Origin of the sequence: Brevibacillus sp. 7WMA2, from assembly GCF_010748895.1 — a bacterium.
Lineage (GTDB): Bacteria > Bacillota > Bacilli > Brevibacillales > Brevibacillaceae > Brevibacillus_B > Brevibacillus_B halotolerans.
In genome coordinates, this window is the sequence record NZ_CP048799.1 from 3,875,172 (window position 1) to 3,927,500 (window position 52,329).

The 52,329-nt window shown below is 41.2% G+C and carries 56 protein-coding genes (1 of these 56 cut by a window edge); 50 read left to right on the forward strand and 6 right to left on the reverse strand.

Annotated elements, in window-relative coordinates; all coding sequences use genetic code 11:
- The 16 genes from GOP56_RS16320 to nadA form a co-directional block, all read left to right on the forward strand.
- Positions 1-772, forward strand: the final stretch of a protein-coding gene (locus GOP56_RS16320; protein ID WP_163246074.1) for a putative polysaccharide biosynthesis protein. Its footprint begins 878 nt before the window's first position; only the last 772 of its 1,650 coding nucleotides appear in the window; its start codon lies beyond the left edge, outside the window; its stop codon occupies positions 770-772.
- A gap of 29 nt (positions 773-801) precedes the next feature.
- Positions 802-2,268 carry a bifunctional methyltransferase/pyrophosphohydrolase YabN gene (gene mazG / locus GOP56_RS16325; protein WP_163246075.1) on the forward strand — a complete coding sequence of 489 codons (1,467 nt, stop codon included), beginning with the start codon at positions 802-804 and terminating at the stop codon, positions 2,266-2,268.
- 26 nt (positions 2,269-2,294) lie between these two features.
- Positions 2,295-2,588, forward strand: coding sequence for an RNA-binding S4 domain-containing protein (locus tag GOP56_RS16330; RefSeq protein WP_003333896.1), 294 nt, complete (start codon positions 2,295-2,297; stop codon positions 2,586-2,588).
- Between the two features lie 110 nt (positions 2,589-2,698).
- Positions 2,699-2,983: a sporulation protein YabP gene (gene yabP, locus GOP56_RS16335; protein WP_018672314.1), complete on the forward strand. Its 285-nt coding sequence runs from the start codon at positions 2,699-2,701 to the stop codon at positions 2,981-2,983.
- Complete coding sequence (gene yabQ / locus GOP56_RS16340) at positions 2,980-3,549, forward strand: spore cortex biosynthesis protein YabQ (RefSeq protein ID WP_035318804.1); 570 nt, start codon at positions 2,980-2,982, stop codon at positions 3,547-3,549. The genes yabP and yabQ overlap by 4 nt, the downstream gene beginning before the upstream one ends.
- A gap of 26 nt (positions 3,550-3,575) precedes the next feature.
- Positions 3,576-3,887, forward strand: a complete 312-nt coding sequence (locus GOP56_RS16345; protein ID WP_003333893.1) for an FtsB family cell division protein — start codon at positions 3,576-3,578, stop codon at positions 3,885-3,887.
- Positions 3,888-4,285: 398 nt separating this feature from the next.
- Positions 4,286-6,769, forward strand: coding sequence for a stage II sporulation protein E (gene spoIIE / locus GOP56_RS16350; protein WP_163246076.1), 2,484 nt, complete (start codon positions 4,286-4,288; stop codon positions 6,767-6,769).
- Between the two features lie 68 nt (positions 6,770-6,837).
- On the forward strand, positions 6,838-7,605 hold the full coding sequence (locus tag GOP56_RS16355; RefSeq protein WP_254068436.1) for a VWA domain-containing protein: 768 nt from the start codon (positions 6,838-6,840) through the stop codon (positions 7,603-7,605).
- On the forward strand, positions 7,565-8,524 hold the full coding sequence (locus GOP56_RS16360) for a serine/threonine protein kinase (RefSeq protein WP_096887875.1): 960 nt from the start codon (positions 7,565-7,567) through the stop codon (positions 8,522-8,524). Before GOP56_RS16355 ends, GOP56_RS16360 begins: the two co-directional genes overlap by 41 nt.
- A 13-nt stretch (positions 8,525-8,537) precedes the next feature.
- The gene (locus GOP56_RS16365; RefSeq protein WP_003333889.1) at positions 8,538-9,290 is read left to right on the forward strand and encodes a threonine/serine exporter family protein; all 753 of its coding nucleotides are present in this window, start codon (positions 8,538-8,540) and stop codon (positions 9,288-9,290) included.
- A 14-nt stretch (positions 9,291-9,304) separates the two neighbouring features.
- Positions 9,305-9,769, forward strand: coding sequence for a threonine/serine exporter family protein (locus GOP56_RS16370; protein ID WP_003333887.1), 465 nt, complete (start codon positions 9,305-9,307; stop codon positions 9,767-9,769).
- Positions 9,732-11,162, forward strand: coding sequence for a tRNA lysidine(34) synthetase TilS (tilS, locus tag GOP56_RS16375; protein WP_163246077.1), 1,431 nt, complete (start codon positions 9,732-9,734; stop codon positions 11,160-11,162). The genes GOP56_RS16370 and tilS overlap by 38 nt, the downstream gene beginning before the upstream one ends.
- A gap of 13 nt (positions 11,163-11,175) precedes the next feature.
- Entirely contained in the window at positions 11,176-11,715 is a 540-nt protein-coding gene (gene hpt / locus GOP56_RS16380) for a hypoxanthine phosphoribosyltransferase (protein WP_003333885.1), read from the forward strand.
- An 82-nt stretch (positions 11,716-11,797) separates the two neighbouring features.
- Positions 11,798-13,786: an ATP-dependent zinc metalloprotease FtsH gene (gene ftsH / locus GOP56_RS16385; protein ID WP_003333884.1), complete on the forward strand. Its 1,989-nt coding sequence runs from the start codon at positions 11,798-11,800 to the stop codon at positions 13,784-13,786.
- 69 nt (positions 13,787-13,855) lie between these two features.
- Positions 13,856-14,752 (forward strand): Cof-type HAD-IIB family hydrolase, encoded by an 897-nt coding sequence (locus GOP56_RS16390; RefSeq protein ID WP_068793686.1) that lies wholly within the window; start codon positions 13,856-13,858, stop codon positions 14,750-14,752.
- A 101-nt stretch (positions 14,753-14,853) separates the two neighbouring features.
- Positions 14,854-15,798: a quinolinate synthase NadA gene (nadA, locus tag GOP56_RS16395; RefSeq protein ID WP_003333882.1), complete on the forward strand. Its 945-nt coding sequence runs from the start codon at positions 14,854-14,856 to the stop codon at positions 15,796-15,798.
- A gap of 161 nt (positions 15,799-15,959) precedes the next feature.
- Here the strand turns inward: nadA and GOP56_RS16400 are convergent, their stop codons facing one another.
- On the reverse strand, positions 15,960-16,490 hold the full coding sequence (locus tag GOP56_RS16400) for a PCYCGC motif-containing (lipo)protein (RefSeq protein ID WP_163246078.1): 531 nt from the start codon (positions 16,488-16,490) through the stop codon (positions 15,960-15,962).
- Positions 16,491-16,698: 208 nt separating this feature from the next.
- Between GOP56_RS16400 and GOP56_RS16405 the strand changes: the two genes are divergently transcribed.
- Positions 16,699-17,691 (forward strand): metal ABC transporter substrate-binding protein, encoded by a 993-nt coding sequence (locus GOP56_RS16405; RefSeq protein WP_163246079.1) that lies wholly within the window; start codon positions 16,699-16,701, stop codon positions 17,689-17,691.
- 57 nt (positions 17,692-17,748) lie between these two features.
- Here GOP56_RS16405 and GOP56_RS16410 read toward each other — a convergent pair whose 3' ends face one another.
- The gene (locus GOP56_RS16410) at positions 17,749-18,117 is read right to left on the reverse strand and encodes an ArsR/SmtB family transcription factor (RefSeq protein WP_003333879.1); all 369 of its coding nucleotides are present in this window, start codon (positions 18,115-18,117) and stop codon (positions 17,749-17,751) included.
- A 176-nt stretch (positions 18,118-18,293) separates the two neighbouring features.
- Between GOP56_RS16410 and GOP56_RS16415 the strand changes: the two genes are divergently transcribed.
- From GOP56_RS16415 to GOP56_RS16445, 7 genes are all read left to right on the forward strand, one after another.
- Positions 18,294-19,067 (forward strand): metal ABC transporter ATP-binding protein, encoded by a 774-nt coding sequence (locus GOP56_RS16415; protein WP_003333878.1) that lies wholly within the window; start codon positions 18,294-18,296, stop codon positions 19,065-19,067.
- 36 nt (positions 19,068-19,103) lie between these two features.
- Entirely contained in the window at positions 19,104-19,943 is an 840-nt protein-coding gene (locus GOP56_RS16420) for a metal ABC transporter permease (RefSeq protein WP_003333877.1), read from the forward strand.
- A gap of 20 nt (positions 19,944-19,963) precedes the next feature.
- On the forward strand, positions 19,964-20,389 hold the full coding sequence (locus GOP56_RS16425; protein WP_003333876.1) for a Fur family transcriptional regulator: 426 nt from the start codon (positions 19,964-19,966) through the stop codon (positions 20,387-20,389).
- A gap of 298 nt (positions 20,390-20,687) precedes the next feature.
- Positions 20,688-22,313: a hypothetical protein gene (locus GOP56_RS16430; RefSeq protein ID WP_163246080.1), complete on the forward strand. Its 1,626-nt coding sequence runs from the start codon at positions 20,688-20,690 to the stop codon at positions 22,311-22,313.
- Between the two features lie 270 nt (positions 22,314-22,583).
- Complete coding sequence (gene nadB / locus GOP56_RS16435) at positions 22,584-24,233, forward strand: L-aspartate oxidase (protein ID WP_163246873.1); 1,650 nt, start codon at positions 22,584-22,586, stop codon at positions 24,231-24,233.
- Positions 24,197-25,045 (forward strand): carboxylating nicotinate-nucleotide diphosphorylase, encoded by an 849-nt coding sequence (gene nadC, locus GOP56_RS16440; RefSeq protein WP_003333872.1) that lies wholly within the window; start codon positions 24,197-24,199, stop codon positions 25,043-25,045. Before nadB ends, nadC begins: the two co-directional genes overlap by 37 nt.
- Positions 25,046-25,085: 40 nt before the next feature.
- The gene (locus GOP56_RS16445) at positions 25,086-25,850 is read left to right on the forward strand and encodes a type III pantothenate kinase (protein WP_003343479.1); all 765 of its coding nucleotides are present in this window, start codon (positions 25,086-25,088) and stop codon (positions 25,848-25,850) included.
- A gap of 181 nt (positions 25,851-26,031) precedes the next feature.
- Here GOP56_RS16445 and GOP56_RS16450 read toward each other — a convergent pair whose 3' ends face one another.
- Together GOP56_RS16450 and GOP56_RS24015 are read right to left on the reverse strand one after the other, a co-directional pair.
- Complete coding sequence (locus GOP56_RS16450) at positions 26,032-26,667, reverse strand: hypothetical protein (RefSeq protein WP_163246081.1); 636 nt, start codon at positions 26,665-26,667, stop codon at positions 26,032-26,034.
- Positions 26,657-27,352 carry a glucuronyl hydrolase gene (locus GOP56_RS24015; RefSeq protein WP_254068438.1) on the reverse strand — a complete coding sequence of 232 codons (696 nt, stop codon included), beginning with the start codon at positions 27,350-27,352 and terminating at the stop codon, positions 26,657-26,659. Before GOP56_RS24015 ends, GOP56_RS16450 begins: the two co-directional genes overlap by 11 nt.
- 393 nt (positions 27,353-27,745) lie before the next feature.
- Here GOP56_RS24015 and GOP56_RS16460 point away from each other — a divergent pair, with 393 nt between their 5' ends.
- The 12 genes from GOP56_RS16460 (at position 27,746) to GOP56_RS16515 (ending at position 36,899) form a co-directional block, all read left to right on the forward strand.
- On the forward strand, positions 27,746-28,486 hold the full coding sequence (locus GOP56_RS16460; RefSeq protein ID WP_163246082.1) for a CpaB family protein: 741 nt from the start codon (positions 27,746-27,748) through the stop codon (positions 28,484-28,486).
- A 1-nt stretch (position 28,487) separates the two neighbouring features.
- Positions 28,488-29,903: a CpaE/TadZ family protein gene (locus tag GOP56_RS16465; RefSeq protein ID WP_068793693.1), complete on the forward strand. Its 1,416-nt coding sequence runs from the start codon at positions 28,488-28,490 to the stop codon at positions 29,901-29,903.
- Positions 29,900-31,396: a TadA family conjugal transfer-associated ATPase gene (locus GOP56_RS16470; protein ID WP_163246083.1), complete on the forward strand. Its 1,497-nt coding sequence runs from the start codon at positions 29,900-29,902 to the stop codon at positions 31,394-31,396. The genes GOP56_RS16465 and GOP56_RS16470 overlap by 4 nt, the downstream gene beginning before the upstream one ends.
- A 17-nt stretch (positions 31,397-31,413) precedes the next feature.
- Entirely contained in the window at positions 31,414-32,325 is a 912-nt protein-coding gene (locus GOP56_RS16475) for a type II secretion system F family protein (RefSeq protein WP_163246084.1), read from the forward strand.
- A 12-nt stretch (positions 32,326-32,337) separates the two neighbouring features.
- On the forward strand, positions 32,338-33,243 hold the full coding sequence (locus GOP56_RS16480; RefSeq protein WP_163246085.1) for a type II secretion system F family protein: 906 nt from the start codon (positions 32,338-32,340) through the stop codon (positions 33,241-33,243).
- A 71-nt stretch (positions 33,244-33,314) separates the two neighbouring features.
- Positions 33,315-33,491, forward strand: coding sequence for a Flp family type IVb pilin (locus GOP56_RS16485; protein ID WP_003333862.1), 177 nt, complete (start codon positions 33,315-33,317; stop codon positions 33,489-33,491).
- Positions 33,488-33,973 (forward strand): A24 family peptidase, encoded by a 486-nt coding sequence (locus tag GOP56_RS16490; RefSeq protein ID WP_163246086.1) that lies wholly within the window; start codon positions 33,488-33,490, stop codon positions 33,971-33,973. Before GOP56_RS16485 ends, GOP56_RS16490 begins: the two co-directional genes overlap by 4 nt.
- Positions 33,963-34,385 (forward strand): TadE/TadG family type IV pilus assembly protein, encoded by a 423-nt coding sequence (locus GOP56_RS16495; protein WP_096887887.1) that lies wholly within the window; start codon positions 33,963-33,965, stop codon positions 34,383-34,385. The genes GOP56_RS16490 and GOP56_RS16495 overlap by 11 nt, the downstream gene beginning before the upstream one ends.
- Positions 34,386-34,390: 5 nt before the next feature.
- Entirely contained in the window at positions 34,391-34,906 is a 516-nt protein-coding gene (locus GOP56_RS16500; protein ID WP_163246087.1) for a hypothetical protein, read from the forward strand.
- A gap of 95 nt (positions 34,907-35,001) precedes the next feature.
- Entirely contained in the window at positions 35,002-35,631 is a 630-nt protein-coding gene (locus GOP56_RS16505; protein WP_163246088.1) for a DUF4046 domain-containing protein, read from the forward strand.
- Between the two features lie 122 nt (positions 35,632-35,753).
- Complete coding sequence (locus GOP56_RS16510; protein WP_003333857.1) at positions 35,754-36,032, forward strand: hypothetical protein; 279 nt, start codon at positions 35,754-35,756, stop codon at positions 36,030-36,032.
- Positions 36,033-36,161: 129 nt separating this feature from the next.
- The gene (locus tag GOP56_RS16515) at positions 36,162-36,899 is read left to right on the forward strand and encodes a hypothetical protein (protein ID WP_163246089.1); all 738 of its coding nucleotides are present in this window, start codon (positions 36,162-36,164) and stop codon (positions 36,897-36,899) included.
- A gap of 602 nt (positions 36,900-37,501) precedes the next feature.
- Here the strand turns inward: GOP56_RS16515 and GOP56_RS16520 are convergent.
- Together GOP56_RS16520 and GOP56_RS16525 are read right to left on the reverse strand one after the other, a co-directional pair.
- Positions 37,502-38,818 (reverse strand): YjgB family protein, encoded by a 1,317-nt coding sequence (locus GOP56_RS16520; RefSeq protein ID WP_163246090.1) that lies wholly within the window; start codon positions 38,816-38,818, stop codon positions 37,502-37,504.
- Positions 38,808-39,338 carry an RNA polymerase sigma factor gene (locus GOP56_RS16525; RefSeq protein WP_003343502.1) on the reverse strand — a complete coding sequence of 177 codons (531 nt, stop codon included), beginning with the start codon at positions 39,336-39,338 and terminating at the stop codon, positions 38,808-38,810. The genes GOP56_RS16520 and GOP56_RS16525 overlap by 11 nt, the downstream gene beginning before the upstream one ends.
- A gap of 758 nt (positions 39,339-40,096) precedes the next feature.
- On the opposite strand from GOP56_RS16525, the gene GOP56_RS16530 reads away from it, so the two are divergent.
- From GOP56_RS16530 to lysS, 14 genes are all read left to right on the forward strand, one after another.
- Positions 40,097-41,038 carry a sigma-70 family RNA polymerase sigma factor gene (locus GOP56_RS16530; RefSeq protein ID WP_003333852.1) on the forward strand — a complete coding sequence of 314 codons (942 nt, stop codon included), beginning with the start codon at positions 40,097-40,099 and terminating at the stop codon, positions 41,036-41,038.
- A 357-nt stretch (positions 41,039-41,395) separates the two neighbouring features.
- On the forward strand, positions 41,396-41,713 hold the full coding sequence (locus GOP56_RS16535) for a winged helix-turn-helix transcriptional regulator (RefSeq protein WP_003333851.1): 318 nt from the start codon (positions 41,396-41,398) through the stop codon (positions 41,711-41,713).
- A 222-nt stretch (positions 41,714-41,935) separates the two neighbouring features.
- A complete protein-coding gene (gene hslO / locus GOP56_RS16540) occupies positions 41,936-42,814 on the forward strand; it encodes an Hsp33 family molecular chaperone HslO (protein ID WP_003333850.1) in 879 nt (292 codons plus the stop codon).
- A 122-nt stretch (positions 42,815-42,936) separates the two neighbouring features.
- Positions 42,937-43,830: a peptidyl-prolyl cis-trans isomerase gene (locus tag GOP56_RS16545; protein WP_163246091.1), complete on the forward strand. Its 894-nt coding sequence runs from the start codon at positions 42,937-42,939 to the stop codon at positions 43,828-43,830.
- An 80-nt stretch (positions 43,831-43,910) separates the two neighbouring features.
- Positions 43,911-44,843, forward strand: a complete 933-nt coding sequence (cysK, locus tag GOP56_RS16550) for a cysteine synthase A (RefSeq protein ID WP_163246092.1) — start codon at positions 43,911-43,913, stop codon at positions 44,841-44,843.
- A 458-nt stretch (positions 44,844-45,301) separates the two neighbouring features.
- The gene (gene pabA / locus GOP56_RS16555; protein WP_003343507.1) at positions 45,302-45,892 is read left to right on the forward strand and encodes an aminodeoxychorismate/anthranilate synthase component II; all 591 of its coding nucleotides are present in this window, start codon (positions 45,302-45,304) and stop codon (positions 45,890-45,892) included.
- Positions 45,893-46,062: 170 nt separating this feature from the next.
- Positions 46,063-46,908: an aminodeoxychorismate lyase gene (pabC, locus tag GOP56_RS16560; protein ID WP_163246093.1), complete on the forward strand. Its 846-nt coding sequence runs from the start codon at positions 46,063-46,065 to the stop codon at positions 46,906-46,908.
- A gap of 42 nt (positions 46,909-46,950) precedes the next feature.
- Positions 46,951-47,814, forward strand: a complete 864-nt coding sequence (gene folP / locus GOP56_RS16565) for a dihydropteroate synthase (protein ID WP_163246094.1) — start codon at positions 46,951-46,953, stop codon at positions 47,812-47,814.
- Positions 47,807-48,172, forward strand: a complete 366-nt coding sequence (gene folB, locus GOP56_RS16570) for a dihydroneopterin aldolase (protein WP_003333843.1) — start codon at positions 47,807-47,809, stop codon at positions 48,170-48,172. The genes folP and folB overlap by 8 nt, the downstream gene beginning before the upstream one ends.
- 1 nt (position 48,173) lies before the next feature.
- On the forward strand, positions 48,174-48,704 hold the full coding sequence (gene folK, locus GOP56_RS16575; RefSeq protein ID WP_003333842.1) for a 2-amino-4-hydroxy-6-hydroxymethyldihydropteridine diphosphokinase: 531 nt from the start codon (positions 48,174-48,176) through the stop codon (positions 48,702-48,704).
- Complete coding sequence (locus GOP56_RS16580; protein WP_003343511.1) at positions 48,656-48,877, forward strand: helix-turn-helix domain-containing protein; 222 nt, start codon at positions 48,656-48,658, stop codon at positions 48,875-48,877. The genes folK and GOP56_RS16580 overlap by 49 nt, the downstream gene beginning before the upstream one ends.
- A gap of 32 nt (positions 48,878-48,909) precedes the next feature.
- The gene (gene dusB, locus GOP56_RS16585) at positions 48,910-49,938 is read left to right on the forward strand and encodes a tRNA dihydrouridine synthase DusB (RefSeq protein ID WP_003333841.1); all 1,029 of its coding nucleotides are present in this window, start codon (positions 48,910-48,912) and stop codon (positions 49,936-49,938) included.
- A 216-nt stretch (positions 49,939-50,154) separates the two neighbouring features.
- Positions 50,155-50,631: a transcription elongation factor GreA gene (gene greA, locus GOP56_RS16590; protein ID WP_003333840.1), complete on the forward strand. Its 477-nt coding sequence runs from the start codon at positions 50,155-50,157 to the stop codon at positions 50,629-50,631.
- Between the two features lie 93 nt (positions 50,632-50,724).
- Complete coding sequence (gene lysS, locus GOP56_RS16595; RefSeq protein WP_163246095.1) at positions 50,725-52,251, forward strand: lysine--tRNA ligase; 1,527 nt, start codon at positions 50,725-50,727, stop codon at positions 52,249-52,251.
- Positions 52,252-52,329: the final 78 nt, after the last annotated feature.

A 52,329-nucleotide genomic window follows, 5' to 3' on the forward strand; every position in this document is an offset into this window, starting at 1 on the left:
TGGACAACCACTCATTCAATTTGGAACGTTTTTTGCCACATCCCTTTCCTTGGCGTTAGTTCCTGCTATTAGTGAGGCTGTAGCACAAAAACAGGATAAACTGATCATGAATCGTACCGAGATGGCTCTACGCCTAACCCTGATGCTAGGGTTGCCAGCTTCAATCGGACTGGCTTTGTTAGCTGAACCAGTCAATATTATGGTATATGGAAATGATAAGGGTACCTGGTCACTTGCTATTCAAGCCTTTGTCATTGTGTTTGCGACATTAAGTATTGCTACCTCTGGAATCTTACAGGGCTTAGGGCATGTTAAATTACCAGCTCGACATTTGCTGATTGGTGTATTGGTAAAATTGTTGGCCAATCTTGCATTAACGCCTTTGTGGGGCATACAGGGGGCGGCAGTGGCCACAGTCCTTGCCTATGTGACATCAATGAACTTAAACATGAGGTCGATTCGCCATTATCTGGGGCTTTCCTTTAACATAAAGGAAATGCTGACTAAGCCTTTGATAAGTGTCGCTCTTATGTCAGTCATGGTTTTACTCGTTCAAGGCCTAATGAATCTAATTGTGGGTTCTCTGCTCGATAGCGAGCGTTTGGCTCAAACGATCGTCGGAGTTTTTGCAGTTACTGTGGGACTAGTAGTATATATGCTTTCCCTTTTATATACAGGGGGCATCAAACGCGAGGAAATTTTGTATTTGCCAAAAGGAAAGAGACTAGTCTCTCTTTTGGAGCGGTATAAGCTTTTACAGATTCGAAAATAGTCAGGGATTAAAGAACGGAGGATTCCTACATGGTGAACACCATTTATGTCGTAGGACTTGGGGCAGGCAATCTAGATCAAATGCCTCTGGGTATGTATAAACGCTTAAAACAGACCACGCATTTGTATGTCCGTACAGCTGATCATCCAGTATTAGATCAATTGGCTGAAGAGGGCCTTACTTACACGTCCTTTGATTCTATTTACGAAAAACATGACTCATTTGAACAGGTATATCAAGAGATTGCACGTGAGCTGTTATCTAAGGTGAAAACAGAAGGTGAAGTAACCTATGCAGTTCCGGGACATCCTTTAGTAGCAGAACGGACGGTGCAACTGCTACTAAGTCATGCGGTAGAGGAGCAGATAGAGGTAAAGGTATTGGGCGGACAAAGCTTCTTAGATCCACTTTTCGCTCGTCTGGCTATTGATCCAATCGAAGGATTTACCTTGTTAGACGCCACAAGTATGACAGCAGATCAAGTAAATCCGGGTCTACACACAGTTATAGCTCAGGTCTACGATCAAATGTCTGCTTCAGACGCGAAGCTCACCTTAATGGAAGTCCTTCCAGACGAATATGAGGTTATCGTTGCTACAGCGGTTGGGATAGAGGGTCAAGAGATCGTGGAGCGTCTACCATTATACGAGTTAGATCGAGTGGAGCATCTGGGAAATCTAAGTCTCATCTATGTACCACCTACCGTAGAAGAGTCAGTAAAGCAACGTCAATTCTCTTATTTAAAAGAAGTGATCGCAACCTTGCGTGGACCAGAAGGGTGCCCATGGGATCGGAAGCAAACGCATCAAAGCTTGCGTCGTTATTTATTAGAAGAAGCCTATGAAACAGTGGAAGCAATCGATTTGGATGATGTGGATGCGCTGTGTGAGGAATTAGGGGATGTGCTCTTGCAGATTATGCTCCATGCACAGATTGCTTCAGAGGAAGGCTACTTCACCATTGAAGACATCATTTCTACTCTGACAGCCAAAATGATTCGACGCCATCCGCATGTATTTGGAGAGTCGAAGGTAGCTGATGCCGATGCAGTGGTGGTGAATTGGGAGCAGATAAAAGCTCAAGAGAAAGCAGAGAAAGGGCCTGTGCCAGAAACAGCCTCCTTGCTTGATTCTTTGCCAAAGGATTTACCAGCGATTTTAGCAGCCGTCAAAATTCAAAAGAAGGCCGCAGAAGTTGGGTTTGATTGGGATGAAGTGAAAGATGTCTACGCTAAAATTGAAGAAGAGTACAAGGAGGTTCAGCAAGCAACTCCAGAGGAACGAACAGGTGAATTAGGGGATTTGCTGTTCGCTGTAATCAATCTAGCTCGCTTCATGAAGATTGATCCTGAACAAGCTTTAGCGCTTACCAATCTGAAATTTAAGCGTAGATTTCACTATATTGAACAGAGGCTGCAAGAAAAGAATAAGCAGTTTGCCGATATGACTTTAGAAGAGCTTGATCATTTTTGGAATGAGGCCAAAGCTCAAGAGTAGCCACAGCTACATAGAGGAGGAATACTATGCGTCTTGATAAATTTCTAAAGGTGTCTCGTTTAATTAAACGACGTACGTTAGCTAAGGATGTATGTGATCAAGGACGTGTCGAAATTAATGAACGTGCTGCAAAAGCTTCCAGCAATGTAAAAGTCGGCGATTCTATCTCCATTCGTTTTGGACAAAAGATCGTTACAGTAAAAGTTGAAGAGATCAAAGAAAATGCGCGTAAGGATGAGGCTGCTTCCCTTTACACAGTAATTGGTGAGGTGCCAGTGCCGCGCGATGAAAAAGAAGAAGATGAATACCTAAGAGCATAAGCAACAGTTCTAAAAGGACATCCCCCTCCATATCTTGGTACAAAGAGGAACATTTTGTTCCCGGCGTTTTGGATCGTACTCCAGACCACCAAGATAGGGAGGGTTTTTATATGATCGAACCAAATAAACGACCTCGCCATGAAATTGTCATGATCAATCGGCGTAGTTTGGCTATATCCGGGGTAAAAAAGGTGGAAAGCTTTGATAGTGAAGAATTTCTGTTAGAAACAGAAGGCGGTTTTCTTACTATACGCGGCCAGAATCTTCATATGAAAAACCTGAGTCTTGAAACCGGAGAAGTGGCCATTGAGGGTTTCGTTCATGACATGGGGTATATAGAACAGGGGCAGGCCGGAGATCGATCGAAAGGATTTTTCGGCAAATTATTTAAGTGAGTATCAGTATTCAGTTTCAGACCATGGCTTTCATGTCCCTGTGCGGAATTTTTATGGGGATGGGGTTTGATACGTACCATGTCATAAAAGGCAAGGGCCGCTTCCCACTTTGGGCCGTTTTCATATTAGATTTGTTATTTTGGTTAAGTAGTGTGGGAATTGTTTTTTATGTGCTGGTATGGGTTAACGATGGAATAGTGAGATTTCCGATCTATCTAGGGATTATTATAGGAGCATGGCTCTATTTCCTTATAGGTAGTAAGGTTTATATCAGATTTTTGTTAACTGTGCTAGAATGGAGTATATGGGTATTTCAGATCAGTGTTAAATTTATTGACTTTCTATTGATTAAACCGATAGAGATAATTTTTCATTTTATCTGGATTATTCTCGGGTTCCTTTTTACTGTGCTGGCAAAGATAGGATTGTTCATTTGGCGAATCATTTCTTGGCCATTGTCACCATTTGTTCCATGGGGTCGTAACTTGTGGAAAAGTATTAGGGGCAAAATGGCAGGAGCAAAGGAAAAACTGAAGAAATGGTTTACCAAGGAAAACAAAGAGTAAAAAGGTAGCAAAGGTGGAGAGCAGACATGGCCAAAGAACGTCCCTCTCAATCGAATAATCTAGGTCGTAAGCGCAGACTTCGTTTTATTATGTTCTTCGTATTCTGCTTCCTTATCTGGACGTGCTATACAGCATATCTTCAAAGCTCTGTCATTGCGGAGACGGAAGAACAAGTAGAAGCACTACAGAAAGAGGCAGGGGAAGTAAAAGAGCAACAGGAAGAGCTAACCAATAAGATGAAACGATTAGATGATCCAGAATACATCGCAGAGCTTGCACGCAAAAATAATTTTATGTCCAAGCCGGGTGAGATCATCTTTTTGATCCCCGATAATTAAGCCAATTGGGTCTAGCTAAAATAAATTTACGAAAACGTACAATAGATTTTAAAAAGAGGAAGGTCATTTTAAACAAATGGCGAATATAATATAACAAGCCCGTTTCGCCGAGCGCGAATCACCTGATGGCCGACGTTGAACGCAAGACGTCGGTTTTTTTTATTTCTTTGCTTTAATGTTTTAAAGTAATAAAGAAATATCTTCTATTCAATCCTCGACAGGTACTTCAATCAAATCGTATTGCCTTGGGCATAAATCCATGAACCATCAAATAAATAAACGAGATACGTTTGAATTTGTCGGACGATTTTAGGAATATGCCTCTACCGTTTGACAAAATTTACAACTATCCATTCGTATAATTGGGTACACAAAACTCAAATGGGTGGTGCTAGTCCATGTTCAATAAAAGCCAAGTAGTTTCTCCGAATGCTAATCTTTTTACTCAACAATTATCTAATCAAGTATCACAAAGGCTGGGGAGCTTCGGTGATAAAGCTGCTGCTTTTCTAAAAAAATGGCATATTCTTTCACTTACTATGGGTTTTTTATTAGGAAGAGCTCTTATTCTTGATGAATTATCTCCTTTTGTTGTTCCTTACTTCATCGTGATGTACTTTCTCCGCCGAGATACGTTGCTAGTAAGTTCATTGGGCATGCTGGCAGGCTCATTAGCTCACTCAATACCTCTAGGCATGCAGACGTTGCTTAGTATCATACTTGCTGCTGTTGTTTGCCGTATTGCGGAGAAATGGAAACGAAAAGATTTTTCCTATACTCCATTTATGGTTGTAGGGACCGTATTTGCTAGCCATCTGTTAGGCAAGGTTATTCAGAGTCAGGTCAACACATACAGTGTAACTATGATTGCGGTTGAAGCCATTCTCAGCTTTGTCTTAACACTTATTTTTATTCAGTCTTTATCCATTATTCACATAAATAAACCATTTGAGCCATTAAAAACAGAAGAAATTATATGTCTGGTTATTCTATTAGCTTCTTTAATGACGGGAACAGTAGGCTGGGTCATACAAGGAATCTCCATGGAGCATATCCTGTCACGCTACTTTCTACTACTATTCGCTTTTGTTGGAGGAGGGACGGTCGGGGCCGCAGTGGGGGTGGTTACCGGGCTCATTCTCAGTTTAGCTGACGTGAGTGCCTTACAACAAATTAGTTTACTCGCTTTTGCCGGATTATTAGCTGGACTATTAAAAGAGGGAGGGAAAATTGGTGTAGTAGCTGGACTCTTAATTGGAACTTCAATTCTAGGCATCTATGGCGGTGCGCACAGTGGGTTGTATCTCTCTTTAGTAGAGACCTCGATCGCCTCTTTCCTATTTTTATTAACGCCGGCTTCTATTTGGAAAAGAGTAGCCAGCTTCATTCCGGGGACCTCAGAGCATACACAATCTCATCAGGAATACATGCGGCGAATACGTGACATGACAGCAGGTAAAATTCAACAGTTTTCCGATTTATTTACCGAGTTATCCCATTCATTTGCTCAAACAGCCGAAATCAAAAATGGGGTAGAAGAGGAGGAGGTAGACCTTTATTTGAGCAAAGTGGCGGAGAGAACATGTCAGCTTTGCTGGAAAAAGGAGCAGTGCTGGGAGCGAGATACTCAAATGACCTACGATGCGATGAGTAGCATGCTGATTACGGTATTTGAGCATGGGACGATGGAAGGCGCAACTATACCAAAGGAGTGGGAAAAGAAATGCGTGAAAACAGAAAAAGTAATTCAAAATATGGAGCAAGAGTACCACCAGATGATTGAACATAATCAATTAAAAAAACAAATTCAGGATAGTCGTAAGCTGGTAGCTGATCAACTATCGGGGGTATCACGAGTCATGAGTGATTTTGCACGGGAAATTCAACGGGAAGGAGTTGCGTTAAGCCTGCAAGAGAAGCAGGTTTCAAAAGCGCTGGAGGGTTTAGGACTATCCGTAAGACGTGTAGATATTCATAGCTTAGAAGAAGGGAAGGTGGATATAGAAATCAGTCAGCCTAGTTGTTATGGGAGGGATGAATGCGCCAAGATTGTGGCTCCGATGCTTACCGAGGTTTTAGGAGAGAACATCATTGTGAAGGAGAGACACTGTGAAGCCTTTAAGGATCAGCATTGCAAAATGTGTTTGGCTTCAGCCAAAACCTATGAAATTGAAATTGGAGTGGCAGGAGCTGCTAAAGGCGGCAAATTACTGTCGGGAGATAGCTTTAAAACAATGGATTTAGGAAATGGAAAGGTGGCTGTGGCGATTAGTGATGGAATGGGAAATGGGGAACGCGCTTTTCTGGAAAGTCAATCAGCATTGGACATGCTGCAACAGCTCTTAAAATCGGGATTGGATGAAAAATTATCTATTAAAACAGTAAATTCGGTTTTGGCATTACGCTCATCTGATGAAATGTTTGCCACAGTGGATTTGGCAGTTATTGATTTACAAACGGCAATGACGCGGTTTATTAAAATTGGTTCCACTCCTTCATTTATTAAGCGAGGAAATGATGTGTTCATGGTATCGGCCAATAATTTGCCGGTTGGTATTTTAGAAGATATTGAAGTAGATATCGTAACAAGAAATCTAAAGGCAGGTGATCTATTAATCATGATGTCAGATGGGATTTTTGAGGCTCCCCGCCATATCGAAAATAGACCGATGTGGATGAAGCGATTAATCTCGCAACTTGAAACAGAAGACCCTCAAGAAATTTCTGACTTGTTGTTAGAAAAAGTGATTAGAGAGCATTGTGGTGAAATTGTAGATGACATGACGGTTCTAGTCGCTCGGATTGATCGATTTGTACCACAATGGTCGGCGATACAGGTCTCGGGAATGGAGAAGATGGAGCGGCCGCGTGTAGTAAGTTAAAGGTATGTTTTTTTCCTCCCTCGCCCATAATGGTAAAAAATGCTACCCAAGAAAGGGGAGGTATCTGTATGGCAAAGCCAGCGACGCTTCGTCAGATTTTGGTTGTGACAGATGGCTGCTCCAATGTAGGAATAAGCCCGATTGCTGCTGCAACCTTAGCCAGAGAACAAGGGATCACAGTAAATGTGATTGGAGTGGTAGATAAGCATGAAATGGGTGAGCAGGGGGAACAGGAAATCCGTGAAATGGCTCAAGCGGGGGGAGGACTAAGCGATATTGTTTATCCTGCCCAGCTAGCCCAAACTGTCCAAATGTTAACGCGAAAAGCGATGACTAGAACCATTCAACATGTGGTGAACAAAGAATTAAAGCATATTCTTGGCGGTGCTGAATTGGAAGGTCTTGCTCCTGAAAAGAGAATGCAGGTGGCAGGCATGGTAGATGAATTAGGCGAACAGAGTGCTTTGGAAGTGGTTATGATCGTTGATACATCTGCATCCATGAAAAATAAAATGTCAGCTGTACAGCAAGCTATCTATGATTTTAGCATTAGCCTACGTTCCCGCAGCGGGAGTAGCAGAATGGCCGTTTGTTCATTTCCTGGGAAAGAAAAGCACCTTGAAGTACGTATTCCCTGGACGGATCAAATCGAAAAGGCATACGAATTAACGGCTGGTTTAACGATGAGCGGAATTACTCCGACGGGTCCGGCCATTACGGAAGCAATTGCCTTGTTTGAACACGTGGAGCTACCTAAACCTTTAGCGGATCGCTACCGTACGAAGAAAAAAGAGAATGAAGAAGATGACGGTTATTTGCAAGACCATGTATTCTAATTCCTTGTTACCCGATGCTCCCCATTATTTTACGGGAAAATGGCACCATCAAACATATTCAGTGGTAAAAGAACTAGGTAGAGGAGCCAATGGTGTTGTCTACCTAGTTCTTCATGAAGGTAAAAAGGTAGCGATTAAATTAGGTGCCGATTCTATTGATTTATTAATGGAAGCAAACGTCCTCAAAAGTTTACAATCTCATAACCAAAAAATTGGGCCAAACATATATGATGTAGATGATATGATTGTAAAAGGCAAGGTGTATGCCTATTATGCTATGGAATACATTGAAGGGGAACGATTGGATCATAGCTTGAAGAGAGTAGGCAAAGAGTGGCTTATTTTGTTGTGCACGCAAATCCTGTCTCATTTACAAATCATTCATGAGCTTGGATATGTATTTGGTGATCTAAAGCCAGAGAATGTCATTGTTGTACAGGCTGGTAAGCAGGTATGTTTAATTGATTTTGGCGGGGTAACCAAGTCGGGTCATGCCGTACGTCAATTTACAGAAGAGTATGATCGGGCTACCTGGCAAGCGGGAGATCGAAAGGCTGATGCTACATATGATCTGTTTTCATTAGCCATCATGATGATTAAGCTTACTATTGAAAAAGAGAAATGGGCAACACTTCCGGTATCAGGGCGACATGTTCAAAAGCTTTATGATATAATACGGGACAACGAATTGTTAGCTCCTTACCGCCCCGTATTAGGTAAGGCATTGGATGGGAAATATCCAACAGCTCTTCACATGAAAGCTGAACTCTTGCAAGCGTTTCGACAAAAGTCAGAAACGAGGGGAGATGCACCCAACACCAAGAAGCCTGGGGAAGGAATAGGAAGCAAAATTATTGGGGGAATCTTTGTAGCCTCTATGCTTTTGCTTGCTGGCTCGTTGTATTATGTATGGATGTGAGGGATCATTCTGCATGACGTCCAATAATTATGTGATGGAGACGTGCCTTTTAGCTGGGGAGATTATGATTCGTAATGGAGCGGAAACGTATCGTGTAGAAGAGACGATGACTCATATTGCACATGCTGCAGGTATGAAAAGCGTCCATAGTTCCGTGACGACGACCAGTATTACTTTTTCCTTTAAAGATAATAATGGTGTGGATCGTACCCGAATGATTCGAATGCGTGACCGAACGATCAATTTGAACAAAGTAACGTTGGTCAATCAGGTATCTCGTCACTTTGTGTCGGGAGAGATTACCTTGGATGAAGCGCATATTCAATTAGAAGAGATTCAGAGAATGCGCTTTCAATTTTCAGATCGAGTGTTAAATCTAGCGGCTGGTATAGGCAGCGGCTCTTTTGCTGTTTTGATTGGTGGGACTTTTCTTGATTTTTTCCCCAGTGCTATTGCAGGGGCAATCGTCTTTGCCAGCGCTAATTATTTGTATCGCTTTCTTAAAATACCCTTTTTTGCCGAATTATCAGCCTCTTTTTTAGGAGGAATGTTTACGTTAATTGCTTCATGGCTTTTTCCCAATCATCTGCATCTTGGTGTTATGATTATAGGAGCGATGATTCCTTTGTTTCCAGGTGTAGCTTTGACGAACTCTGTGCGTGATTTAATGGCAGGCGATTTGGTTGCCGGAATGGCGAGAGGAGTTGAGGCAGGCCTAACCGCTTTAGCCGTAGCTGTTGCGGCCGCAGCTGTCTTGTCATTATAGGAGGGATTAGGCACATGTTGCTGGGAATGCTGTTAAGTTTTATTATTACCATTGCCTATGCTATGTTGTTTAATGCACCAAAACGCACCATTCTTTTTGCAGGTTTAATTGGACTGATGGGTTGGAATATCTATAAAATACTGCCGATGTTTGGAGCTGAGCTTACGCTTTCTTCTTTTGCAGCGGGAACATTTATCTCGCTGAGCAGCCGAATCCTTTCTGTAAAGATGCGTGTTCCTTCTACTAACTTTAGTATTGCGGGAATTATTCCATTAGTTCCAGGTTCGACTGCTTATAAATCGATGTTAGCGTTCATTAATGCTGACTACTTGGAAGGAATTACGCTTGGGGTCAAGACGATGATGCTGGCTGGGGCTATTGCTTCAGGTTTAATTCTTGGTCTCTCCATCTTCTCTCTATGGAAAGGAATCGAGGCACGTTATGTACGAAAAGGTACAAAAGCGAATGGAGCAGGATAGGCTGCTTTTGCCACATGAATCGATTGTGGTAGGCGTTTCTGGCGGAGTAGATTCTACAGCGCTGTTGCATATCTTAAGCAAAATGAATGAACAATATCAGTACGGTTGGAAGTTGTACGCTGTTCACTTGAATCACGGGTTTCGTGGAGACGAGTCTGACCAAGATGCCGCATACGTGGAGGACTTGTGTCATACATTAGGAGTTAAGTGCTACTCCTTCTATGAAAGCGTGCCTGAAATAATGAAGGAAACCGGTCAAGGACCGCAAGTGGCAAGTCGTGAATTACGCTATCAATACTACCGGCAAGTAGCAAAAGAAGTAGGGGCTACTAAAGTAGCGCTTGCCCATCATGCTGATGATCAGGTAGAGACTATTCTGTTTCGCATGATGAGAGGTACTAGTCTACATGGATTTACTGGCATGCCGCAACGCAGATGGCTTCATGCAGAGCAAATCGAGTTGGTTCGTCCGCTTCTGCATGTTTTTCGCGAGGAGCTAGAAGCTTACTGTGAGGCGAATAACCTGCAACCGAGACACGATAGCAGCAATGATTCGCGCAAATATAAACGCAACTTATTACGGCACGAGGTGACACCTCATTTACAACAAGTAAACCTAAGATACAGAGAACACGTGCTTCAGCTAGCAGAGATGGCCAAAGTGGATGACGACTACCTGCAAAAGCTGAGTCAAGAGGCGCTAAATAGGATAATTGTAAAGCAGGAATCTGACAAAATTATCCTAGATAGGAAGTGCTTAAAAACTTTTGACCTTGCTTTACAAAGGAGAATGATTCCTCTAATATTAAGTTATCTCACAACTGAAACGGAGTGGTCTCTGCAGCATGTGGAGGCCGTTTTGCGTATCATTTTCGAGGAAAATCCTTCTGCTGTACTACATCTACCCTCCCATATTTTTGTAGAGAGGGTCTATGAGCAGGTATGTTTTCGTAGGCAAAAAGCCACTGCTCATGATTTTTCCCAGCCGTATTCATACCCTATTACCATACCTGGTACGATATGGATAGAAGAGGCGGGAATGTTCATACATACAAAACGGTATGATTCATTAACTGATTTACCAGATCTGTTATCTTTATCTCCTTATAGTGCTGTATGTGACGCCGATGCCTTGGTAGGCGACTGCATCATTCGCAGTAGAATGCCGGGTGACCGTATTCAACTCGGTACGGCTGGGCATTGCTACAGTAAAAAATTGAAGGAGCTATTTATTGATGAAAAAGTACCAAAAAGCAGGCGTGATCGAATTCCTATCTTAGTAGTCGGGGACCGAATTATTTGGATACCTGGAGTAAAGCGATCGACGCATGCCATGATACATGAGAAATCCCGTGCATTTGTTATCATACAGGCGGATTTCAGAGAAGAGTAGCAGGAGGTTACATATGAATAATGATATAAAAGAAATTATGCTTTCGAAGGAAGAAATTGATCAGAAAGTCAAAGAACTGGGTAAAATCTTAGCAGATGAGTTTCGCGATAAAAATCCGTTGGTTATTTGTATCTTAAAAGGTGCCGTTGTTTTCATGGCTGATCTTTTGCGTGAGATGGATATTAAGTGCGAGATGGATTTTATGGCAGTATCTAGCTATGGCAACAGTACGGAGTCCTCTGGTGTTGTGCGTATTCTGAAAGATTTAGATACAACTGTTCAGAATCGTCATGTTCTAATTGTGGAAGACATCATGGACAGTGGTTTGACGTTAAGCCATTTGGTAGAGCTATTAAAGCAACGTCATGCTGCGTCCGTGAAAGTAGTAACGCTACTAAACAAACCGGAGCGTCGTAAGGTAGATATTTCTCCTGATTACAGTGGCTTTACTATTCCTGATGAGTTTGTGGTTGGTTACGGTCTGGATTATGCTGAGACCTATCGCAATCTTCCTTATATCGGTGTTCTAAAACCTGAAGTTTATTCGAAATAGACAAGAGCTAGCTAGGTTGTGAATGGGTTTTACTCTATGCTAAAATAATGGAAGTGTCTTTTTTCGTGAGAGGAGGTAAGCAATGAATCGTTTTTTTCGGAATACAGGTTTCTATTTACTGATTTTCCTTGTCACGGTAGGGATTGTGAATTTTGTCCTCTCCGGAACCGATAAGATGGCTCCAATTTCTTATCAGGAGCTACGTAATCACCTCAATCAAGACAACATTGCAGAGGCATCTCTTCGTGTTGAGGGAGGTACATATCGGGTAGAGGGTAAGCTCAAACCAACTCCAGCCGGTCAGGAATCATTCTATACCAATGCACCGATTTATGATGAACAACTAGTTAAACTGATCAATGATAAGATTGATGCTAAGAAGATTAATAAGGTGGAGTATAAACCAGCAGAGGGTAACAGCATCTGGCTAACATTCCTAACTTCTATCATTCCATTCGTGATCATCTTTATCTTGTTCTTCTTCCTGTTAAATCAGGCACAGGGCGGCGGAAGCCGAGTTATGAACTTCGGTAAGAGCAAGGCGAAGTTATATAACGACGAAAAGAAAAAAGTTACATTTGAAGATGTAGCTGGTGCTGATGAGGAAAAAGCAGAGCTTGTAGAGGTCGTAGAATTCTTAAAGGACCCACGCAAATTTGCTGCCGTAGGTGCCCGTATACCTAAAGGGGTACTTTTAGTAGGTCCTCCAGGTACAGGTAAAACATTGCTTGCACGTGCCGTTGCTGGTGAAGCAGGCGTGCCATTCTTTAGCATTTCAGGTTCTGACTTCGTAGAGATGTTTGTCGGGGTTGGGGCATCACGTGTACGTGATTTATTTGAAAATGCAAAGAAAAATGCTCCGTGTATCATATTCATTGATGAAATTGATGCCGTTGGTCGCCAACGTGGTGCTGGTCTTGGCGGTGGTCATGATGAACGTGAACAAACGCTAAACCAATTGCTCGTAGAGATGGACGGTTTCGGAGCAAATGAAGGAATTATCATGATTGCAGCAACCAACAGACCTGACATTCTTGACCCAGCTTTATTGCGTCCGGGACGTTTTGACCGTCAAGTTACGGTGGATCGCCCTGATGTACGTGGTCGTGAGGCAGTTCTGAAGGTGCATGCACGTAACAAACCATTAGGCGAGGACTTGAATTTGGATATCATTGCTCGCCGTACGCCGGGCTTCACAGGTGCTGATCTTGAGAACCTGTTGAATGAAGCTGCATTGCTTACAGCGCGTAAAAATAAGAAGCAAATCAACATGCTAGAAGTAGATGAAGCGATTGACCGCGTCATCGCTGGTCCTGCTAAGAAATCTCGTGTCGTAAGCGAAGACGAGCGTCGTCTAGTAGCTTATCACGAAGCAGGTCATACAATTGTTGGATACCATTTAAAACGTGCTGATATGGTACACAAAGTTACGATTATCCCACGTGGGCAAGCAGGCGGATATACCGTTATGCTGCCAAAAGAAGATCGCTTCTTTGCTACCAAAACAGATCTGGAAGATAAAATTGTGGGTCTGCTTGGTGGACGTGTTGCGGAAGAATTGGTTCTGGGCGATATCTCTACTGGAGCGCATAATGACTTCCAACGTGCTACAGCAATTGCACGTAGCATGATTACCGAATATGGTATGAGTAATTTAGGACCAATGCAATTCGGTCAATCTCAAGGGCAAGTATTCTTGGGACGCGACATTGGACACGAGCGTAACTACTCTGAACAAATCGCTTACGAAATTGACCAAGAAATGCAACGGATCATTAATGAACAATATCAACGTTGTAAGGACTTGTTGATTCAATATGGAGATCAGTTAGAAGCGGTTGCACAAACCTTGCTTCGCGTGGAAACACTTGATGCTGAACAGATCAAACAGATCATTGAAAACGGCAAGCTGGATAAAGAACCTGGGGAGGATGTTGTAGTAAACATTCAATCCAAGCCTGAAGAGCCAGTTAATCAAGTAACCATTGATAAACTGAACCAAGAACCAAAACCAGAAGCTACAAAAACGGATGAAACAGTAGACCATCCTGATAACCAAGAACCGAAATAAGAGCGCCGGATGGTGCTCTTATTTTTTTCTCGATGATATTTTGTCAATGACAACAGTGGGGGGATCAGCATGAGTGTAGCAGATTGTAAAATCGTAGCGTTTGATATGGATGGAACCTTGTTAAATGGCGAAGCAAAAATTTCCCGAGAAACATGGAAGGCATGCGAAGAATTACAACAGCGAGGGGTAAAGCTTTTGCTATCTACAGGCAGACCGTTTGTATCAGCTCGTATTGCATCAGACTACTACCCTTTTGATGGTTATGTGTGCAGTAATGGGGCCGCTTTATTTGCAGAGGATGGAACATTATTAAAATATGCTGAATTACCGAAAGAAGTTATTATTTCTCTTGTAGAAATAGGCAGACAAAAAGATCTTTATTATGAGGTTCATGACCAGAACAGCAATCGTTGGATGGTTGATGAAGACAAAGAACGTATTGGACAGATGCTCTTCTCAGAACCGTTCATTACAGAGGGGATTACCTTAGAGCACACAAAGCGTGAATATGCCAATCGTCAATTTTCCTATAATGAATTAGCGAAGTTTATGCCTAAAGATGAGCTTTTACATAACATTGCTTCAGGAGAGTTTGTGATTAGTAAAATGTTCTTTTGGCATAAGGATACGAGTGTGCTGGAATGGCTGCGTGAACAGACGGCAGAGTTTATTGGAAAAGTGAGTTTAACTAGCTCTGGACCGTTTAATATGGAAGTGATTCCACTTGGGTTAAGTAAATGGATCGGCTTACAAACCTTTATGCAGAAATGGAATGTACCTGCAACGGAAATTGCAGCATTCGGGGATGCAATGAATGACTTTGAAATCCTGTCTCATGTGGGGCACCCAGTTGTAATGGAAAATGCCGAGGACGAGGTTAAAAAGCTAGCGAGATATATGGCAAAGCACCACTGTGAAGATGGGGTGGCATGCTTTATTCGTGAATATATGCTCCGGAATCAGTAATCATTTTACAGTTGGCCCACCCCTTGCTAATTGACAAATAGCTGACGGAGACAGTACAATAGCGCCGAAATCGTCTACATCACCTGGCAGGGGGTAAGGGTATGGAAGCTTTAGCTCTACAGAAGAAGGAGCAACGCAATGCCGAATTAAGAGAACGATTGTTTCAGCTAAAAAAAGAACGTAATGCCATTATTTTAGCTCATTTTTACCAACGTCCAGAGATTCAGGAAGTAGCTGATTTTATCGGAGATTCCTTTGGACTAGCACAAAAGGCAAAAGAAACAGAAGCAGACGTGATTTTATTTTGTGGTGTGCATTTTATGGGTGAAAGTGCAAAAATTCTCAATCCCAACAAAACGGTGATCATTCCTGATGAACGAGCTGGTTGCCCAATGGCTGATATGGTTAACGTGGAAGGATTGCGTAAAGTCAAAGCTCAACACCCCAATGCAAAAGTGGTCGCTTACATCAACACCTCGGCTGATGTGAAGGCAGAAACACACATCTGCTGTACATCCTCCAATGCACAAAGGGTGATCGAGTCGGTAGATAGTGACGAGATTATATGGGTTCCTGATAAAAATTTGGGGCACTATGTGTCACAATTCACAAACAAAAAAATGATTATTTGGGAAGGGTACTGTAACACACACGACCAGTTATCTGTGCAGGATATCATGCTGATGAAGGCAGAGCACCCAGAGGCGCTCGTCGTAGTACATCCTGAATGCCGTCCAGAGATTGTTGCATTGGCAGACTATGTAGGCTCCACTACTGGAATACTGAAGTTCTGTAAGGAATCGAACCAAAAAGAATTTATCATTGGAACGGAAGACGGAACAAGATATATGCTGGAAAAAGAGAGTCCAACGAAACAGTTTTATTTTGCTTCTAAATATTTGGTCTGTCCCAATATGAAGGTAAATACATTGAAAAAGTGTGTAGAAGCGTTAGAGACCTTAAAACCGCAAATTTATGTTCCCGAGCATGTGGCAAATGCGGCGCGAGCTTCGTTGGAACGTATGCTGGAGGTAGCACCTGGCTGATCCCAAAGGTAAGATAAATCATAGATGCTGAAAAAAGAAAAGTCTGCGCTAAAGAAGCGTAGACTTTTTTTGTATGATTGGGAAATATTGTTCAATTTACCTTTGATAGTGAGAATAATCTTGTAGAAAGCATTCATTTAGGATCGTAAACGGTTGATTGCTTATGCAGTCGGCATAGGTGTAGGTGTCGGGTCTGCATAGCCTTTGCTAAAGTTTTCGTCAATATATGTACGGATGTCCAACTTAGTTTTACCTTCCTGCATCATTTTTGCAGAAGTAATAGCTATGTCCATACATGCTTTGCAACGAGTGCCGTGATCATCCCATGTGACAGAGCCGTCTTCCTTCACTTCTTTAATAAAGCAGTTTCCATTGTGTTGATGACCGGCAGATTCTCCACATCCGCAGTAACAGGGAATAGATTGAAGCAGGTCGTTATGATCCGCTGCGATACGATAAACAGCTTTAATATTTGGGTCAACCGTATCCAAAAAAGTTGGGAGAGTGGAGATAGAATTGGTTACTTCCTGTAGATCGCCATTAGGTGCGTGTGACGTATGGGGTGCGTCAGGAGTCTGTTCTTGGTTTATAGCCTGAGAAGATGAAGAGGTTCCTACCGAACTGCCATTCGCGCATCCTGTGAGCAATACGATACCAAGGAGTGAGATAGACAATAGTTTTGCTATTTTCACGTAAATTCCCCCTTATTTTCCCTTGATTATACCATAATCCATTCTTCAGGCTGTAGATGATACTATTAAATCGTAATGGTTCTTGTTTACAAACTACTCGCATATAAGTATAATGAGAGAGGCAAATAGGAATGATTACGAATTATAATAATATCGTAAGACATAAACAACAAATACAGACAGAGAAGAGAGCATGGAGGAGGACAATATGTTACGGTTCGTTAAAAAATGGGGAGTTATTTTAGGTGTTGCAAGTATGGCCTTGTTTGCAAGTGGATGTGGCAATACGAATATAGCAGGTTCAGTACAAGAGAGTGGAAAACTTTCTGTGTATACAACTATATATCCATTGTACTATGTAGCAGATCGAATTGGTGGGGAGTATGTTTCCATTAAAAATGTTGTTCCGGCTGGAGTCGAACCACATGATTATGAACCTACTGCTCAGGATATGGTGGCCATTTCTAAGGCTAATGTTCTCATTTATAATGGTGGCGGTTTAGAAGCATGGGTAGAGAAAGCTGTAAAGAGTCTAAATCAAGCTAATTTACTAGCTGTAAATACGACGGAAGGGCTTACTCTTCTAGCTTCAGAGGAACATGATCATCATCATGAAGGTGATAAAGGGCACGAAGGTGAATCGGCAGGACACGAGCACGAGCATGAGCATGATCACGGGGAATTTGATCCCCATGTATGGCTTGATCCTACAATGCTAGAGAAGCAAGCAGCACAGGTGAAGGACGCATTTGTTAAGGCCGATCAGGCACATAAGGAGCAGTTTGAACAAAATTATAAAGCGCTAGTAAATGACTTGAACAAGCTAGACCAGGATTTTAAAACAATGGTAGAACAATCACCTAAAAAGGAAATTTTAGTTTCGCATAAGGCTTTTACTTATCTAGCTGCTCGTTATGGACTGGAGCAGATTGCGATTTCTGGTATTTCTCCTGATGATGAGCCATCGCCTTCTGAGCTAAAGAATCTAGTGGAGAAGGTAAAACAAAAAAATATTAAATATGTTATGTTCGAAACATTGACCTCTCCAAAAGTAGCGGAAGTAATCGCGCGTGAAACAAAAGCACAAACAGCGATACTAAATCCACTAGAGGGCTTGACTACGGAAGAACAGACAGCCGGCAAAGACTATATTTCCATTATGCGTGAAAACCTGGAAGTGTTACGTCAGGCCCTGCGATAAGCTTAAATAAAGATCGCCGCTCCTAGATTGGGGCGGCGGTTTCTTTTAGCAATACAATTATTTGTGTTCATTCGCATGTTCAACTCCTGCATGTATCAGCATACGAACATGATCATCATCCAAAGAATAGTACACCATTTTCCCTACCTTGCGATATTTAGCCAGGCCCATATTCCGTAATAGTCGAAGATGATGCGAAGCGGTCGCCATGCTAATCCCAATTACGGCTGCAACATCACATACACAGAGTTCATCTTCGAGGGAGAGGGCATAAATAATTTTGGAGCGTGTATCATCAGCTAAGGCCTTAAACAAAGGGGCTACTCCGTCTGCCTCTGTTATTCTCGGTTTTAATTGATTTACTTTCTCGACTTCAACGCATTCTATCTCACATACGTCTTTTTCCGTTTGATCTTCATAAGCCAAAGTGATCACCTCTTCCTTTCATTAATTATAGAAAACGAAAAGCTACTTCACAAGGATAGCAGAAAAGAGGCAAAGAGACTTGTGAAAGCCTTGAGTCCCTGCCCATTTCATAGTACCATGATAATATTAAATAAGAATAATTACGATTATGCCACAAAAGTTAGGAAGTTGATTATATGCACAATGCAAAAAAGCATGCGAGTGTTGTTTCTCTGAAATCCGTGTCTTTTCGTTACGAGGATGGAAAAACGGTTCTGGAAGATATAGACTTTTCAATGGAAAAGGGCGATTTTGTAGGTATTGTTGGCCCAAATGGTTCAGGAAAATCAACATTAATGAAATTAATTTTAGGGTTGATTTTACCTACCAAAGGCGAGATTAAGCTTTTTGGAGAGCCTATCCAAAAATTTAAGGATTGGACGAAGATCGGCTATGTTGCTCAGCAGGCAGCTCATGGGGCCAGTGGATTTCCGGCTACTGTACGTGAAGTAGTGGCTTCCGGACTGGTTGGCAAAGTAGGTTTATTTCGCCGCTTGTCTTCTGAACATCATCAGCAGGTCTCCGATGTAATTAAGCGTGTTGGTTTGTCTGCAAAGGAAAACGAGCGTATTAGCAACTTATCTGGTGGTCAGCTACAGCGGGTGTTTATCGCTCGTGCTTTGGTAGCAGAGCCAGAACTCTTGATATTAGATGAACCAACAGTAGGGGTAGATCAGGAATCTATCGAGCAGTTTTATCAGCTCTTACGTTCGCTTAAAGAGGATACGGGAATGACGATGATGATCGTAAGCCATGATGTTGGCGTCATGATTGAGTGGGTAAATAAAGTAGCCTGTCTACAACGTAGGTTACACTTTCATGGCACCGCAGAAGAGTTCGAGCATAAACAGGAGCAAATTTTTCAATCGATGTACGGTGAGAGCGTCAGGCTTTTAACCCATCATCATTAATCTGCCGCTGGGCGGAAGAAGGAAGGACAAAAAGGAATGCTAGCCGATTGGTGGAATTATGAGTTTTTACGATATACCTTGTTTTCAGGACTGCTGATCGGATTGGTTTGCCCGATCCTGGGGACATTTTTAATTGTTCGCCGTTTATCTATGATGGCGGATGGACTTTCCCATGTGACGCTTTCGGGAGTAGCAGCAGGAATGCTTTTAGCGAAAAAGGTAGCTTTCTTTAGTGTAGTGAATCCCTTATTTTTTGGAATGCTATTTTCTGTGATTGGGTCACTGTTTATCGAGCGATTGCGTAAGGTATATCGTGCGTATCAGGATTTGGCGATACCGATCATTTTATCTACAGGCCTAGGCTTATTTACAGTTTTAGTGAGTATTGCTGATGGGTTTAACCAGGATTTATACTCATACTTGTTTGGGAAGATTGTAACAGTAACCATTGAGGATTTATTAGCCTTAATTGGGGTAGCTGTTGTAGTGATAGGAACAGTTATCCTGTTATACAAAGAATTATTTGCTGTGTCGTTTGATGAAGAATTCGCACGGGTATCAGGTGTGGCTAGACGCAGTATTAATCTATGGTTCATGGTACTAGTAGCTCTAACAATTGCGGCATCTATGCGAATTGTTGGTGTACTATTGATCTCTGCGTTGATTACGATTCCAGTAGCGGCCAGCTTGCAAATTGCTAAGAGCTTTCGACAAGCTATTTTCTACTCGATTTTGTTTGCCGAAATCTCTGTGTTAACAGGCTTGTACTTTGCTTATATGCTTGATTGGGCTTCTGGCGGTACGATTGTATTAGTAGCGGTCTTTATTTTAATGATTGTGTTGGGCTTCAAACGTTTACGAGCAATCTTACGTTGAAGTAAAGGAGGAGATTGCAGTTGAATTTGGAACAAGCGCTCCAGTTGTTAAAAGATAAAGGATATAAATACACAGGTAAGCGTGAAGAGATGCTGCGTATTTGTGCTGAGGAAAAGCGATATTTGTCCGCACGAGATATCATGGGGCGGATGAAGGATAATTATCCAAGCTTGAGCTTTGATACGGTATACCGGAATATTTCTACCTTCGTTAAATTGGGCATTTTAGAAGAGACCGAACTAGATGGCGAAGGAAAGTTCAGGCTCTCATGCTCTACGCATGGACATCATCATCATGTCATTTGTACAGTATGCGGTAAGACGAAATCATTGCCGAACTGTCCGATGAACGTAATTCCTGAGATTTCCGAGGAATTTGTCGTAACCGGCCATAAGTTCGAAGTATATGGAACCTGTAAAGACTGTAATGAACATATAGCTATGTAAAGGATATGAGATAAAAAGCACCCGGTAAGGTGCTTTTTTATTTTGTTATTTGCCGAAAGAAGCGATTCAAAAGCCCATTCATGAGTTTATATTACAAAGAAACGTCAATGGCTCGATATGTAACGGAAGTAACAAAGGCACGTCCCAATAAAAAATACCTGTTCTATTTGAGGAAAATAAAATGTAAACCTTTTGTAACTACTTAGCATTTTTTGGGGTGTATGATTAAAACAACAAGAAGACAACAGCTCAAAAAACAAATCACATTTATTCACTCAATTGATGGAGGTAATGATATATGAAAACATTAGTAAAAGTAGTAACAAGCGTAGCGCTTTGCGGTGGAGTATTTGCAGGAGTTGGAGCAGTAGCTAATGTACCAGTGTTTGCATTGGATACCCAAAAAGCACTGCAAGCCTTTGAAGAAGGAGAGCTTTTCTCACTGAAGGATTTGCAAGTAAAGCCAAACAGCTATGTACTTGATTACACACAAGCTGATCTTACTGGTGATGGTGTAGCGGACGGAGTAACCTTGATCGGTACAAAAGAAAAGAAAGATGATATTTTCGTAAGTAATATCATGGTTGTTATGCAAGATGGAAAAACAATGAAATTCACACAGGTACCAGTTGGAAAACAAAATAGCGGATATGAGCCAAAGCTAACAGTGGGCGATTTTAATAAAGATGGTGCGCAGGACGTATTAGTAGAAATGGGAGATGGCGGGAGCGGCGGAACTTCTACATATAGCTTGGTATCCTTTAAAGATGGCAAAGGTGTCGCAATGGTTGACCAAGAAAAGCTGAACGCAGGCGTTGACTTCGATATTCAGTTCACAGAAGGCTTTAAAGCAGAAATTACAAACAAAGCTACAAAAGAAAAAACAACGGTAGATATCAGTGAAAATAAAGATAATTATATCCAAAACGGAATTTATGATGCTAAAGGCAAGCTATTGAAAGCAGTTAAGGGCGCTCAAGACGGATTTGGCTCCTTAGAAGTAGAGGAACAAGCAGACGGTGGACTTGCATTGGTTGGAACACAACACATTTGGGGCAGCTACCACGCTGACAGCATCGCTATTGCCACCAGCACATGGAAAATTGATAACGGCCAATTGAAGCTAGAAAAAACAGAAGTAACAGCATTTGACCATGATAATTTCTCCATTGCTCCGAACTATGCACCAGGCGACAAATTTACAGAAGCAGCTCTTTCTACAAAAGAAAATAACTATGTCATTGATTCTAAATATGCTGATGTAAATGGTGACGGCGTGCGTGACGAAGTGATTTTGATCGGTCATAAGGAAGAAGGGGAAAAGGATTTCTTCGCTAATGAGCTAACAGTGGCTGTAAAAGATGGTAAAACCAAAAAACTCACTATGGGTACAGTAGGAAAAGAAAAAGCTGGCTTTGAAGCTACGCTACATATTGGTGCATTTAAATCCGATAAACAGAAGGATATCCTGGTAAGTGCCCCAACAGGCGGCAGCGGTGGCCTATCTACCTTTAGCGTGTTGACTTTCTCTGATAACAAGATTGTTCCATTAGTTGATCAGGAGCTGTTAAATAAAGGTGTAGAATACGATGTCGTTTTTAAAGATGGCTTTAAAGTAGAGGTTTCTAGCAAAGCTACTGGCAAAAAGGAAACCATTGATGTAAGTAAGAACAAAAAAGAGTATGTAGAAACTAAGGTTTATGATAATAACGGAAAACTTTTGCAGGAGACAACTGGTTGGGCTGATGGGCTTTCTGTGTTGACCCCGGTTGATGTGGACAAAAATGGTGTACTAGAGCTTCAAGCTGTACAAAATATCTCCGGAGCATACCATGCTGATCATTTAGGTGTAGCAAAAACAACATGGACATTGAAAAATGGCAAGCTTGAGCTTTCAAATGAAGCACTAGAATTAAATAAATAACATGCTGATTGTAAAGATGGTACTGGTATATAAACTGTAATGAAGAGCCCCCGTTATAAGTAAAGTTGATGATGAGTTTTGGTGTTGAAAAGTAAATAGATTGGACAAAAGAAGCGGCAGGAGCCTTTGGGCTTTTGCCGCTTTTCCGTATGCTCTCACCTGTATAGGCGTAAAGATTTTTCCCCAATGATTATCAGCTTCTGCTCATAAGAGGCATTTGCTATAATGATGAGGAAAAAAGTAGAGAATCACAGGAGATGGTGATGTGTGATGTTCCCGAGACATGTACTGAACTACCAGACTGATCATTTACCAAACATGTATACCGATGTGATTGTAGTTGGTTGTGGAATTGCAGGCTTATATACAGCGTTAGAAGCAAGCAAAAAAGCAAAGGTAGTACTAATCAGTAAAAAGGGCTTGCAGGATAGCAATACTCGCTGGGCTCAAGGGGGCATCGCAGCGGTTACCGCCCAAAATGATTCTCCCGCATTACATCGTCAAGATACCATGCTGGCAGGCGCCGGAATTTGTACCTATGAAGCAGTAGATGTATTGGTGCATGAAGGGCCCAAGCGATTACAGGAGTTAATAACCTACGGGACTCAATTTGATAAAGATAGCAATGGTGAATATGAATTAACACGCGAGGGCGCACACAGCCAGCGGCGTATTCTGCATGCACAAGGAGATGCTACTGGTGCCGAGATCGTCCGAGCTTTAGCGAAAAAGGTGGCAGAAACAACGAACATTACCTTACTAGAGGAGCATTTCGCTATCGACATTCTTACGCATCAAGGAGAATGTGTGGGAGTGCTAGCTCTTAAACCATGCGGGGAGCTGTTTGCCATACGATCGCACGCTACTATTCTGGCAACAGGCGGTGCTGGTCAGCTATATCGCTACACCACCAATCCGGACATTGCGACAGCAGACGGCATAGCGATGGCTTATCGGGCTGGTGCAGAGGTAAAAGATATGGAATTCATTCAATTTCATCCTACGGCTCTGTGCTATCCAGATGCCCCGCGTTTTTTAATTTCCGAGGCTGTTCGCGGAGAAGGTGCTTATTTGCGCAATGTGCTGGGTGAGCGTTTTATGTACAAGTATCATCCTCAGCAGGAATTAGCTCCGAGAGACATCGTGGCACGAGCCATTGTATCGGAAATGGAGACAACGAAATCTACCTTTGTGTATCTTGATATTACACATGAGTCTGAAGAGCTGATTAAACATCGCTTTCCGACAATCTATGATTTCTGTTTGAGTTATGGGCTGGATATGGTAGCTGATTGGATACCGGTAGCACCTGCTTGCCATTATATGATGGGCGGCGTAAAGACTGATTTATATGGCGAAACGAATGTGCCGAGATTATTTGCGTGTGGAGAAGTCTCTTGCACGGGTGTACATGGGGCTAACCGCTTAGCTAGTAATTCATTATCCGAAGCAATTGTGTTTGGACATCGCATCGTAGAACGTTTACAAACACTACCGCCTGTGATGTCAGCCATCTCGCTTAGTGAATCATCTCTACGCACTACCGGCAGAGTAGGGAATTGGAAAAAGATGCGGCTACAGCTACAAAAGATTATGCTGCGCCAAGTAGGGGTAAAGCGTGAGGAGCAGGGTCTGCGAGCAGCGTTGCAGGAACTTGAGAGCATGCAAACAATTCTATCGACTCATACAGTCAAACCTGAGGCCTTGGAACTGAAAAATCTGCTGACAACAGCCATCCTTACCACTAGAGCGGCTTTAGCTCGAACAGAAAGCCGCGGTGGCCATTATCGCGTTGATTATCCTGAGCAAAATGAAGAGAGATGGCTTAAGCATATTACGCAAGGTATCCATTCAGGGCTACAAGAGGAGAGTGAAATCCGTTTATGCTATGGAATAAACGCGAATTACAACGAAAAATAGAGGAATGGCTATTCGAAGATGTTGGTCATGGGGATATCACAACTATGGCCACGATTCCAGCAGATGAAAAAGGTACGGGAATCTTGTATGCGAAAAAATCAGGTCTGATCGCGGGCTTAGATATTGCTGAGCAGGTCTTTCATACCGTGGATCATGAGCTTAGCTTTCAACGCTTCGTAACAGAAGGCAGTCAGGTGCAAAAAGGGGACGTAATAGCTGAAGTTACCGGCTCGGTACAGGCTATTTTAACCGGTGAGCGCTTAGCCCTTAATTTATTGCAGCGTCTCTCAGGGATTGCGACACGTACCCAATTATTTGTGAAGGAAATTTCGCATACACAGGCGAGGATAGTAGATACACGTAAAACAACTCCGGGGTTGCGATTATTAGAAAAATACGCAGTGCGTGTAGGTGGCGGACATAACCACCGGTTTGCTCTTTACGATGCAGTGATGATCAAAGACAATCATAGTAAAGGTGCAGGTGGCATAAAGGAAGCGGTAAGGAAAGCGCGTGAAGCCATTCCCCACACAATGAAAATAGAAGTAGAAGCTGAATCACTCATGCAGGTACAGGAAGCGTTGGAAGCAGGAGCAGATATTATCATGCTGGATAATATGTCCTGCGATCTGATGAGAGAAGCGGTCCAAATCATTTCTGGAAAGGCAATCATTGAAGCATCTGGTGGAGTTACATTGGAGACGGTAAGAGCTATTGCTGAGACTGGTGTCGATGTGATTTCAGTGGGCGGACTTACGCATTCCGTTGCTGCCTTAGATATTAGCTTAGATTTAAATCAACGGAAAAGATAGTCAGTATTAGCCGACAAGATAGAGAAAAGAGGAACTACCCATGCTACTCGTAATGGATATAGGCAATACGAATATTGTGCTCGGGATGTATCAGGGAGATCGATTAGTGTACCATTGGCGTATTGCAAGTGACCGCAATAAGACTGAGGACGAGTATGGCATGCTTGTGCTCAATTTATTTCAAAATGCAAAGCTTACGCTCGAAGCTGTAACAGGAATTATCATTTCTTCGGTCGTCCCGCCTTTAAATAAAGCGGTAGAGAGTATGTGTGAAAAATATTTTTCCAAGAAGCCGCTATTGATTGGGCCAGGCATCAAAACTGGGCTAAATATAAAAGCAGAATATCCAAGAGAGGTGGGAGCAGATCGAATTGTCAACGCAGTTGCAGCGATTCATGAATATGGAGCTCCTTTATTGATTGTTGACTTCGGTACGGCTACGACCTTTTGCTATGTAGATGAAAAGAACCAATACTTAGGGGGTGCAATCGCGCCGGGTATCGGGATTTCGACCGAGGCGCTCTTTACTCGTGCCGCAAAGCTGCCGCGTATTGAGATTGCCCAGCCTGCGACTGTGATTGGCAGAAATACCATTGCTTCCATGCAGTCCGGTATTTTTTATGGTTTTATTGGTCAAGTTGAGGGTATTGTGAGCAGAATGAAGCAGGAGTGTAACAGCAAGCCAACGGTGGTTGCAACAGGCGGACTTGCCCCACTCATTGCGAAAGAGACTGATTGTATTGATGTGGTTGATCAGCATTTGACGTTGAAGGGCTTACGGTTGATTTATGAGCGAAATGTGTAAGATTATGCTCGAAAGCCATGGGATTTGCTCCTGTGGCTTTTTGTTAATACGTCGTTTACCTAGAGGATTTGATTTAACAGGTAGGGAGTCATAAATGATTGCATAGAAAAACTGCACCTCCAATTGTCGGGGGTGTCTAACAATTGGGGTGCAGCTTATGGTAAGCCAGAGCGTTTTCGTTTTATGAGTCCAAAGGGCAGAGATAAACCCCTTCAACATTACAAATTTTTTCTAGAAATTCCCTATTAGATTGGTCTGTTAAATAGGTAGGGCAAGCAAAGTCACCAGGCCATATAATGAGATTTAAATCTACAAAGTAAAGGCAAGTTGAAATATAATCACGAAGATTTAATTTGAGGAGGAATTCAAGATCCTTCAATTCAGATACTTCCATGATTGATTCAAAGAGCTTCTCTTGGAGCTCTTTCAGTTTGTTCTGATCAATATCTTCGGGGAATATATCTTTATATGAAATGCTACTTTCCACGAAAGTGCGAGAGCAAGTCCATAAATTTCTAAAAACATTTAGAAATTTGCGTTCAAGCTCTAAATAGTCTTGTTGCTCTTTGATCTCCTTATCTGTATCATAAAAAATCTCTGCTTGATTATATTTATCCCAATTTTGAATTAAAGTAGGAAATCGGTTGATTCTATACATTTTATTCGTATATTGAATATCAAATTTATCCCACTTATCAACAAATAGAAAATCTTTATCCCAATCATCAGGTCGTTCACAACCCTTTTTTAGATAATCCATGTCGATGGCATAATGTGAAATGTAGTCTTGGAACGTTACAAAACTCTTACTGTCCAACAATTTTCCCCTCTTTCGTCAAAGAAGCAATTCTCTTACCTTTGAAATTTCTTAATTTCCATACATCTCCTTTATGTCCATCTTTATTGCCTCCAGTTCCTCTAGTTTTTTGAATTGTCCAGCCTGTTTTAGGATCTTTATAAGTAAGACTTTTTTCTCCCCTTACTTTCTCAGTAAATTTATCTACATCTACGGAGTAATCGTCATTTTTCTTTTTTAATTTTTTGGGGATGTCATCAGCAGCATCTTCGATTTGTTGCTTTGTACTTAAATAAAAATTCCTATCTTTTTTCCTTTGTTTATCCAACTCTTCCCCTACATAAAGGCCAGCTGTAACAGCAGCAACACCACCCGCTACGTATGCAGCGATTTCAGCAGCTCCCCAAGCTAATGGAATTAGAAAGACCGCTCTTTTTTGTCGTCCAGTACTCCCAGTACTCTCTTTTTGTAATTGGGACATTACCTCGTCAGCAGAGCTATCTTTTAAATCAAGAAGTACCTCTTCGGTTTCTTTATCCACCACATTAATAGTATATGTCTGGGTTTGCTTATTAAACGTAATAGTTGTTACAACCTCATCTTTTTCAAATGCAATCGTTTCAAAATCTTCAGTTACTATTACCTGTTTAGCTTCTATAACTTGATTAGGTGATGCAAAGGCTCCTGTAACACCACTGGTTAACATAACAGCAACAATAAGGGAAGAAATAATTTTTTTATAGAAAAACACTCATTTGGAAATATTATGAAACGAACTTTTATTAGAATATAATTATTTAGCAAATATTTCAAGTTAATGTAAGTGAACTTTTTGCGTAAATTTGGAAGAAAATATAGTTTTATTAAACATATGGCGTAAAAAATGGTTGGATCATCAAAGATTGATTGTAGATGTTCCTTTAAGTACTCTATATTTCTTTAGAAAAAAATCATATGAACTTCCTATGTTAGACATAGAAAAAGTAGGAATGAAAGAATGTTTTAACACCATGGGGATTTCTTCATGGCTTTTTTTGTCCCATAAAGCGTTAGTACACTTCTTTTACCAGATAGATATGGAAAAGGAGGGGGGCATTCCATGGGAGGCTATCGGTTTAGCTATATTCGTCTGCTAGTTATTACGCTGTTGGCCATTGCATGTGGTTTTCTAACCTATCAGACAGTACGGCCTGAGCTGTTTTATTACATCAGGGTAAGGGAGCAGAGCGAGCTAGAAATAGGGACCCCTCTGTCCCTTGATCATGTTGAAAAGGGAGTATTAGAAATGGGCAATCGTTTTTTTAGTAGCTCGGTTGAGGTACCCGGTTTTATTCCTTGGGAAGAGGTCAGTCATGTAATTGGAATACCAGTGATCCGACACGTAAAGGCGGGTGTCCCATTACTAAAGGCTGATATTTCAACAAGCACGGAAGAAAGTCAGCTACAAGGTAACCACCCTAATCAAACGGCGATGACAATACCAGTTGATAACATCAGTGGTGTATCAGCACAGCTACAGGAGAGAGATCGTGTTCATATATATGCTTCTTTTAAGGATGAGGAGGGGGCACATACTGGACTTTTGCTGAAGGCAATGCCGGTAGTCGGGGTACAGCGTGGTTTAGACGGGGAGGGGGCAATTCTAAAAGCAGTGACGATTTCCTTAACGCTTCATGAAGGGAGGTTACTCACCCATGCCCTCCACTATGGCAAGCTACATCTAGGAAAAGCAGGGTATGGCAAAGACTTAACATCAGGAATTGGAGACGCTCATTTTGCTAAAGCATTAATGAAAGGTAATAAAAGCTGGACAGATATAGAAGGAGAAGGAGGAAGCTAGAATGCAGGATCGGCCTAAAAGATTGTTGCTTGTCGATGAGGATGAGAAATGCACAAGTGATTTAGTAGAACAACTAAAAGAGAGTCAGTATGTGAAGGTATGCGGAGTGGTAAGTGACTTTAAAGAGATTTTCCATACCTTACAAGCAATGCAACCAGATATAGTATTGGTTGGTTTTTTTCGTGAAACAGATTTAAGTCTTTTATGTCATCAAATTCGCTTTTACTTTCCAACTATTACCTGTATAGCTGCTTGCGATTTACAAACGATGCAGTGGGAAGCCTTAATAAGGAATCTCGGTGTATTTGTATTACAAAAACCAATTTCCCCCTTAATGATTGAAATGGTTGTAAAGCAAGATACAACTCAAGGAAAATTACCCTCTACGACTCTACAATCGTTGGATACTATCAACCGCCAATTTGCGCAAGCCCCTGTAGTACCATCTCTTCATCTATCGGATGACGGTCAGTCTGTAGGACATCGCCAGCATTTGATCACTGTTTATGGACCAAAAGGAGGAGTAGGTAAAACATTTATATCGCGGGAATTAGCAATCTATTACTCGCGTCACCCCTTAGAAGGAGAAAAGAATAGAGTGCTTGCAATTGATTTTAATTTAGATTTGGGTACGTTTGCTACGTCATTAAATTTACCGCGTACCCCGAATCTGTTCACATGGGTTCAAGAGATACAAGACAGATTAATTCAAATAGTTCAAAGAGACGGACGAGATCCTGATTTTATTAGTCATGAGGAATGGCAGGAGTATGCCGCTTCGATGGCTCTTTATCCAGAGGAGATTGAGCGTTACATTGCGATACATCCTGAATCAGGGCTGCATGTTCTTACTTCCCCAAGAGATATACGGCAAAGCTTTCATATTAAGGATTACCACTTATACATCATTCTCGAAACCATTAAACGAAGTGCATACAATGTTGTTTTAATTGATACGGCGCCAGATACTACGGATGCAACCATTCAGGCATTATTTTTCGCTGAACGAGTGGTAATGGTAGGGAGTCCTGTGGTAGATGCAATTGAAAATATTCACAGAGTCTTAAAGCTACTGCGTGAAGCTGAGTATCCCGAACAAAAAATTCAAATCTGTATGAATCGGCTGCAAAAGCGAGAGATGTTTACTTTAGAAGAGATGAAAGCATACTTCCAGCTACACCCCAGTCAGACGCTACTAACCATTCCTGATGATGACGAGGTGAAAAGATCAATTAATACAGGAGTCCCACTGATGCTCACCACATCTAGGTCCCAGGCTAAGCTGGCTATCGAAAAATTGGGACAGGTACTCATTCCTCATACCGAAAAAGAAGGACAAATCTATGGTGATTCTACAAATAAAACGAAGAAGGTAAGTTTTTTTAAATGGTTTAGTAAAGGGGGCTGGGGACGATGAGTTTTTCACGCCAAAAACTATTAGGAACAGAAAGACAGAAGCGACTAGATATATCGGAATTAAAGAGGCAGGCTCATGATTTTTCAAACCTCCGCAGGAAAGTAGATCATGTTGTTCAGGAAAGTGCCAGTAAATATGTAGAAAGGGAATGGTTTTTATCCCAGGAAGAGGAGGCACATGTAAAGGGACAAATTGTTGAAGCCTTTGGAAAACGATTATGGGAAGAAAAAAGCTCACCTGCCTTGATAGAGGAAGTGAAGGAGGAATTGCGACGATTGGTTGAACGGCAAGCCCCACTGCCAACCCATCAATTGGAACTTGAGGTACACCGGATTTTGCACGAATTAATTGGCTGGGGGCATCTGGATGAATTGCTGGAAGACCAAGATATTACAGAGATCATCGTACAAAAATTTAGTGATGTAGTAGTGGAACGAAAAAGTACCGGTAGGCTGGAACGTCTGACGGAGAAGTATTTCTTTGATGAGGAGCAGTTGTTGCGTTTGATAGAGCAGATTGCGGCAACTATGGGACGAGAGTTTAACGAATCCAAAGCTGATTTGCATACTCAACTTCCCGATGGATCAAGGGTTACCGCGACGCATCGATCAATTTCACCAGATGGTCATATGCTCACAATTCGGAAGCATCGTGACCTTCTATCTCAAACGGATTACTTGCGGTATGGTTCCATCTGTAAACCGATGTTGTCATTTTTGAAATATGCCGTGGGGGTAGCGAGAGCCTCTGGAATTGTGAGTGGAGGTACAGGTTCAGGGAAAACCCACCTATTAAATCTTATCTCTCAATTTATCTCTCCACAAATTAGTGTTATTACGATTGAAGATGTCTTGGAATTAAAGCTACAGCATCCGTTTGTTCGTAGATTCTTAACGAAGCCAACTAATCATGAGGGGAGAGGTGGATTTTCCATACGTGATTGCGTTAGGCTTTCTCTACGGAAGCGCCCAGATGTCATCATTGTAGGAGAGACTCGTGGAGGAGAGATTGTCGACATTATTTGGGCTATGAATACAGACCATCCAGGTAGCTGGAGCACGGCCCATGCCAATTCTCCACGTGCTTTGGTTGACTCCACTTTGCCAATTTTGTTTGGAAAGGCAGAAGAATCCTACAATTCCTTAGAGAGAAACCTGATGATTGGTTCAGCTCTTAACTTAATTGTACAAGTTAAACGTTTTGAAGAGGATGGTAGCAGGAAGGTTGTCTCCATTACAGAGGTGATCGGTACTGGTGAGTCAGACGAGGACAAAATTAGAAGGATGCTGTCCGTCAAGCAGGTGATATCGAATCGAGTATACCTTCAAGATATTTACGTCTATGAGCCACTAGGTGTAAAAAAAGGCAAGGTTGTTGGTCAATATAGGTGGACGGGATATAGACCAGAGGGCCTGATAAAGTGTTGGAAAGCAAAGGGAATAAGTGAAGAGGAAATAGACGCGATGTTTTTTAGGGAGCCTATTAAGCTGTAACAAGGGAGGGTGAGCTAATGTTAGTTGAGTGGATCGCCCGTTGTGTGGCTGTACTTTCAGGTGGACTTATCCTGAGCATGTTGATACCCGCTGATTTTTTGAAACTAAAAGCCGAAAATAGCTCCACGCATATGATAATCTCAGAAATGCATCGAAATCGGAAAAGCTGGAGCATGCGAATGGAGGATAAGCTCAAACAGGCCCGTCTAGATATCGGAATTCAAAGATATGTATTCTTCTGTTTTGTTACGGGCTTATTTTTTTATGCGCTCACTTTATATGTTTTAGATTCTTGGTGGCTTGCCTTACCCTTTTGGTTTATTGGAATTTTAGTTGTTCATCGTTGGCTGGCAGCTTGGCGAAATAAGAAAAGAGAGCGCTTTGAAGAGGAGAACCAGAAGGCACTTCGGGTTATTTCCAGCTCTATTCGTGCGAATCCCTCTTATATTCATGCTTTTGAACAAGTGGCTACTAGTAAATTTATTGATAAAAGTATTGCACAGGAGTATGGAACGGTTGTTGAAAAATTGCGTGGACAGCTGTTACTAGAGGATGCAATGAAATGGTTGTATGTAAAAACCGGATCACCAGATATTCAATATCTAGCGACAATTATACAGGTTCAGCGGGAATTGGGCGGTGATATGGCTCAAACGTTAGATATTGCTGTTTCTTCTTTGATTCGTAGGAAGCAAGTAAGAAGAAGACAGGTATCCGCTTTGTCCCAAATTTTATCGCAGGTTAATTTACTCAGTGCGATGCCTTTCTTTTTTGTAGGTATTTTATATGTGAACAATCCTAATCATTTTGCTCCATTAACGGAGAGCTTGAGTGGTCGTTATGCCATGCTAGGGAGCTTTTTATTAATTATAGCTGGGGGAGAGATTATTCGTTATTTAGCCCTGTCAGTAGGAAGACATGATGGATAGGGAGGTAAGGCAATGGCTCTTTTAGCAAGTGTATGGATTAGCATTTTGATAATGGTGGTAGCCTTTCCTTTTTTTTATGTAGTTCATAAAGGAGAGAAACTAAGCTTATTTACAAGATTTTTTTCAGAAGAACCAGAAGAAAAGCGAGAGATAAGGCTGTTTTCAAGAGGTCAACGTATCATATTGTGGATGACAGCGCCTAAACGCTTCGATGATTTGGCCAGAAGATTAGGATTTGATTTGTTTCGCGTAAAAAAACAGCTTCAGCGTTTGCGTTGGAAAACAAAAGTAGAGGAATGGTTCATTTTAAAAGCCCTAGGCGCATTATTTTTAGGGTGTGCAGTGATTCTTCTAGGCTACCAGTACCTGCGAGATGGAGAGATAGACATTTATCATGAAATCGGACTAATCCTCTCCCTTCTGTTATATTTTTGTCCTAACCTTATTATCGATTGGTATGACAAACGTGCTCAAAGGGAGATAGAGGTGCAAATCCCTATCTTTTTTAGCATTGTATTGGCACTTGTGGAAGCGGGTATGCCCGTTCATGTGGCAATGAGTAGGGCTGCAAGTAGATATCCTAAACGACTTGGACAAGAAATAACTCGTTTAGAACTAGAGCAAAAGAGGTATGGTAATTGGCGAAAAGCTTTAGAGGAACTGGCTCTGTGTTGGGAGTTGGCCTCTTTTTTATCAATTGTAACTGATATACAAGAGGCTTTGACTAAAGGAACTAATATTTCTCATTTATTGCGAATGCATATTGAGGAGCAATTACGAAAGGAAGAAGACCAAATGACAGATGAGGTAAATCGAATGAGTGTAAGGCTGTTACCCCTAGTAGTATTGTTTATGGGGGTCCCTCTGATGTTTTTAGTGCTTGGGCCATCTCTTATTGGGATAAAAAATCAGCTTTAATCGTAAAAATTTATTTGCGACTGGTCTCTATCTTTTGTGAAAGTAAGATTATAAGAGGGAGGCTGGAAAATATGAATTATATTACGCATTATGCTAGACGATTTTGGAAAGAGGAGGATGCTGTGACGATCGTAGAAATGGTTATTATTGTAGCAGTAATATTAATTTTTTTAATCCCCACATTGGTTGAGCTACGTACAGCCGAAGATCAGAAACTAAAAGAACTGCAAGAAAAAATAAGCAAATGAGTCTTGTACTGATTTCAGTGTTGGCTATAGCGGCCTATTACGATGTACGATACCGGAGGGTCCCTAATTGGCTTGTCGGTCTAACGTTATGTATAGCCTGTCTACAAAGAGGAGCGATTGGAGAAATATGGCAAATGGTAATAGGAGTAGGAATGGGGTTTTTGCTAACATTGTTACCTGTACTAGTAAAGGGCATGGGAATGGGTGATCAAAAATTGCTCATGCTGGTAGGCAGTTATACAACTCCAGTTGCTATCTATTGGATTTTTTGCTGCTCGTTAGTAGTGAGTATTTGCATGCTTTTGGTTTTTCCTTCACGTTTTACCTTAATTCATTATCATTTGAAGAGCAGCGCTGGGATGTGGTTTGCTCATCGTAGGATTTGGTTGCCTGAGGTAAGAAAATCGGCTTTAGCTCTCCCATATGCGTTAAGTCTTTTAATAGCGTACATGATTTATTATGTGAAGCCTTATGTTGAATAGATATAGAAGCTTTGGGTATGTAAGAAATCAGCGAGGGAGTCAAATTGTCGAGTATGTTTTTGTTTTTCCTCTTCTCTGGTTTTTATTTATTTATGGGTGTGATCAATTTAGTATTATGTATCAAAAACAGAAGGCTTTAGCTGCATCATATGAGGCAGGAAGATTTGCATGTGTACAACCTAACTATGGATTAGCCGTCTATATGGCGAATAAGTTCGCTGAAAAGGAGTTAGAACAGGCTCTTTATTTTGAACATAAACAGATTGAGTTGATAGTCAAGGATGGATGGTCACAAGGAAATCATGTAGAGGCAAGAGTAAGCATTACATTTCCGCTTTTAGGATCAGGAAAGTCCTATACTGTGGAAGAATCATATTCAATGATGATTGAAAATGGAAGAAACCGAGGCTGATGTATATGACTAGTATGTCTTTAAGAAGAATCATAGAGGAAGAGCGAGGAAGTATTTTACCTACCTCGCTCTTTTTTCTTATCTGTCTTTGCTTATTGTTATCTATGGTGTTGTTTATGCAACAAGTAGATGTAACACAAATGCGAATGCAACACACGGCGGATATTATCGTTAAAGGAGCAAGAACAGCAGGGCAATGGATCGAAGTGGATTCGGAAACTAAAAGGGAACGAGCTTTATTAATAGCTACAACAGAGGAAGCTAAGAGAAAAAAGGCGAGTATTATTCGAGGGGCTAGAGAAGAAGCGGACATTCTGTATCGCTTAAATAAACCAGGGCTGGATCAAATAGCTGGAGATATTAGCATCACTCATCAAAAGGGTGAGAAAGCCTCATTATATACTCAGGGAATCTATCATTTAGCTATTGAACTGAAAAAGAAGATTTATATGCTATTTGAGGAACGAGAACTCCTTTTTCGAAGAACATCTCAGGCTGGAATAAGAAAAATAGCAAAATAGAATAATTTGATAAAAATAGGATAATTTTGATATTTTTGTCCTAATTTAACGTGCTAATTTTAGGGAAACCGACTGGAAGTAAGGAGTGTATCGGCATGCCCTCAATAATTATCACGAAATATAAGAAAATAGTAGCTGGAACACAAAAACGTTTTTCACCTTATGAGTTTGAAGATATCCAGTTTCGAAAGAAAAAAATTCAGCTCATTATTCGGTATGCAGTTGAGCAAGTAATGAAATGGACACCTGAGCAAGCTAAAACTCAGCTTTCTTTACAAGATATTAAAAAGTTAAAGCTACACTTAATTACTGAATTCATTCAACCTCCGATCGAAGCGAAAGCGACAGATGTGTACTATATTATCGACTATGCTTATCCTTACTTACCTAAATTATCAGAAAAAGATAAGGCACTCTGGGTGTACCAAGAAGTTCTTAATGGTAGCCGCAGGCATTTCCCAATGCATTATTTTCAGAGCGTATTAGGCGAGGAACGAGCTAAAATTTGTTTTATCTATATGTGCGAAGAACTTTTAAAGATTACCAGCATCCTTGAACTTCCGAAGGTTTTTGGAAAAACAGAGCAAGCCTATCAAATTCTACGTACATACAAGCTAAAAATTTTGGTGGATACTTTATATTTTTCTCCTTTTGATCTCATTACTGAGATATATCCTGAATTAGCTGATCCAAAATTCTGGGGAGAGGAGGGGTATTTTCAATAAATTAGAGCATAGGTCAGAAATATTTGCGAATACCCTCTGTCTTTTTATACCGTAGAGATAGTTTCATAAGCTTATAAGCGTATGAAACGGCCGTTAATCTGTTGGTGAGAAGGAGGGTTGCTATGGCAACGGGAATTGCTCACACGACGCAAGCTTTAACATTGGAAGCGATCATTGGTCTTCAGGTTCTTTATCAGAAACACAGACCAGGGGCATTTCTCTCAATAGAGGGAATGCCAAAAGGTACCTTTCCAATTGAGTCAGTACACCAGTTTGGAAAGCGCATGGTCATCAATGACGGGTTAATCATGATGGAGAGTGCTCCAACCGTCATAATCCGCAATGGAAGAATCGTATTTCTATTGCCGACGGGGGAAGAACTGTATCTTATGATTCAGTGATTGTCCTACTACCGCCTCTTCTTATAGCAGTAAGAGGCGGTAGCAAATTCTTAGTTTTTATGACGCGTCTCTTATAATCACACAAAATATAGCCGAAATATTTTAACTATTATAGGAGGTTTAATGACTATGTTAGCCAGTGATTCTATGGAGCTAGTGGAACGTTGTTATGAGCAAGTCTGCAGCTTATTGGGGAAGGAGGATTTAAAAAATAAATTTATTGATTATGTATTCGTTGATTATCAGGAAGAGGTGGTAGCCGAGTATGATGCAGATTTTTTCTATCAGCACTTGCAAAAGTTACAGTTAGTTCGTTGCCGAAAAGACTTTGATCAGGCTGTAGAGGCCTGGTATGAGAAGAAAAGGCTAGGTAACAACAGAAGTACGGGTTTTCACTCCATTTTATTTTCTATTGTCCGTAGAACGATAGGGATGTATAAGATAAGAAACAGACAGGAATTAATCAAGTATGTAACTCATGTGCTTACCAATTCAAACGGCTATATGAAGCAATGGCGTTCGAAAGGGAAAAGAACTAAAGTGATGTATTTTCATTATTTATATAAAATAGGAATCCGTAATGGTAAAGATATTGAAGCACTAGTTGATTCATGGCTTATTGAAAATCCTCAAGCCTTTGATGAATATCAACAAGCTTATTATCAAAGACCAATTAGACGAGGCAGGCCCAATAACGTTCAACTAAGTAGACTCATCGATCAAATTAAACAAATGAAGCCAGCTCTAAATAGGAAAGAAAGAGAGCGTATTCGTAAGATTTTTTATTACTATCGCAATCACCTAGAGATTAATGGAATGGTATCGAAATTCCTTAATTATATAGAAGCTAAAGATCGGAAAAATTAGTGTGACAAGAAGGAGAATAATCAATTAGCAAATAATTTATCAAGTCAAACTAGATGAAAATCAGACGATTTCTCGAAATATTTAGAGAGTTAGAGTGGGAAATTCCACTACGTCAGCTTGAATCAAAGCCGAGGCTTCTCCATGAAACAGAAAATGAATACATACTCCCTGGTAAAAGCAATTGAAGTAACATTGGAAATAATTGTTATTATTAGTATATCCTTCAGCAGGCTATAGTTTCATTTCGTATCTAACAGGTAGTAAACCTCGAAAAGGAGAGCTACTTTTCTCTAAGAGTGAATCGATAAAAAGAAAATAAAAAATAGAAAGTTGAGATATTATCTACCCTCTATCCTTCTTTTTCAATAACCACACGTATTCCCCACCAGCAGTTTAGAAGCTTTAAGTTGGGTCAAAGTAAGGTGGTGTAATCCTCTAAACTGAAGATAAAAATTAAGATAGCTGAGCTAATAAATAAAGGCTAATGAAAAGGCATCAAGAAAGTAAAAATGACTTTGCCTGATTCCTATCCCAGGCAAAGTCATAACAAACCAAACATTGTTCTAGTTAAAATCCCTATTTACCATGGTTTATTCAAGTGTTTATGTTTCCCAGCTCTCAGATTGCTTGTGTATGACATTTATATGATCTACTAATGGGTCAGTATTTTTATTTGTTACAGGAGATATGACCACTTGAAGCTGGAACTCACTATTTAACGGGTACGTGAAGATCTGTTCTTTGTTTCTATTAAAGTATCCTTTTAATTTTTCACCCAAGGCTGTTTTGACCTCCGATAGGTGAATGTGTTGCAAGCCACCAAATCTTCGGATTTCAATCAGTAGACCTTTAGTATCATATCCTGCGACAGTACCTTGCTTACGATAGACCGCATAGGTAGTTTTATACGGAGTGTCCATTTTATCAGCTTTACCCCAGCGTTGCTCTATTTGCTCCTTAGTGGTTCGTCCAACTATAAAGTCTTCTACTGACAGTCCTTGAGAAGCAGATTCATTTATTCTTTGTAAGAGATCAATATTATCTCCAGACATGGGGTTTTTCCAACCATCTGGATCGACGACACTTACATGTTCAATTTGTAGAGATACATCATGATTCCCAACAGAAGGATCAGTTGTGCTCGAACTATTATTGATGCTGGTAGGAGTAAAATAAAATACTAATTGATAATCCTCACCCGCAGAATAGCTGTATTTCAGTTGATCCGTGTACTGTTGCACAAATTGGGGCTTTCCAAGAACCTGTTCCACTTGTTCTTTATTTAGAGCAGTCAACCGAGAGTCGGTTGAAATAATTTCTTTTAGCACCTCTCCTTTATTGTAAGTAAATGCTAATGACTTCTCAGGGTAATGAGCAGTAGGCAGACCACATGGTACATGATCCTCCCCTTTTGATTCACCCCACACTTTTTTTATGTCGTCCGCTAGGGATGTGTTTACAGCAATATCTGCATTTATAACCTTACCGCTTCTAGCTCTCTCCATTACGTTTAATAAAAGCTTGCTTTGCGCAGGAGTCACTGTTTGGCTATTTTTCCCCACACTTTTCTTGCTATCATGGAAAGAGTTGAGTGAATCAGTACTGCGAGACTCCTGATAATGACTTGGAGTAGCAGATACCAGACCTTTGTTTGGAGTGGTTAGCTGATTCTGTTGTACCCATGAATTTCCTAACCAGAAGGTGGCTAGAACTAATGAACTGCACACAATTCCTTTACTGATCCAAGTAAAATAAGTAGATAGATCACTTCTGTGCAAATCTTTTTTCTCTTCTCTTAATAAATGAGCCAGTATGTGTTGCTTGCTTTCAGCATCCAGTTTGTGATCTGGGAGTGTTTGCAGATGCTTTAACGTTTGATTCGATTGTTCATCTAGGTTTGTAAGTTTATTAGATAACACGATTAATCACCCCATCTACATCAGTTTCTTTGCCCAGGCTTCTCTGTAAAGTTTTTAAAGCACGATGCAAGGTTGTATTTACTTTGCTTTCGCTCCACTGTAGAATTTCTGCGGTCTCACTTGGGGACAATCCCTTTATTCCGCGAAGGATCACAACCTCTCGATAGGATGGTTTTAATCGCTGCACAGCGGCATAGAGCATTTGATTTTCTTCCTGTTTGCCTACAATCTCTTCAGGTGTTCCGTCAGCTGATTTTAATTGTTTTAACCAGGTATCCGGTAGCCAACTCAAGTAGCGTTTCTTCCGTTCATGATCAATTGCTGTATTGCGTGCAATTGAAAAAAGCCAGGTTTTAGGTTGGGCTCTTCCTTCATATTTTTCATATCCTCTAATAGCTTTCATGAAAACTTCCTGCACCAAATCTTCTACATCGCGGTTACGCGTATAGTAAACTAAAAACTTATATATATCGTCACTATAACGAACAAACCACTCCTCAATGTGTTCCCGCCTAGTCAATTTGTGTGACACCTCTTTTAAAAGAATTACCCTCAGATAGTTCTAGATGTAAAATCAGTTGAATGTTCGACATAACAAACCAAAACAGCCAAAAGCCCAAAAGCCCAAAAGCCCAAAAGCCCAAAAGCCCAAAAGCCCAAAAGCCCAAAAGCCCAAAAGCCCAAAAGCCCAAAAGCCTATCCTCAACCTTACTTGCATTACCTGAACCCTCGAAAATACTGGGTATGTAAATAGACGAGACGATCAAAGCTTGCTTACACTTTTTTCGCTCATTTTATTTATTTTCTTATAAGTAGGCAACAAATGGGCATCCAGATATTACATATAGGAAAAAATGCAACTTTTTTGGGGGTTGAGGAGTCAATATTAGTAGCGAGTTAATTCAAAAAGTTTTTAACTTAGAGGGTTGGTACAAGGTAAAAATGGTGTACACTGATTAACAGAGGATCAGTTGGCATAAAAAATACACTAGTACGATGCCGCTGTACTAATGATTCGCTACAAAACATTTTCCGGTAAGTAGTAATGTGAACGTTATCTCCTACGTACGATAAACTTACAGCCAGTGCGTATGTATATCATGAAAGGTATAGCATAATTAAGGAATTAATAACTAGATGTAAAAAGTTCTAGTTCTTTCAAAAATTTTGTTCACCTTTTTCCTGATATTCTGTTAACATAAGGATTATACAATATGTTTTAATGTGTCAACAGGAGATAACTGAATATTTCTATTTCCGATGAAGTGAGGGTTGCACATGACCACTATGAGTCACACCTCTTTCCAAGATTGTGCCCGGCGTTGGCGTGAAGTCGAGAACGAATTATCAATTGTTGTTCCTAAATCTTTACGGTCAGATACTTCCGCGTTATTGTTTTTGGAGGGCGTAGCAGCAACACCTATGTTGGATAAAGATGAAGAAATGCAATATTTGATTCAGTATCAGCGTGATGGTGATTTAGAAGCTCGCGAGATTCTAGTACGTGCTTATCTTCGTTATGTCGTAAACACTGCACTTCGTCATTTAAAAAAGGGAATGCCGTTCCTTGATCTGATTCAAGAAGGAACAATTGGGTTATTTACCGCAATAGAAAAATTTGATATTACAAGAGGCGTCCGTTTATATCACTATTCGCATTGGTGGATTTCACAAGCCATCACACGTGCTATCAGTGACAAAGGCCGTCTTATTCGCATACCTGTACACATGCATGAGCAAATACGCCTCTATCAAAAGAAAGTAATGCAATTGGCTCATTTGCTAAACCGCAATCCTGAACGACATGAGATTGCAACCTATTTAAATATTCCCATGGAAAAAATGGATACCATCGAGTATGCTCTTCGCATTAAAATGGAGTCAATCGATGAGCAACCTGTCGAGCTCTACATGGAAGATGACGAAGAATTGCTAAGCTACGCTGAAATTGTTGATGACAAAGAAAGCTCATTAGATGACTGGATTGAACGAGTTGATCTAAGGGACCAGGTCTTTGATGCTTTATCCGTATTAAGTCCACGTTCGCAAGAAATCATTGCGATGCGCTTTGGACTGTATGATGATCAGGTTTATACGTTAGAGGAAGTAGGCAAGATGTTTGGTCTTACTCGCGAGCGTATACGTCAAATTGAAGCGACTACGATTGAGCGATTGCGCAAACAGAAATGTTCACGCAACTTGATGGAGTACCTTTCCTAAGGTATGTCAAAAAAACATAATTCATTCATTGTCCCCATAATTGGAGGTCAAAGGAGCTACATGCTAAGAAGCATGATCATGCTCCTTTTTATTGTCTATTTTTCTTGTGTCTGTGAAACTTTTTTTCAGCTAAATAAACTGAAAATTCTATCATTAAATAGGGTTAACCCCCAAAGGTTTGTCTTATAGGCAGAAATCATTATACTATTTATATGAAGAAAGTAAATAAGTGAGTAGGCAAGTAGCCCATTTTTTTATTAGAAAGCGGGAAAACTACACTTTGAAAGGTATCTCCACTTCTGAAAACTTATTTTTGTAAAGTAGCTATGGTAAAATAACTATAAGGGAGTGATAAAGATGAGTGACCACCAATTGTGCCCAAAGCTTGAGACTGCTTTCGAATTGTTGGGAAAACGCTGGACGGGGTTAATTATTTGTGTGTTAATGACAGGGCCTAAGCGCTTTAAAGATATATCTGAAGTCATACCCGGTATGAGTGATCGGATGTTGGCGGAAAGATTTAAGGAGTTAGAACTAGCTGGTGTTTTAACGCGGAATGTTTATCCTGAAACCCCTGTGCGTATTGAATACGAGTTGACAGATAAAGGAAGAGGGTTAAAAACCGTCATGGATGCTGTGCAAACTTGGGCCGAATCATGGGTACATTCTAAATAAGACTGGATGGAGGACTCCTGCCTCATACGCGGGAGTTTTGTTGTTCATGAAATAGCTAATTGATTGGATCAAAGTTACAAAAAACAAGAGAAATACTTTGGTGCAATCAATTACCTACAGTCAGACGACGGTAACCAGAGAGTGCTAAGACTAGCGAATGCGTAATGAGCACACGAGGCACACTGAAATAAGAGAAGTAGAGGATATGCAAGGAGGACGCTTATGAGTGACTATTTAGTAAGAGCAACGGGTTTTAATGGGAATGTTCGAGCATTTGCTGCCCGCACGACAGGAATTGTAGAAGACATTAGAAAAAGACACGGTATGCTGAACACTGCTAGTGCAGCTTTAGGGCGAACGCTTACAGTAACAGCGATGATGGGTGCTATGCTTAAAGGGGACGAACGTATTTCAGTCAAGATTAATGGTGGCGGTCCGATCGGCAGCATTTTTGCAGAGGCCAATGCCCACGGTGAATTGCGGGCGTATGCAACCAATCCACAAGTTCATTTCGAGTTGAATGAACTTGGTAAGCTAGACGTTCGACGTGCAGTAGGTACAGATGGATTTTTATACGTAACAAAGGATTTAGGTCTTCGAGAACCGTATCAAGGTAGTGTGCCGATTGTTTCCGGTGAGATTGGTGAGGATTTTAGTTATTATTTTGTGGTATCAGAGCAGACTCCGTCGGCTGTAGCTGTAGGTGTGCTGGTTAACCCTGAAGATCATTCCATTTTTGGATCAGGTGGATTCATTCTGCAATTACTTCCTGGTACTCCTGAAGAGGATATCGCGAAAATTGAAGAGAAAATTAGTAAATTGCCGCAGGTATCACGCTTAATTGCAGAAGGTATTACACCGGAGGAATTAATTGCTAAGGTATTGGATAACCCTACTATTCATAGTAAGCTAGATCTTACCTTTAATTGCGGGTGCTCTGCTGAAAAAGTGGGCAACACATTAGCTAGCTTAGGTAAGGCAGAATTAATGAGTATGCAAAGAGAAGAGGGCGGTGCTGAGGTTCACTGCCATTTTTGCAATGAACTTTACCAGTTCAACTATGATGATTTGCAGGAAATCATTAATGATTTGGATAAATAAAGAATAAGAGACAAAACGGTGGAGACTAGAGCATGAGACATGTGCGATTGCTAACGACACGTCAACTACCGTTTTTTTCTTGCCCTAATATTATAGAATTTTAATGAAATGGAGAGAAATGGATGCGTAACGTTCGGTTTTTGTGGAGCTTGATTGGTGCGCTCATCTTGTTGTTAGCTGTTGTATCGGGTGCTTGGTATAAAGGTGCAGGTCTGGCGACGGTAGCTAAGGTAGGAGATGAAAATGTTACAGAGCAAGCGCTAAACTCACAATTAAAAGAGCGCTATGGAAAGCAGATGTTGGATCGAATAATTGATCACCAGCTCGTCTTCCAAGAAGCAAATCGTCTACAACTTACTGTTTCTGATCAACGAGTTCAGGAAGAGATTCAAAGGATAAGAAGTCATTTCCCGCATGAGGGTGATATTCCTAGTGAGGTGCAGGATCGATTGGGACAGACTCCGGCCCAAATGGAGCAGGAGGTTCGCTATCAATTATTGTTGAAAAAGCTCGCTACTAAGAATGTAACCATCAGTGATGATGAACTACGAGCTTATTTCCAGCAACACCAATCCGATTATATTCAACCGACCACCGTACATCTCTATCGCTTGTTAGTAAAAACGGAAGCCGAGGCTCAAAATTTATTCCAGGAGCTATCAAAGGGAGCAGATTTTATTACATTGGCTAAAGAGCGCTCCATAGACGCCCACACAGCTCCCAATGGTGGAGATATGGGGGTCGTTGTTTTAAAGGACGACTCTTTAACGGAAAATGAACAGTTCGCTCTTCAGGATATGAAAGTCAAGGAAGTATCTGCTCCCATTCCTGTTGAAGATGGTTATGCATTATTGCATATAACAGAACGGAAGGAAGAAGTGGTTCCAACCTTTGAACAGTCGAAGGAAAAGGTTTTTGAGGACATGGCGATTGCTAAAGCGGAGTCGTTTGATGAAATTTTAAATCGTTTACGTAAAACGACCAAAGTAGAAGTGAAGGATTTAACATATCGTTGACGCTAATGAATATGATTTGTTATAATACCTACAAATCCTAGCAAATTACTCGGTGATGATTACTTGAGGGGGACAAAAACATGCGGGTTGCACAATCTATTACAGAACTGATTGGAAATACGCCATTAGTCAAACTCAATCGTGTCGTAACGGAAGACATGGCTGATATCTATTTAAAGCTGGAGTTCTTTAACCCCGGTAGCAGTGTGAAAGATCGTATCGCACTTTCTATGATTGAAACAGCCGAAGCGGAAGGTAAATTGAAGCTTGGCGATACCATAATTGAACCAACTAGCGGTAACACCGGGATCGGATTAGCGATGGTGGCTGCAGCGAAGGGATATCGTGCTATCTTGGTTATGCCAGATACCATGAGTATGGAAAGACGTAATTTGCTACGTGCGTATGGAGCGGAATTAATCTTGACCCCAGGAGCGGAAGGGATGGGAGGAGCGATTCGTAAAGCAGAAGAACTTGCTCGCGAGAACTCCGACTATTTTATCCCTCAGCAATTTAATAATAAAGCCAATCCTAAGGTACATCGAGATACTACAGCAAAAGAGTTGCTTGAACAGGGAAAAGAGATCGGTGGTATTGACGCTTTTATTGCTGGTATCGGTACAGGTGGTACTATTACAGGCGTGGGTCAAGTGCTGAAAGAGGAATACCCAGAGGTAAAAATTTATGGGGTAGAACCTCAGGCCTCCCCGGTTTTGTCTGGAGGCAAACCAGGGCCGCATAAGATTCAAGGAATTGGTGCTGGATTCGTGCCGGAGATTTTGGATACGTCTATCTATGATGAAATTCTTCCTATTGAAAATGAAGCTGCTTTTGAGACAGCTCGTCGTGTGGCTAGGGAAGAAGGAATTCTAGGTGGAATTTCCTCAGGTGCGGCTATTTCAGCGGCTATCGATGTAGCGAGTCGTTTAGGAAAAGGAAAAAAAGTTGTAGTTATTATTCCTAGCAATGGTGAACGCTATTTATCTACGCCACTTTATCATTTTGAGGATTAATATTGCTTCAGGCTTTTAAGCAGGAATAATGCTATGGAAGTGGTTCGCACGTGTTGAGGGCCACTTCTTTTTGTCGTTATAGAGCAACTAGTGCAGGAGCTGCTATCTTTATTGAAGGCCCATGAATCGTTGCTATGAAATGAGTGAATTCGGAAAACAATCTTACAAAAGCTTCCAAATGATGACTTACAGCCACCAAGTCTGTATGTTATGATATATCAAGACCTATTGCTTTTGACCAATTGACTTGAGAATGAAACACTTCTGTCCATACAAGAATTAGTAAAGCTCAAAGCAGGCTGTACCCAAGCTGTTATTGGTATCAGGCATGATTATTCTTGATTAAGTGGAAAGAGTGCGATGAGTAGTGGAAAGAGAGCAGAGGTCTTGTGGAAAGTAGTTGAGCTGAGTGAAGAGTTTGAGAATGAGAGGCTGAAGGGCCGAGAGGAGAGCCGAGTATGATTATTATGATTGATAACTATGATTCCTTTACGTACAACCTAGTACAATTTGTTGGGGAGCTGGGTGAGGAGTTACGGGTATTTCGTAACGACAAAATCACGCTAGAGGAAATCGAAAATATGAATCCAGATTACCTGATGATTTCGCCAGGTCCTTGCACACCGAATGAAGCTGGGATTAGTATGGATGTCGTTCGTCATTTTGCAGGTAAAATTCCGATTTTTGGCGTATGCCTTGGTCATCAATCAATAGGGCAAGTATTTGGCGGGAAAATAGTGCGAGCAGATCGGCTGATGCATGGAAAAACCTCGGAGGTATTGCATGATGGTAAGACCATTTTTGCATCCATACCTTCCCCATTCCAAGCTGCGCGCTATCATTCGCTGGTGATCCAGGAAGAATCCATTCCAGAAGAATTAGAAATTACAGCTCGTACACCTGAAGGGGAGATAATGGCGATTCGTCATAGAGAGCTACCTATCGAAGGTGTTCAATTTCACCCTGAATCCATTATTACTCAATATGGAAAGCAAATGTTGAAAAACTTTTTGACGGCTTATGCAAAAGAGACTCAACCTATCAAATAATGAACCATTACTTCAAAGCCACTTGCAAAAATGATTGCAGGTGGTTTTTTCAGGAAAGAAATAAACCAAAATCACAGCGAGAGTGGTTCGAGGAAAGTTTTAGTTATGATACTATGATTTTATGTGCGACAGAAGAGAGATAAACGTCTTATAGCTAGGAGATTAAGCGGATGTGGGTGTTTGTTAATGATAAAATTGTACCCGCCCAACAAGCGGTAGTTTCAGCCATGGATCATGGCTTTTTATATGGTATCGGTCTATTTGAGACCATTCGAATTTATCAAGGAAAACCATGCTTTTGGAATGAGCATATGCTTCGTTTGGAAAATGGAATGACTGATTTACGCATTCGTCACAAGTGGGAGCGTAGTGACATATATCGTGCTGTGCGGGCTACTCTGGAGAAGAATAAGCTAGAGGATGCTTATGTACGGATTAGTGTTACTGGAGGAGCGGAAGGTGTTGGCTTGCATAGTGGTGTATATGAGCAGCCATCGCTTTATATTTTTGTCAAATCTGTAACGCCGATCGCAGAGCCTCCTATTGCCAAGAGATTGAAAGTAATCTCCTTTCCAAGGCAGACGCAGGAAGGAAACCTACGTTTTAAATCTCATAATTATTTAAACTGTGCCCTTGGTAAACAAGAAATAGGAGGCGCACTGGATATAGAAGGTCTATTTTTGACAAAAGAAGGTTATATCTGTGAAGGGGTTGTCAGCAACGTGTTCTGGGTCAAGGACAATATCGTATATACGCCTTCCATTGATACTAATCTGTTAGCAGGAATTACCCGAAATGCTGTCCTAACCATTGCACATACAGGTGGGTTTAATGTGGAGGAAGGACTTTATCCTCTTGAGGAACTATTTAAAGCTGATGAGGTGTTCGTAACCAACTCGATTCAGGAGATCGTACCGGTATCGACTGTTGAGAATGTAGAAGTTCCATACGTCTATGGAAAGCTGACCCAAAAGCTGCATGAAGCCTACAGACGATTGGTAGAATTGTCCAACTGATTATGTTATGCTTTCCACAATATAAAAAGGAGTTCGAAAAAGATGAACCATGATCATGAGCGCTCTCAGACCAAATTTACATCACTATCATGTGGTACATATAATCTGCCGTTACACGAAAGAACATTAATTATGGGAATCCTTAACGTTACTCCTGACTCTTTTTCAGATGGAGGACGTTACAATCAGCTAGATGACGCTATGCGGCATGCTGAAAGGCTTGTAAAGGATGGAGCGGATATCATCGATGTAGGGGGAGAGTCGACACGGCCGGGTTCTCAGCTTATTAGTGCGGAACAAGAATTAGAGCGAATTATTCCGATTATCGAGCGCCTCTCCCGCGATATAGATGTACCGATCTCTGTTGATACCTATAAAGCTCGCGTTGCCGACGAAGCATTGCGGGCAGGAGCCCATATTATTAATGACGTGTGGGGGGCAAAAAAAGACTCCGAAATGGCCGCTGTAGCTGCTAGATGGAATGTGCCGATTATCCTAATGCACAACCGAGAGCAGATGGAATACCAGGATTTCTTTCCTGACTACATAAAGGATTTACAGGACTCTATTCAGCTAGCTTTAGCAGCAGGCGTGTCAGAAGAGATGATCGTGCTTGACCCAGGTATTGGTTTTGCAAAAACATTGCAGCAAAATTTAGAAGCTATGCGTCGGTTGGATGATTTAGTGGCTCTTGGCTACCCTGTCTTACTGGGAACCTCACGAAAATCTATGATTGGTAAAGTTCTTGATTTACCTGTGGATGAACGTCTAGAGGGTACAATAGCAACGGTAGCGTTAGGCATTGAGAAAGGTTGTCATATCATGCGCGTGCACGATGTTAAGGCCATAAAACGAACAGCAATGATGATGGACGCTATAAAAAAAGGGGCGCGTTACAATGGATAAAATCTATTTTAATGGTATGGCTTTTTATGGTTACCATGGTGTTTTTCAAGAAGAGGCTAGGCTAGGTCAAAGGTTCTATGTTGATTTGGAGCTCTCACTTGATTTGCAAAAGGCTGCTGATACGGATCAGCTAGAATACACCGTTAATTATGCAGATATTTACGAAAGAGTGAAGGCTATCGTTGAAGGAGAGCGTTATCAGTTAGTGGAAAAATTGACGGCGCAGATTTGCGATGGCTTGTTGAGCGATTTTCCTTTAGATGAAGTCAAAGTAAAAGTAACAAAACCAGACCCTCCTATAGCAGGGCATTACCAGTCAGTTGCAATTGAGATGATTAGGAAGAAAGGAAGTAACTAGCATGGGCAATCTTACAAAAGCATATATTGCCCTTGGATCTAATCAGGGAGAGCGAGAAGCTATGCTTAAAGGTGCCATCGCCTGGTTACACGCACATGATTTCATTCAAGTGTCTCGCCTTTCTTCTGTTTATGAGACTGATCCAGTGGGCTATCTTAATCAGCCTGCCTTTTTAAATATGGTGATTGAAATTGAAACAAGCTTAACGCCCCTTGAGTTATTGCAGACAGCCTTATCGATTGAGCAAAAATTAGGGAGAGTTCGTCTTGAGCGCTGGGGGCCGCGTAATATTGATATTGATCTGTTGCTTTTTGGAGAGGAAGAAGTGGCGTTGCCGAATTTGGTCATTCCTCATCCAGAAATGATTCATCGTGCTTTTGTACTAATTCCGCTTCAAGAGGTATGGCATGGAGTTATTCCGGGAACAGATTTATCCATAGAAGAAGCAATCCATCAATGTATAGAAACGCAGGGGGTACAGGTATGGGGGACATTAGATTGGGGAGCCGAATCAGAGCGTTCCGCAAATTAAAAGGCTTTACACAACAGCAATTAGCCAGTGAGATGGGTGTATCATTATCGTTTGTGGGTACCTTGGAGCGAGGAACCAAACCGCCGACTGAACTGGTATTACGAAAGATAGCCAACACTTTACAAGTTGAATATGAGGAATTATGTGCTATAAATAAAGGGAATGAAAAGTAGGCAGCGTTCCTTCGCTTAAGGAGGTTTTATATATGAAAATCGGAAACATCGAATTAAAAAACAATGTTGTCCTAGCACCAATGGCAGGAGTATGTAATCCTGCTTTTCGCTTGATTGCTAAAGAATTTGGCACAGGTCTAGTCTGTGCTGAGATGGTTAGTGACAAGGCGATTATGCATGGCAACAAAAAAACATTAGATATGCTATACGTAGATGAACGTGAAAAACCGTTGAGTCTGCAAATTTTCGGCGGTGATAAGGAGACATTGGTGGGAGCGGCTCGTTACGTTGACCAAAACACCAATGCCGATATTATCGACATTAACATGGGGTGTCCTGTCCCTAAGATTGTTAGCTGTGATGCAGGGGCTCGTTTGTTATTAGATCCGGAAAAAATTTATGAAGTGGTTTCAGCGGTAGTAGATGCTGTGGACAAACCGGTAACAGTCAAAATGCGCTTGGGCTGGGACGAGGATCATCTATATGTTTTAGATAATGCACAGGCGGTAGAGCGCGCTGGTGGTAAGGCGGTTTCTGTGCATGCTCGTACTCGTGTTCAGATGTATAAGGGTCACGCTGATTGGGAATGGATTCGCCGAGTTAAAGAGGTAGTTACTATTCCGGTTATCGGTAACGGTGACGTAGCATCACCAGAGGATGCCAAACGTATGTTAGATACAACAGGCTGCGACGGGGTTATGATTGGTCGTGCGGCTCTAGGGAATCCTTGGATGCTTTATCGGACGATCCAATATCTAACCACAGGTGAATTATTGGGTGAACCTACTGCTCGTGATAAGGTAAATATCTGTTTGCTGCATGCTAAACGTTTAGTTGCATTAAAAGGACCAAGAGTTGGCATACTTGAGATGCGCAAACACGCTGCGTGGTACCTAAAAGGCTTAAAAGGTGCCACTCAAACGAAACACCTGATAAATTCTGTTGAAACAGAAGAAGAATTGTATCGCTTATTGCATGAGTACGTAGATTGGGTAGAAAGCGGCGCGTTTGATGATACAGAGATGGAGAAAGAAGGGTCTGTAAAAATCTCTGCCTTATAATGGAAATCAAACATTGACAACGTATTTCTCATATCCTATAATTCATCGTATTATGTACTTGAAGCTGCCAGATCATGATCTGGCAGCTTTCCCTATGACCCACTGTATTACAAAAAGAAAACGATTACCCCTAGTATATTAAGTGGGTGATCTACATATAATCCTGTGTACTTTTTGATAACGGGATTAAAAATTGATAAACGGGGGAATACGAAGATGTCTGAAAAAGAAGTCATCCTTACACCTGAAGGCCTTGCCAAGCTTGAGCAAGAATTAGAAGATTTAAAAACTGTTAAGCGTAAAGAAGTTGCTGCGCGTATTAAAGAGGCCATTAGCTTTGGAGATATTAGTGAAAACTCTGAGTATGAAGAAGCTAAAAATGAGCAAGCGTTCATTGAAGGGCGCATTCTAACCCTAGAAAAAATGTTACGTAATGCTCGCATTATTACGAACGAAGATGTTGATACCAATGTGGTAAGTGTTGGTTCAACTGTTCGTCTAAAAGATCTTGAATTTGGAGACATAGTAGACTACACTATCGTTGGTTCTGCTGAATCTGATCCATTAAACAATAAAATTTCAAACGAATCTCCTGTTGGTCAAGCCTTGCTTGGAAAAGCAAAAGGATCTACAGTAGATGTAAACGTTCCAGCGGGCGTTATTCAATACGAAGTACTTGAAATTAATCGATAAGCTCACGTTAAATGGCGTACCAATCTTTTGATGGTACGCCCTAGTCCTATTCAATGGGCTTTAACAGAGCGTTCTGTTAGGAGTGAAGAAGGAATGGCAAGAGAAGAAGACCTACAACAAGAGCAAGGAACTGAGCAAGAACTACACGAATTGCTACAAGTTCGCCATGACAAAATGGATCAATTACGTGAATGGGGCATTGATCCGTTTGGAAAGAAATTTGAACAGAAGGATTTTGCTTCGGATATTTCAGCTAGCTTCACGGACAAAACGAAAGAAGAACTTGAAGAAGCGAATCACGAAGTTACTATCGCCGGTCGTTTAATGGCAAAGCGCAAAATGGGTAAGGCAAGCTTTGCGCAACTATTGGATCGCTCTGGTCAAATTCAGATTTATGTGCGTAAAGATACAGTCGGCGACGACCTATATAACGTTTTTGATTTAAGTGATATCGGGGACATTATCGGTCTTACTGGTACTTTATTTAAAACAAAAACAGGCGAGTTAAGTGTCAAAGCGAAAAGCTTAGTTTTCCTAAGCAAATCTCTTCGTCCATTACCGGAGAAATTCCATGGCCTAAAAGATATCGAGACACGCTATCGGAAGCGTTACGTGGATTTGATTGTTAATCCAGAAGTACGTAAAACATTTATCGCACGTAGCCGTATTCTAACTGAAATGAGACGTTATTTGGATAACCTAGGATATTTAGAAGTAGAAACACCTACTTTGCACTCCATTGCTGGGGGAGCATCTGCTCGTCCTTTTATCACTCATCACAATGCATTAGACATGCAATTGTTTATGCGTATTGCGATTGAATTACATTTAAAACGTCTGATTGTTGGCGGTATGGAAAAAGTGTATGAGATCGGTCGCGTATATCGTAATGAAGGTATCTCTACACGACACAATCCTGAATTTACAATGATTGAACTGTATGAAGCTTATGCTGATTACAAGGATATTATGAAGTTAACAGAAGAAATGATTGCGCATATTGCACAAACCGTGCTGGGTACCACGAAGATCCAGTACCAAGGCCATGAGGTAGATTTGACTCCGCAATGGAGACGAGTACACATGGTGGATTTGGTAAAAGAGCATACAGGAGTAGATTTCTGGAAGCACATGAGCGATGAGGAAGCACGTGCTTTGGCAAAAGAGCATGGGATTACTGTAGAAGCTCATCATACCTTTGGACATGTTGTTAATGAATTCTTTGAACAAAAAATCGAAGAAACATTAATTCAACCTACATTTGTATACGGACATCCTGTAGAAATTTCTCCGTTGGCTAAGAAAAACGAGGAAGATCCACGTTTTACAGATCGTTTCGAGCTGTTTATTGTTGCTCGTGAGCACGCGAATGCATTTACGGAGCTTAATGATCCAATTGACCAGCGTCAGCGTTTTGAAGCGCAACTGCTAGAGAAAGCTGCTGGTAATGATGAAGCTCATGAAATGGATGACGATTTCATTGAAGCGCTTGAGTACGGCATGCCGCCAACTGGTGGACTAGGGATTGGTATCGATCGTCTAGTTATGCTCTTGACAGATGCACCGTCTATTCGTGATGTGCTCTTATTCCCTCATATGAGAGATAAGGGTAAAGCGTAAGCGGGATCTAATTTTACTTTTGGTGAATAAAAAAGCAACTAAGGCTAAGTGGTTCCCTTAGTTGCTTTTTCTTTCTAT

Excerpts from the sequence above, each read along its gene's own strand:
- mazG (WP_163246075.1), top strand. The coding sequence starts at position 802 with ATGGTGAACACCATTTATGTCGTAGGACTTGGGGCAGGCAATCTAGAT.
- GOP56_RS16330 (WP_003333896.1), top strand. The coding sequence starts at position 2,295 with ATGCGTCTTGATAAATTTCTAAAGGTGTCTCGTTTAATTAAACGACGT.
- yabP (WP_018672314.1), top strand. The coding sequence starts at position 2,699 with ATGATCGAACCAAATAAACGACCTCGCCATGAAATTGTCATGATCAAT.
- GOP56_RS16345 (WP_003333893.1), top strand. The coding sequence starts at position 3,576 with ATGGCCAAAGAACGTCCCTCTCAATCGAATAATCTAGGTCGTAAGCGC.
- spoIIE (WP_163246076.1), top strand. The coding sequence starts at position 4,286 with ATGTTCAATAAAAGCCAAGTAGTTTCTCCGAATGCTAATCTTTTTACT.
- GOP56_RS16355 (WP_254068436.1), top strand. The coding sequence starts at position 6,838 with ATGGCAAAGCCAGCGACGCTTCGTCAGATTTTGGTTGTGACAGATGGC.
- GOP56_RS16360 (WP_096887875.1), top strand. The coding sequence starts at position 7,565 with ATGAAGAAGATGACGGTTATTTGCAAGACCATGTATTCTAATTCCTTG.
- GOP56_RS16365 (WP_003333889.1), top strand. The coding sequence starts at position 8,538 with ATGACGTCCAATAATTATGTGATGGAGACGTGCCTTTTAGCTGGGGAG.
- GOP56_RS16370 (WP_003333887.1), top strand. The coding sequence starts at position 9,305 with ATGTTGCTGGGAATGCTGTTAAGTTTTATTATTACCATTGCCTATGCT.
- tilS (WP_163246077.1), top strand. The coding sequence starts at position 9,732 with ATGTACGAAAAGGTACAAAAGCGAATGGAGCAGGATAGGCTGCTTTTG.
- hpt (WP_003333885.1), top strand. The coding sequence starts at position 11,176 with ATGAATAATGATATAAAAGAAATTATGCTTTCGAAGGAAGAAATTGAT.
- ftsH (WP_003333884.1), top strand. The coding sequence starts at position 11,798 with ATGAATCGTTTTTTTCGGAATACAGGTTTCTATTTACTGATTTTCCTT.
- GOP56_RS16390 (WP_068793686.1), top strand. The coding sequence starts at position 13,856 with ATGAGTGTAGCAGATTGTAAAATCGTAGCGTTTGATATGGATGGAACC.
- nadA (WP_003333882.1), top strand. The coding sequence starts at position 14,854 with ATGGAAGCTTTAGCTCTACAGAAGAAGGAGCAACGCAATGCCGAATTA.
- GOP56_RS16405 (WP_163246079.1), top strand. The coding sequence starts at position 16,699 with ATGTTACGGTTCGTTAAAAAATGGGGAGTTATTTTAGGTGTTGCAAGT.
- GOP56_RS16415 (WP_003333878.1), top strand. The coding sequence starts at position 18,294 with ATGCACAATGCAAAAAAGCATGCGAGTGTTGTTTCTCTGAAATCCGTG.
- GOP56_RS16420 (WP_003333877.1), top strand. The coding sequence starts at position 19,104 with ATGCTAGCCGATTGGTGGAATTATGAGTTTTTACGATATACCTTGTTT.
- GOP56_RS16430 (WP_163246080.1), top strand. The coding sequence starts at position 20,688 with ATGAAAACATTAGTAAAAGTAGTAACAAGCGTAGCGCTTTGCGGTGGA.
- nadB (WP_163246873.1), top strand. The coding sequence starts at position 22,584 with ATGTTCCCGAGACATGTACTGAACTACCAGACTGATCATTTACCAAAC.
- nadC (WP_003333872.1), top strand. The coding sequence starts at position 24,197 with ATGCTATGGAATAAACGCGAATTACAACGAAAAATAGAGGAATGGCTA.
- GOP56_RS16445 (WP_003343479.1), top strand. The coding sequence starts at position 25,086 with ATGCTACTCGTAATGGATATAGGCAATACGAATATTGTGCTCGGGATG.
- GOP56_RS24015 (WP_254068438.1), bottom strand. The coding sequence starts at position 27,352 with ATGTTAACCAGTGGTGTTACAGGAGCCTTTGCATCACCTAATCAAGTT.
- GOP56_RS16460 (WP_163246082.1), top strand. The coding sequence starts at position 27,746 with ATGGGAGGCTATCGGTTTAGCTATATTCGTCTGCTAGTTATTACGCTG.
- GOP56_RS16465 (WP_068793693.1), top strand. The coding sequence starts at position 28,488 with ATGCAGGATCGGCCTAAAAGATTGTTGCTTGTCGATGAGGATGAGAAA.
- GOP56_RS16470 (WP_163246083.1), top strand. The coding sequence starts at position 29,900 with ATGAGTTTTTCACGCCAAAAACTATTAGGAACAGAAAGACAGAAGCGA.
- GOP56_RS16475 (WP_163246084.1), top strand. The coding sequence starts at position 31,414 with ATGTTAGTTGAGTGGATCGCCCGTTGTGTGGCTGTACTTTCAGGTGGA.
- GOP56_RS16480 (WP_163246085.1), top strand. The coding sequence starts at position 32,338 with ATGGCTCTTTTAGCAAGTGTATGGATTAGCATTTTGATAATGGTGGTA.
- GOP56_RS16485 (WP_003333862.1), top strand. The coding sequence starts at position 33,315 with ATGAATTATATTACGCATTATGCTAGACGATTTTGGAAAGAGGAGGAT.
- GOP56_RS16490 (WP_163246086.1), top strand. The coding sequence starts at position 33,488 with ATGAGTCTTGTACTGATTTCAGTGTTGGCTATAGCGGCCTATTACGAT.
- GOP56_RS16495 (WP_096887887.1), top strand. The coding sequence starts at position 33,963 with ATGTTGAATAGATATAGAAGCTTTGGGTATGTAAGAAATCAGCGAGGG.
- GOP56_RS16500 (WP_163246087.1), top strand. The coding sequence starts at position 34,391 with ATGACTAGTATGTCTTTAAGAAGAATCATAGAGGAAGAGCGAGGAAGT.
- GOP56_RS16505 (WP_163246088.1), top strand. The coding sequence starts at position 35,002 with ATGCCCTCAATAATTATCACGAAATATAAGAAAATAGTAGCTGGAACA.
- GOP56_RS16510 (WP_003333857.1), top strand. The coding sequence starts at position 35,754 with ATGGCAACGGGAATTGCTCACACGACGCAAGCTTTAACATTGGAAGCG.
- GOP56_RS16515 (WP_163246089.1), top strand. The coding sequence starts at position 36,162 with ATGTTAGCCAGTGATTCTATGGAGCTAGTGGAACGTTGTTATGAGCAA.
- GOP56_RS16530 (WP_003333852.1), top strand. The coding sequence starts at position 40,097 with ATGACCACTATGAGTCACACCTCTTTCCAAGATTGTGCCCGGCGTTGG.
- GOP56_RS16535 (WP_003333851.1), top strand. The coding sequence starts at position 41,396 with ATGAGTGACCACCAATTGTGCCCAAAGCTTGAGACTGCTTTCGAATTG.
- hslO (WP_003333850.1), top strand. The coding sequence starts at position 41,936 with ATGAGTGACTATTTAGTAAGAGCAACGGGTTTTAATGGGAATGTTCGA.
- GOP56_RS16545 (WP_163246091.1), top strand. The coding sequence starts at position 42,937 with ATGCGTAACGTTCGGTTTTTGTGGAGCTTGATTGGTGCGCTCATCTTG.
- cysK (WP_163246092.1), top strand. The coding sequence starts at position 43,911 with ATGCGGGTTGCACAATCTATTACAGAACTGATTGGAAATACGCCATTA.
- pabA (WP_003343507.1), top strand. The coding sequence starts at position 45,302 with ATGATTATTATGATTGATAACTATGATTCCTTTACGTACAACCTAGTA.
- pabC (WP_163246093.1), top strand. The coding sequence starts at position 46,063 with ATGTGGGTGTTTGTTAATGATAAAATTGTACCCGCCCAACAAGCGGTA.
- folP (WP_163246094.1), top strand. The coding sequence starts at position 46,951 with ATGAACCATGATCATGAGCGCTCTCAGACCAAATTTACATCACTATCA.
- folB (WP_003333843.1), top strand. The coding sequence starts at position 47,807 with ATGGATAAAATCTATTTTAATGGTATGGCTTTTTATGGTTACCATGGT.
- folK (WP_003333842.1), top strand. The coding sequence starts at position 48,174 with ATGGGCAATCTTACAAAAGCATATATTGCCCTTGGATCTAATCAGGGA.
- GOP56_RS16580 (WP_003343511.1), top strand. The coding sequence starts at position 48,656 with ATGGGGGACATTAGATTGGGGAGCCGAATCAGAGCGTTCCGCAAATTA.
- dusB (WP_003333841.1), top strand. The coding sequence starts at position 48,910 with ATGAAAATCGGAAACATCGAATTAAAAAACAATGTTGTCCTAGCACCA.
- greA (WP_003333840.1), top strand. The coding sequence starts at position 50,155 with ATGTCTGAAAAAGAAGTCATCCTTACACCTGAAGGCCTTGCCAAGCTT.
- lysS (WP_163246095.1), top strand. The coding sequence starts at position 50,725 with ATGGCAAGAGAAGAAGACCTACAACAAGAGCAAGGAACTGAGCAAGAA.